Genomic DNA, 55239 nt, shown 5'->3' with positions numbered 1-55239 from the left:
CGTCGAGCGCTATCTGCTGCTGGAGCAGGCCCGTTTCGGTGAGCGGCTGCAGGTGACCCTGCAGGTCGCCCCCGAAGTGCTCCCTGTCGCGGTGCCCTTCCTGTGCATCCAGCCGCTCGTGGAGAACGCCGTGCGCCACGGCCTCGAGGCCAGCGCCGACAAGGCCGACGGTGTCGGCCGGCTCTCGATCGTCGCGCGCGACCACGGCCAGGAGTGCGTCCTCGAGGTCGAGGACGACGGCACCGGCGAGGACCCCGAACGCGTCCGCCAGGCGCTGGCCGGCGACGCGTCGATGGACTCCATCGGGCTCGGAAACGTGGACGCGCGGCTGCGCAACGCCTACGGGGACGACTACGGTCTGGTCGTCGAGACCGCACCCGGGGCGGGCACCAAGGTGATCGTCCGGGTGCCGAAGTTCGCCCCCGGAGTGCAGGTATGACACAGCTGAAGGTGCTCGTCATCGACGACGAGCGTCCTGCCCTCGACGAGCTGGCCTTCCTGCTCGGCCGCGACCCGCGCATCGGCGAGGTGCGCAGCAGCGACTCCGCGACCGAGGCGCTGCGGGTGCTGCAGGCCGAGGAGGTCGACGCTGTGTTCCTCGACATCCAGATGCCCGGCCTCACCGGCCTCGACCTCGCCCAGGTGCTCTCGCGCTTCCGGTCACCGCCGCGGGTGGTGTTCGTGACCGCCCACGAGGAGCACGCGGTCGCGGCCTTCGAGCTGCGCGCGGTCGACTACGTCCTCAAGCCGGTGCGCGAGGAGCGCCTCGCCGAGGCCGTGCGCCGGGTCGTGGAGGCCGCCGCCCCGGCGCCGTCGGGCGACGTGCAGATCCCCGTGGAGCGTGGCGGCGTCACCCGGTTCATCAGCCGATCCGAGATCACCCACGTCGAGGCGCAGGGCGACTACGCCCGGCTGCACACCGCCGACGGCTCCCACCTCGTGCGCACGCCGCTCTCATCGCTCGCCGAGCAGTGGGCCGCGGCCGGCTTCGTGCGCATCCACCGGTCCGTGCTGGTCGCGCTCCCCCACGTCGAGGAGGTGCGCAGCGAGAGCGGACGGGTCAGCGTCGTCATCGGCGGCGCCGAGCTGCCGGTGAGCCGGCGCCACACCCGCGAGCTGCGCTCGGTCCTCACCCGGCGCGAGACATGAGCGAGCCGCCCGTCGAGCGCGTCCGGGTGACCGGACCGCCGCGGCGTCGCGCGGACGTCGTACGCCCTGTCGGCACGCGCGAGATCGACGCGGAGACGGCCCTGGGCGAGGTGTTCATGCGCTCACTGCTGCGCGAGCAGCTCATGCTCGCGCTGCGGGTGCTCGCCGCGCTGGCCGTCACCGTGGGCATGCTGCCGCTGCTCTTCCACCTCGTCCCCTCGCTCGGCGACGCGCGAGTGGGGCAGGTGCCGCTCGCGTGGCTGCTGCTCGGGGTGCTGACCTATCCGTGGCTGGTGCTGCTCGGTTGGCTCTACCTGCGCCGCGCCGAGGGCCACGAACGCGACTTCGCCGACCTCGTCGGGTCGGCCGGCACCCCCGGACCGGCGGACCCGCCGTGAGCACCGACATGGTGCCGGGCGTCGTCGCCGTCGTCCTCGTCTCGATCGCGACGCTGGTCATCGGCACCTGGGGGCTGCGGATCTCGCGCACGACGAGCGACTTCTTCGTCGCCTCGCGCACCGTCCGGCCGCGGCTCAACGCGAGCGCGATCGGCGGGGAGTACCTCTCCGCGGCCTCGTTCCTCGGCGTCGCCGGCCTGCTGCTCACCTTCGGCGCGGAGATGCTCTGGTATCCCGTCGGCTGGACCGCGGGCTACTTGGTGCTGCTGGTGCTCGTCGCCGCTCCACTGCGCCGCTCGGGCGCCTACACGCTGCCCGACTTCGCCGAGGCGCGGCTCGGCTCCCGCGACGTGCGCACGCTCTGCTCGGTGCTGGTCGTCGCGATCGGCTGGCTCTACCTGCTGCCGCAGTTCCAGGGCGCCGGCGTCACCCTGCGCGCGACGATCGGCGCGCCGCCCTGGGCGGGCTCCCTGGTGGTCGCCCTGGTGGTGCTCGCGTCGGTGAGCCCGGGCGGGATGCGCTCGATCACCTTCGTGCAGGCCTTCCAGTACTGGCTCAAGCTCACCGCGCTGCTGGTGCCGGTCTTCGTGCTGATGGCGGTGTGGGTGGCCGACGGCGCGGCCGACCCGGCGGCAGCCGCCCCGCACTCGTGGTCGATCCCGCTGGCCTCGCCCGGCGGCGGCATCGGGCTCTACACGACCTACTCCCTGATCGTCGCGACGTTCCTCGGCACGATGGGCCTGCCGCACGTGGTGGTGCGGTTCTACACCAACCCCGACGGCCGGGCGGCGCGTCGTACGACGCTCGCGGTGCTCGCGCTGCTCGGCGTCTTCTACGTCCTCCCGCCGGTCTACGCCGCGCTCGGGCGCATCTACGCGCCCGGCCTGGTCTCGGGGCGCTCCGACGTGCTGGTGCTGGAGCTGCCGTCCCTGATGGTGGGCGGCGCGGTGGGCGCCGTGCTCACCGGCCTCGTCACGGCCGGCGCGTTCGCGGCGTTCCTCTCGACCAGCTCGGGCCTGACCATCGCGGTGGCCGGGGTGCTGTCGCAGGACGTGACGGGACGGCGCTGGGGGTCTCGGCGCCTGGGCGGGGTGGCGGCCTTCCGCGTCGCCGCGGTGATCGCGGTCGTCGTCCCGCTGCTGCTCTCGCTGCCCGCCCAGGACGTGGCGGTGGCGCGCACGGTCGGGCTCGCGTTCGCGGTCACCGCCTCGACCTTCGCTCCCCTACTGATGCTCGGGATCTGGTGGCGCGGGCTGACGCCGGCCGGCGCCGTCGCCGGGCTGCTGGTGGGCGGCCTGGGCTCGGGCGCGGCCGTGGCGTGGACGCTCGCCACCTCGTCGTCGACCGGCTGGACCGCGGCGCTGCTCGGCCAGCCGGCCGCGTGGTCGGTGCCGGCGTCGTTCCTCACGATGGTCGTGGTGTCCCGACTGACCCGCGCCACCGTCCCGGCCCACGCCGGGCGCTTCATGGTGCGCCTCCACACGCCCGAGGCGGTCGAGCTCCAGCGCTGAGCCGCCCAACTGCCTGCAGGGTGGTCACTCCCGCCGGAGGTGGAACTCGTTGCCGTCGGGATCGGCCAGCTCGACGTCGTCGCCGCGCGAGACGAGCGTCGCGCCGAGGGCCACCAACCGGTCGGCCTCGGCCTCGAGGTCGTCGGTGACCAGGTCGAACCACATCCGGTTGCGTCCACGACGCTCGTCCAGCGGCGGCCCGCCCCAGGCGATCTTCGGCCCGCCCCCGGGCGGCTGGATCGCGGTCTCGCCGTCCTCGTCGTGCACGAGCGGCCACCCGAGCGCCGCTGACCAGAACACCCCGACGTCGCGCGTCCCGTCGCACGCGAGCTCGCCGAGGAACGGCGTGCCGGCGAGCCAGCGGTTGCCCTGCTCGACGACGCAGAAGGCGTTGCCCTCGGGGTCGGCGAGCACGACGTGGTCCTCGTCGGGCAGCTGGCCGACGTCGAGATGGGCGGCACCCAGGGCGATCGCCCGGTCGACGGTCTCCTGCTGCGTCGAGGAGCTGCTCGTCAGGTGGAGGTGGACCTGGGCGGGCAGCCGGACCGGCTCGGCGGAGTCGACGAAGGTGATGCCGAAGGGCGCATCTGCGTCCGGGAGGAGCCCGGCACCGGCTCGGCGCCAGCCGAGCAGGCCGCCCCAGAAGGTCGCGGCGACCTCCACGTCCGCGGTGCGGACGGCGAGCGCGCGCAGGTGGGCGGTCATCCGGTGAGGCCGGGCGGTCCAGGGAGCTCGACGAGCTCCGGGCGCATCCCGGCCAACACCGCGAGCTGCTCGGGCGTGACGTAGGACGGGTTGCTGCCGGCCGGCATCCGCAGCACCTCCATCGCGGCGAGGTCGGGGTGCCCGACGAGCTCGGAGCGCAGCAGCGGGTCGCCGAGCGGAGCAAGGACCATCGGCATCACGCCGTCGCGAGCGGGCCCCGTGGTCCGGCCGTGGGCGTAGAGGCCCGCCGGCTGGTCGGCCTCACGCCCGCTGACCCACAGCAGGACCGACTGCCCGGCGGAGACGAGGTCGGTGCGGTAGGTGGGACGCGCGCACCACGTCTCCACCTCGGCGAACCCGGCGCGCACGTGCTCGCGGGTCGACGGTGCGGCGCCGCTGGCCTTGACCAGCCAGGCGCCGAGCGTGTCGGGCGAGAGGGCACGGTCAGCCATGCACCGAGCCTCGCACGCTGCGCGAGGCGCCGCCTCACACGTAGGGGTCGGTCAGCTCGCGCAGGCGCACCAGCGCCTCGCGCAGCCGGTCCGCGAGGTCCGGGCCGAGGTGATCGGTCCACTCCCGCTCCACGGCCGCCACGACCTGCCCCGCGTGGCGCGCGGCCTCGCGGCCCCGCGCGGACAGCCGGATCAGCCGGGCCCGACCGTCGTCGGGGTCGAGCACCCGCTCGACGATGCCCTCCCGCTCGAGGGCGGCGACGAGCAGGCTGGCGGTCTGCTTGGTGACCTGGGCGCGCTCGGCGAGCTCGGTCAGCCGTGAGCCCTCGTCGGCGATCCGCTGCGCCAGCCGCGACTGCGCAGCGGTGAGGTCGTAGCCCGCCTCGCGCATGGCTCGCAGCACCCGCTCGTCCATCGCACGGTAGGACACGTACATCAGCGTGGCCAGGTCCATCGTTCCCCTTGACATTGGTCAGCGTTGCTGACCATATTGGTCAGTATCACTGACTATCGTAGGGGATACCTCATGAGCAGCAGACTTCCTCCGGTCCGGGTCGCCCGGGCGGCCACCTCCGCCCGCACGGCGATGCAGGGCCTGACCCGGCGCATGGTGCCGCCGCAGGTCGGCGTGCTCGAGCTGGTCTCGGGCCTCATCGGCGCCAACACGGCGTACGCCCTCGCGCGGCTCGGTGTCGCCGACGAGCTCGCCGCCGGGCCGAGGACGGGAGCCGACGTGGCCGCCGGGCTCGGCACGCACCCCGACGCGACCCACCGGCTGATGCGGGCCGCCGCCGGACTGGGGCTGCTGCGGCAGGACGGCGACACCTTCGCGCTGACGCCGCTCGGCCAGACGATGCGCTCGGACGTCGACGGCTCCATGCGGGCCGTGGTGCTGATGATCGGCGACCCGCGCTACCAGTCGGTGTGGGGCCGCCTGCCCGAGGCGATCACCACCGGCACCGCCCAGGCGGAGGCGGTGCACGGGATGTCGATGTGGGAGCTGCTCGACCGCGAGCGCGACTACGCCGACATCTTCCACGAGGCGATGTCGCGGCTCATTGCGCTCGACTGGCCCACCGTCGCCGCGGCCTACGACTTCGCTCCCTTCCGGCGGATCGTCGACGTCGGCGGCGGCCAGGGCCAGCTGCTCGCCCTGATGCTGGGCGCCGCCCCGCAGGCCGACGGCGTGCTGCTGGAGCAGCAAGCGCTGCTGCCGGTCGCCGAGCGGCGGCTGCGCGAGGCCGGGGTGTTGGACCGGTGCCGCCTGGAGGCCGGGTCGTTCTTCGACCGGGTGCCCGACGACGGCGACCTCTACGTGCTGCGCCGCGTCGTGCACGATCTCGACGACGACCGGGCACTCGCCCTCCTGTCCACCGTGCGCGACCACGCGCCCGCCGACGCCACCCTGCTGCTGATGGAGGGCGTCGTCGCGCCCGGGAGTGGCCCCGACTTCACCAAGTCCCTCGACCTCGACATGCTGCTCTTCGTCGGCGGACGCGAGCGCACCGAGCAGGAGTACGCCGCGCTGCTCGAGCGGGCGGGCTTCCGGATGACGCGGGTGGTGCCCACCATCTCCACGATCTCGCTGGTCGAGGCACGACCGGCGGCCTGACGCCGGCCGGGCCGCGCCGGGTCGGCGGCGGGGGCCTGCTCAGCCGCGCAGGCCCTGGCGCAGCTCCTCGAGCGCGTCGGCGAGGCCGATCCGGGGAGTCCATCCCCAGCGCTGGGCGCGGTCGGAGACGATCCGGCCGGTCCACGCCGGACCCTCCTCCCAGACCGGCTCGAGGCCGAGCGCCTCGGTCACCGCGCCCAGGTAGTCGCGGTAGGCGGCCGGGCCCCCGGCGACGTTGACGGGCGTGCACCCGCCCGCGACCGGCCCGGCCTCGGGGTCGTCCGCCGTCGCGATCGCGCCGGTGGCGAGGTCGGCGGCGAGGTCCGCGAGGTCCGTGACGTGCACCCAGGCGAAGGCCTGGTCGGGGTTGCCGTGCCGCTGGGCCTCGTCGTCGCGGATCTCGGCGGGGCGGATCGAGTTCCAGATCGAGGTGTCGCCGGCGCCGAGGATGGCGGGCGGGCGCAGCAGCACCCGGGTCGCCCCGCCCAGCCGCTCCAGCGCCGCGTCGACGTCACGCTTGACCACGCCGTAGGCCGACGCGTCGTCGGGCACCAGCGGCGAGGACTCGTCCACGTCGCCTATCCCGGGACTGCGGTCGTAGACGCCGGCGGTCGAGATGTGGACCAGGAGCGGCACCCCGGCGTCGACCGCGGCCTCCGCGATCGCCATCGTGCCGTCCAGGCCGACCCGTCGCTGGTCGTCGCGCCCGCTGCCCAGCGGGTGGACCGTGGTGACGAGGGCGTCGGCGCCGGCCACCACGGTCGCGGCGAAGGCCGGGTCGGCGAAGTCGCCGACGTGCTCCTCGACGCCCGGGTGCTGTGGTGCGGTGCCGACGCGGCGTACGACGGCACGCACCGTCGCACCCCGCTCGCTCAGCGCGGAGACGACGTGGCTGCCCACGAATCCGTTGGCACCGGTCACGACGACGACGGGAGAGGTCACGATGGGGGAGCTCATTCCCCCACCATGTCAGCCGGGACCTGACCGCGCGCCCGCCCCGGTGCGCAACGACCGGGCAGCAGGATGTGTCCCGTGACCGACGCCTTCGACATCCGCACCGGGTCCGCCGCGATGGACCTCGACCTCGTGCACCAGTGGCTCAGCACCGACGCCTACTGGGCCACGGGCCGCTCGCGGGAGGCCGTCGCGACCGCGGCCGAGCACTCGCTCAACTTCGGCACGTTCGCCGGCGGGCGGCAGGTGGCCTACGCCCGCGTCGTCACCGACCACGCCAACTTCGCCTGGCTGTGCGACGTGTACGTCGACCGCGGCCACCGCGGGCGCGGGCTCGGCACCCGCCTCGTCGCGGCGGTCGTCGAGCACCTCGACGACCTGGGGGTCAGGCGGACGCTGCTGGCCACCCACGACGCGCACGGGGTCTATGCCGACGTCGGCTTCGGCGCCCTCCCCGACCCGGCGATGTGGATGATCAGGACCCCGCACCCGGGGTGAACAGCGTCAGCTGCATGCCGTCCGCGGCCGCGACCCGCGCGTTGCGGTCTCCCCACGGGGTGTCGACGGCGGGCGCCACCGGCGTGGCGCCGGCCGCGACGAGCGCCGCGGCGGAGGCGTCGGCGTCCGCGACGTGCAGGGCGAGCCGCACCGGGCCCGAGACGCGCTCCCCCACCTCGAGGTCGTCGACCATCGCGGCCTGCGCCTGGTCGAAGAGCTCGAGCGTCGCGCGACCCGCGTCGAGGAGCAGCACCCGTCCCTGCTCGCTGCTCCAGTCGGCCACCTCGGGCAGCCCGAGCGCGTCGCGGTAGAGGCGTACGGCCGCGTCGAAGTCGTCGACGGTGAGGGTGATCCGGAGCTCGCGGACGAGGGGCTGGTCGTCGGTCATGGGTCGATCGTGGATGCTCAGGTGCACCTGACGTCAACCCCCGGACGCACGAGGAGCCCCGACCGCAGCGCGGTCGGGGCTCCTCGGGGTGTGTCAGATGACGCTGACGTTCTCCGCCTGCGGGCCCTTCGGGCCCTGCGTGACGTCGAACTCGACCTTCTGGTTCTCGTCGAGCGACTTGTAGCCGCTGGACTGGATCGCGGAGAAGTGGACGAACACGTCCTCGCCGCCGCCGTCCTGCGCGATGAAGCCGAAGCCCTTGTCAGCGTTGAACCACTTGACGGTGCCCTGAGCCATGATGATGTTCCTTTGTTCTCGCATCGGGGGCACGTTGCCTCCGAGCTGCTGAAGACATCCATTCCGTACTGATGTCCAGCGAACCGAAAACCAGGAAAACGAGATACGAGCCGCAGCATGGTGCGCGGCCAGGTCGGTGGTGCCGACCCTTCAACAAGACCCAGCGTAGCGCACCGAGCCGCGAACGCCACTTCGTCGGCTCGACGCCTCCCCGCGGCAGGCTCGGATCCCTAGCGTCGCAGCAGCAGCGCCGCGTCGCCGAACTCGTGCCAGAGGTAGCCCTCGGCCACCGCGGCGTCGTACGCCGCCTGGCTGAGGCGCTCGCCGGCGACCGCCTCGACGAGCAGCAGGTGTGAGGCCATCGGGTCGTGCCAGCCGGTGACCAGGCCGTCGACGACCCGCGGCGGCCGGCCGGGGGTGACGACCCGCGAGGTCCAGCCGCGGCTCGCGACCACGCGCCGGCCGAGGACCGACGACTCGATCGCGCGGGTCGCGGTCGTCCCCACCGCGACCACCCGACCTCCGTCGTCCCGGGCGGCGTTGACCACCCTCGCCGACGCCTGGGGCAGCTCGAACCACTCCGGACCGGGGGCCTCGCCGGCCTCCTGGGAGGAGACCCCCGTGTGCAGCGTGACCGGGGCGAACTGCACCCCGGCCGTGACGAGCCGCGTCACCAGCTCGGGCGTGAACGGCCGCCCGGCGGACGCCATCTCGGCGCTCCCGGGACGGGTGCCGAAGACGGTCTGGTAGGCGTCCAGCGGGTAGGGCCGGTCGAGGTAGCCGTAGGCGATCGGCCGCCCCGTGCGCGCGAGCAGGTCGTCCAGGTCGCCCCGGACGGAGGTGCGCCAGAGCCGGTTGCCGCGCCCCGTCGGCGACGACGGTGCGCTGGCGGGCCACGGCTCGACCAGCACGAGCCGGACGTCGCCGATCGCGACGACCTGTCCGGGCGTCGCGTCCAGGAGGGCGCGCGAGGCGTCGGGTGCGGTGCGCAGCTCGACCACGCGGTCGCCGTCGTCGAGGCGGTGCGCCACGTGCAGCACCACCGCGTCGCCGTCGAGCGTCGCGTCCACCTCGCCGGGGACCGTCGCCGAGGTGTTGACCACGAGCACGTCGCCCGCGTGGAGGTGGTCCGGCAGGTCGCGGAACCTCCCGTGCGAGAGCCCGTCCGGCGTGCCGACCAGGAGCCGCACCTCGTCTCGCGCGAGGCCGCGCTCCTCGGCCGGGCGGGGCGCGAAGGTGGACGCGGCGAACCTCGTGCGCGGCGTCTCGTCCAGCGCGGTCACGCGACGTCCGCCGCTCGGTAGCGCCCCGACTCGGGCCGTTTCCCCAGCAGGGCGAGCAGACGCGGCACGACGGTGTCGGGGAGGGGGCGGTCGGAGATGTCCTCGCCCGGGAAGGCGTCCTGGTGCATGGCCGTGCGCATGTCGCCCGGGTCGACGGCGTACGCCCGCAGGCCCGTCTCGGCGCCGTAGGTCAAGGTGACGTGGTCGAGCGCGGCCTTGCTGGCGCCGTAGAGCCCCCAGGTCTCGTAGTGCTGGACCGCGGCGTCGGAGCTGATCGAGAGGAGCACGCCGTCCGCGGTCCGCAGCCACGGCAGGAGCGACGAGGTCAGGACCAGCGGCCCGCCCACGTTGACCCGCCAGACCTGCCGCAGGTCGTCGACGCCGACCTCGGCCAGGGCTCGCATGGGCAGCGGGCCGAGCGTGCTGGCGTTGTGGACGAGCAGGTCGAGCCGCCCGCGTTCCTCGACCTCGGCCAGGAGTCGGCCTCGGTGGTCGGCATCGGTCACGTCGCCAACCACAACCGTGACCTCCGGCGGGAGCCCCGCCTCGGTGAACCTCTGCGCGCTGCGCCCGTCGGTGATGACGTCCCAGCCCTCTCGGACGAGCGCCTGCGCGAGGGCGAGTCCCAGCCCTGTGGATCCTCCGGTGACGAGTGCCACCCGTGTCGTTGTCGTTGTCATGCGGCTATCGTTCAAGTTGAAGTGAACTTGAGTTCAAGGGGTCAGGATGGACGGCCGGGATCTTCTTCCGATGGGCGAGGTCACCAGGCGCAGCGGCTTCGCGGCGTCGGCGGTGCGCTACTACGACGCCGAGGGGCTGATCGAGTCGCAGCGCTCGGCCGGGGGGCAGCGACGGTTCGAGCGCAACGTGCTGCGCCGGCTGGCGTTCATCCGCGCCGCCTCCAACGTCGGCCTGACGATCGACGAGATCCGCGACGAGCTGGCCCGGCTGCCTGGCAACCGCACGCCCACCAAGGGCGACTGGCACCGGATCTCCCAGCACTGGCGCGGCCGGCTCGACGACCAGATCGCCGCGCTCCAGCGGCTGCGCGACGGGCTCGACGGCTGCATCGGCTGCGGCTGCCTGAGCCTGCGCAGCTGCTCGTTCTCCAACCCGGGCGACGTGCACGGCGCGAGCGGCCCCGGCGCACAGCTGCTGCCCGACACCCTCCGCAAGCCGCACCCGACCCGGCGGTCCGGGGGCTGACCGGCCCCGGCGCGACCGCTCGTCGTACGGCAACGACCGCTGGGCGACGAGCGGCGCCCACCGACCGACCGGCGCGGGCGCGAGACTCCCCCGTCCGGCATGAGCGGTGTCACCGTGACGGCGGTCACATCTCGGTGACCCCGGCGGAAGGACCCCTCCGTGACACAGCAAGACCGGGCTGAGCGCCACGATCCCATCTACGACAGGCTCCACGCGACCCCCGAGTTCGCCGAGCTGCGCCACCGCTACCGCAGCTTCGTCTTCCCGGCCACGGCCGCGTTCCTCGTGTGGTACCTGCTCTACGTCGTCCTCTCCAACTGGGCCGGCGACTTCATGTCGACCAAGGTTGTGGGCCACATCAACGTCGCCCTCATCTTCGGGCTGCTGCAGTTCGTGACCACGTTCGGTCTCGCGTGGTACTACGCGCGCTACTCGCAGTCCAAGCTCGACCCGCTGGCCCGCCAGCTCGACGCGGACTACCGCAAGGGAGGAGACGCCTGATGGACACCCAGGTCCTCACCACGATCCTGTTCCTGTCGGTCGTCGCGCTGACGATCGGCATCACGTTCTGGGCGAGCCGGCAGACCAAGACGGCCGCCGACTTCTACTCCGGCGGGCGCTCGTTCTCCGGCCTCCAGAACGGTCTGGCGATCGGCGGCGACTACATGTCGGCGGCGTCGTTCCTCGGCATCTCCGGTGCCATCGCGGTCTACGGCTACGACGGCTTCCTCTACTCGATCGGCTTCCTCGTGGCGTGGCTCGTCGCGCTGCTGCTGGTCGCGGAGATGCTGCGCAACGCCGGGCGCTACACCATGGCCGACCAGCTCGCGTTCCGGATGCGCCAGCGGCCGGTGCGCACGGCGGCGTCGATCTCGACCATCGTCGTCTCGATCTTCTACCTGCTCGCCCAGATGGTCGGCGCCGGCTCGCTCGTCGCGCTGCTGCTCCGCGTCGACAGCCAGGCGATCAAGAACATCACCATCATCGGCGTCGGCGCCCTGATGATCTTCTACGTCGTCGTCGGCGGCATGAAGGGCACGACCTACGTCCAGATCGTCAAGGCCGTGCTCCTGATGATCGGCTCCGCGCTGATCGTGCTGCTGGTGCTCGCGAAGTTCGACTTCAACCTCTCCGAGCTGCTCGGCTCGGCCGCCGAGAACTCCGGCAAGGGCGAGGCGTTCCTCCAGCCGGGCCTTCAGTACGGCGCCACCTTGACCTCGCAGATCGACTTCCTGTCGCTCGGCCTCGCGCTCGTGCTCGGCACCGCCGGCCTGCCGCACATCCTGATCCGCTTCTACACCGTGCCCACCGCGCAGGACGCGCGCAAGTCGGTGCTCTGGGCGATCGGGCTGATCGGCGCGTTCTACCTGATGACGCTGGTGCTCGGCTTCGGCGCGGCTGCGCTGCTCGACCGCGACCAGGTCGACCCGCTCGAGGGTGGCAACCAGAACCTCGCCTCGCCGCTGCTCGCCGAGGCCGTGGGCGGCGGGGACGGCTCCACCGGCGGCGCGGTGCTGCTCGCGCTGATCGCCGCGGTGGCGTTCGCGACGATCCTCGCGGTGGTCGCCGGGCTCACCCTGGCCAGCTCCTCCTCCGTGGCGCACGACCTCTACAAGGGCGTCATCAAGAAAGACCAGCCGGTCACCGAGAAGGACGAGGTGCGGGTCGCCCGCATCGCGGCGTTCGTCATCGGCGCGGTCGCCATCGCCCTGTCCATCCCGGCGCAGCGCCTCAACATCGCGTTCCTCGTGGCGCTCGCGTTCGCCGTCGCCGCCTCGGCCAACCTGCCGGCGATCATCTACAACATGTTCTGGCGGCGCTTCAACACCCGCGGTGCCACGTGGAGCATCTACGGCGGCCTCATCGCCGCCGTCGGGCTGGTGTTCTTCTCGCCGGTGATGTCCGGCCTGCCGACGTCGCTGTTCCCCGACGCCGACTGGTCGATCTTCCCGCTCAACAACCCCGGCATCGTCTCGATCCCGATCGGGTTCCTGCTGGGCTACATCGGCACGGTCACCTCGCGTGACCCCGAGGCCGAGGAGCGCTTCACCGAGCTCGAGGTCCGCGCGCTCACCGGCGCCGGCGCCGAGCAGGCCGCGCCGCACTGATCCGGCCCCGGCCGGCTCATCCCGGTGGTCCCCTCGCCGATCCGAGTAGGTTCGGCGGCGAGGGGATCACCCCGCCGTTTCCCCGCCGTTCCCCTCACCCCCGACCCCGCACGCGTCCCGCACGAGGAGAGAGCCTTGTCCGAGCAGACACTGTCCAACCTGATGCAGGAGGACCGGCGCTTCGAGCCCCCGGCCGACCTGGCCGCGAACGCCAACGTCAAGGAGGAGGCCTACGCCCGCGCCGACGCCGACCGCGAGGCGTTCTGGGCCGAGGCCGCCGAGCGCCTCGACTGGGGCCGGAAGTGGGACCAGGTCCTCGACTGGACCGACCCGCCGTTCGCCAAGTGGTTCGTCGGCGGCACGATCAACGCCTCGGTCAACTGCGTCGACCGCCACGTCGCGGCCGGCAACGGCGACAAGGTCGCCATCCACTGGGTCGGCGAGCCGGTCCACGACGGGGTGGCCGACACCCGCGACCTCACCTACGCCCAGCTCAAGGACGAGGTCTCCAGGGCCGCCAACGCGCTCACCGAGCTGGGGGTGCGCAAGGGCGACCGGGTCGCGATCTACATGCCGATGATCCCCGAGGTGGTCGTCGCGATGCTCGCCTGCGCGCGCCTCGGCGCCCCCCACACCGTGGTCTTCGGCGGCTTCTCCGCCGACGCCCTCGCCTCGCGCATCACCGACTGCGAGGCCCACGTCGTCATCACCTCCGACGGTGGCTTCCGGCGCGGCGCCGCGAGCGCGCTCAAGCCGGCCGTCGACGAGGCCGTGGAGAAGACCGGCGACCTGGTGCGCCACGTGCTCGTCGTACGCCGCACCGGCCAGGACGTCGCGTGGGACGACTCGCGCGACGTGTGGTGGCACGACGTCGTCGACTCCGCCTCCCCCGAGCACGAGGCCGAGATGCACGACTCCGAGCACCCGCTCTACGTCATGTACACCTCCGGCACCACCGGCAAGCCCAAGGGCATCCTGCACACCACCGGCGGCTACCTCACCGGGACGTCGTTCACGCACTGGGAGGTCTTCGACCTCAAGCCCGAGACGGACGTCTACTGGTGCACCGCCGACGTCGGCTGGGTGACCGGGCACTCCTACATGGTCTACGGCCCGCTCGCCAACGGCGCGACGCAGGTGATGTACGAGGGCACGCCCGAGAAGGGCCGCTGGTGGCAGATCGTGCAGGACTACAAGGTGACGATCTTCTACACCGCGCCGACCGCGATCCGCACCTTCATGAAGCAGGGCCGCGAGATCCCCGACGGCTACGACATGTCGTCGCTGCGCCTGCTCGGGTCGGTCGGGGAGCCGATCAACCCCGAGGCCTACGTCTGGTACCGCGAGGTCATCGGCGGCGACCGCTGCCCGGTGGTCGACACGTGGTGGCAGACCGAGACCGGCCAGATCATGATCAGCCCGCTGCCCGGCGTCACCGCCGGCAAGCCCGGCTCGGCCATGAAGGCACTGCCCGGCGTCGCGGCCGACGTCGTCGACGACGAGGCGACGCCGGTCGGCCACGGCAACGGCGGCTACCTCGTGCTCAAGGAGCCGTGGCCGGCGATGCTCCGCACGCTGTGGGGCGACGACCAGCGCTTCAAGGACACCTACTGGTCGCGCTGGCCCGGCCTCTACTTCGCCGGCGACGGCGCCAAGCTCGACGACGACGGCGACGTGTGGCTGCTGGGCCGCGTCGACGACGTGATGAACGTGTCGGGCCACCGCCTGTCCACCACCGAGATCGAGTCGGCGCTCGTGTCGCACCCCAAGGTCGCCGAGGCGGCCGTGGTGGGCGCGGCCGACGAGACCACCGGCCAGGCCGTGTGCGCGTTCGTCATCCTCCGCGACTCCGCGGGCGACGGCGGCGAGGACATCGTCGAGGAGCTGCGCAAGCACGTCGCCAAGGAGATCGGCGCGATCGCCAAGCCGCGCCAGATCATGGTCGTGCCCGAGCTGCCCAAGACCCGCTCCGGCAAGATCATGCGCCGCCTGCTCAAGGACGTCGCCGAGCACCGCGAGGTCGGCGACGTGACCACCCTCGCCGACTCCACGGTGATGGACATGATCAAGTCGAAGGAGACCTCCGCCCCGGCCGAGGACTGACCCTCTCCACCCGCCGGCTCCCCTCTCCACCCACCGGGTACTGAGGGACGTTCTGGTAGGCGATCCGGCCTTCGGACACCAGAACGTCCCTCACTAGGTCGCGCTTGCGGCCGGCCCGGCTGGCCACGGGAGGCTCGCGACTGCGCGCCGGCCGGCGGCGGGACCGTCAGTGGGTGGCGTCCTCGCTCGCCGCCTCGTCGGCGGCCGGGTCCGGACGTACGCCGCGGGTGGCGAGGAGCAGGAGCGCGACACCCACGACCGCCGCGATGAGGGAGGCGAGCAGGATCGCGATCTTGGCCTCGGCGGTGAGCAGCTCGACACCGGGAAAGGACAGCCCGGCGATGAAGATCGAGACCGTGAAGCCGATGCCGGCGACGGCACCGAGGCCCAGGAGCATCGACCACGAGGCGCCCTCCGGCAGCTTGGCGACGCCGAGGCGCACGGCGAGGGCCGACGTCAGCACGATGCCGACCGGCTTGCCGAGCACCAGGCCCAGGACGATGCCGAGCCCCACCGGCTCGGTGAAGACCTCGCCGATCGCGCCCAGCTCGACGCCGGCGTTGGCGAGGGCGAAGACGGGCAGGACGACGTACGCCGACACCGGGTGCAGCGTGCTGATGAGGCGCTCGACGACCGAGACCGACTCCTTGAGCAGGAAGCGGAGCCGGGCGAGCTCGTCGGGGTCGAGCTGCCGGTCGCGCAGCGCCCGCGTGGCGTGCTCGCGAGCGACCTCCTCGTCCAGCAGCGGCCTGGCCGGGGCCAGCAGGCCGATCGCGACGCCGGCCAGGGTCGCGTGCACGCCCGACTCGAGCAGGGCGAACCAGACGACGACGCCGAGGACCGCGTAGACCACGGTCGCCCACACGCGCACCGCCCGCAGCGCCGCCATGACGGCCAGGAGCGCGACCGCGATCGCCAGCCAGGTCAACGACAGGTCGCTCGTGTAGAACACCGCGATCACCAGGATCGCGCCGATGTCGTCGACGATCGCGAGCGTCAGGAGGAACAGCCGCGCGGCGGACGGGATCCGCCGCCCGAGCACGCCGAGCACGCCCACCGCGAAGGCGATGTCGGTGGCCATCGGGATGCCCCAGCCGGCGTTGCCGGCGGCACCGGGCGGGTTGAGCGCGAAGTAGATGCCCGCGGGCACGACCATCCCGCCGACGGCAGCGAGGATCGGCAGGGCCGCGGTCCGAGGGTCGCGCAGGTCGCCGTTGACCAGCTCGTACTTGATCTCGAGGCCGACGACGAAGAAGAAGATCACCATGAGGGCGTCGTTGACCCAGTGCTGCAGCGTCTCGTCGAGGTGCAGCGGCCCGACGTCGATGGCCAGCCGGGTGTGCCAGAGCGCGTCGTACGACGACGCCCACGCGCTGTTGGCCCAGATCAGGGCGGCGGCCGCCGAGAGCAGCAGCAGGATCGATCCGGCCGCCTCCACGCGCAGGAACTCGCGCATCGGGCGGGCCACGAGGCGGGCCAGCGGCTTGTCGCTGGCGATGTAGACCGGGCCGGTCTTCCACAGCCGGTCCTTGGACCCGGGCTCGTGGGGCTTGCGGTGTGAGGCCATGCGTCGGCGCATCCTTCGGGGGTCGTCGGGGCACTGTCACCGCGGAAATCCACCACGGGCCGACCAGACTTCCCGGCTCACCTGTGGCCCACTGTAGTCGGGGCGCTGCCGCACGCGGCCCGTTGGTAGGGTCGCAGCATCCAGCCCCGGCGTACACCGAAGGACACCTCACCCATGGCAAACGAACCGGTCAAGGACACCGATCCGACGCTCGGCAAGCTCGTCATGGACGCGCAGCGTGACGTCTCGACGCTGATCTCCAAGGAGATCCAGCTCGCCAAGAGCGAGCTCAAGGTGAGTGTCAAGCACGGCGGGGTCGGCATCGGCCTGTTCGCCGGCGCGGCGTTCCTCGCCGTGCTTGCGATCATCATGCTGTCGGTGGCGATCGTCTACTTCATCCACTGGAACGGCGCGGGCCTCGACCTGCAGTGGGCGTTCCTGATCGTCTTCGGCTTCTACGTCCTCGTCGCCGCGGTCCTCGCGATGATCGGGCTCAAGCAGGTCAAGCAGGTCAAGGCCCCCGAGAGGGCGATCGAGCAGGGCCGCCAGATCCCCCAGGCGCTCAAGGGACAGCCCTGATCTAGCGCACGCAGGTGCCGGTGTCGACCGGCGCCTCCCGGGTCAGCCCGGACGCCGCGGAGTCGGCGAGCTGGTCGGACGTCAGGGCGTAGCCCGTGTCGGGGTCGCTGACCGACGCCGCGAACACCATGCCCGCGACGTCGCCGGCCGACGTCACGATCGGCCCGCCGGAGTTGCCCGGCCGGATCAGCGCACGCAGCGAGAAGACCTGCCGGATCACGGTGCCCTCGCCGTAGATGTCGGGCGAGCGGAGCCGCTGCTCGGAGCGGATGCGGCCGGACGCCACGGCGTAGGGACCGTCCTGCGGGTAGCCGAGGACCGCGACCGGGTCGCGGGGCTCGGCCTGGGTGTCGAAGGCGAGCGGCGACGAGCCGGTGTCGGGGAGCGCGAGGACCGCGACGTCGAGGTCGGCGTCGTAGAGCACCACCGTGGCGGTCACCGAGGAGCCGGCGACCTCGACCTCGGGGCGGGTCACGCCCGCGACCACGTGGGCGTTGGTCATCAGCCGGGTGGGGGCGTAGAAGAACGCGGTGCCCTCGACGCCGCTGCCGCAGCCGTTGGTGCCGCGGACCTTGACCACGCTCGGCGCGGCCGCCAGCACGTCGGGGTCGGTGAGCATCCGCGGGTCGCCGGCGCGGACGGCGACGATGCGCTCGGGCGCGAACGGCTCGAGGTAGCGGGGGAAGAACGTCGTGCCGACCACGTTGTTGAACGCCTGCAGGACCCGCCCGGAGTCGGTCGGCAGCACCGCATCGACCTTGGCGAGCACCGTCGAGTCGCGCACCAGCGGCGTGATGGCGCCGATGCGGGTGCCGGAGACGGCGACGCCGAGGGCCCAGGCGACCAGCAGGACCGCGACGGCGCTCAGCGCGGAGCCGCCGATGGCGTCGACGGCGCGGATGGGCTGCCAGGTGATGCGGTCGCGCAGCCGCGCCCCGACGTACTGGAAGAGCGCCTGGCCCAGCGACGCGCAGATGATCACGATGAACAGCGCGCCCAGCGACACCCACAGCGACGGCGCGGCGTCGCCCAGCGCCAGGGGGGCCACCCAGACGCCGACGAGGCCGCCGAGCAGCAGCCCGACGGTGGCGCTCGCGCCGGTGATGAAGCCCTGCCAGTAGCCCGAGAGGGCATAGATCCCCACGAGTGCGATGAGGCACCAGTCGAGGCCGTTCATGCGCGCTACTCCTCGAGCCGGGTGTTCTGCGGGGTGTTGGGGGCGAGGTCGGTGCCCCGGGGGACACCCTGCAGCATGTGGTCGGGCAGGTCACGCACCCGCGCCCGGTCCCAGTCGTCGGCCCACCCGAGATGGCTGAAGAGCCGCGCGACGATGCCGGCGGTGAAGCCCCAGAGGATCACGTCGCGATCGGGCCCGATGAGGAACCCCGGGCCGAGCCAGCCGCTGGGGTGGCGCACCGTGATGCGGTTGTCGGGGTCGAGCAGGTCGGCGATCGCCACGTGGTGGATCTCGTGGACCTCGTCGGGGCTCGCGATCCGCACCTCGCCGCGGTCGCGCCAGTAGCCCAGGACGGGCGTGACGGCGAAGTTGCTCGGGGGCAGCCAGAGCTCGGGCAGCTCGCCGAAGACCTCGATCTCGGCCGGCTGCAGGCCGATCTCCTCGTAGGCCTCGCGCAGCGCGCCCTCCACCGGGGTCTCGCCGGCGTCGAGCGACCCGCCCGGGAACGACACCTGGCCGGGGTGGGAGCGCATGTGGTGGTTGCGCTCGGTGAGCAGCAGCTCGCCGCGGTGCGCGAGGTCGTCGGGGGACGACGGGTCGGCGTCGCGGTCGGCGAAGACCATCAGGACGGCGCCGCGCCGCGGCTCGACGTCCTCCGGCGGCATGAACCGGGTGAGCTGGTGGACGGTGATCGTCGACGCCGCCTCGACGACCGGGGCCAGCCACCCCGGCAGCGAACCGCTCGCGTCGGGGGGCGGCGTTGCGCTCACAGGTCGATCCCGAGGTGCTCGGCGACCAGCTCGCGGACGTCGTCGACCGAGTCGACCCCGCCGGAGTCCTGGCCCACCACGACGCCGTCCTCGTCGACGAAGACGAACGCCGGCAGCCCGCGCCGGGCCACGGCGAAGGTGTCCTCGGTCATCAGCTCACCACCCGGGTCGGCGACCGAGGGGTAGGTCGCCCCGGTCTCCTCGGCCAGCGTGAGGGCCGCGGCGGGGTGCACGTCGTTGAAGTCGACGCCGAGCACCGGCACCCGGTCGCCGTACTGCTGGTGGAACGCCTCCAGCGCGGGCATCTCCTCGCGGCACGGACCGCAGTTGGCCTGCCACACGTTGATCACGACCGGCCCGCGCAGGGCGGAGAGGTCGACGTCGGGACCGCCGCCCAGGCACGGCAGGGTCAGCTCGGGCAGCCCGCCCTCGACGGGGGCGCCGGTGCCCGGCTCGCACGCCTCCATGCCGATGCGCGCCTTGGTCTCGCGCAGCGCGGGGGTGTCGACGTCGACGTCGGGCGGGCGGACGTCGACGCGTCCGCCGTCGGCCGAGCAGGCGGACAGCACGGCTGCGACCAGCAGCCCCAGGACGACCTTCTTCATGCGGGCCTCATGCGGGTCCCTGGGTGGTGACCAGCTTCTCCGCCTCGACCGGGTCGGTCGGACCGATGCCGAAGGACGGGCAGAGGCGGGCCACCGGGCAGGCGCCGCAGGCGGGCTTCTTGGCGTGGCAGCGCCGGCGCCCGTGCCAGATGAGGTGGTGCGACAGCATCGTCCAGTCGCGCTTGGGGAAGAGCGCGCCGACGGCGTGCTCGACCTTGACCGGGTCGGTCTCCTCGGTCCAGCCCAGGCGCCGCGCCAGCCGGCCGAAGTGGGTGTCGACGGTGATGCCGGGCTTGCCGAAGGCGTTGCCGAGCACAACGTTGGCGGTCTTGCGCCCCACGCCGGGCAGGGTGACGAGGTCGTCGAGGCGGTCGGGCACCTGGCCGTCGTAGCGCTCGACCAGCGCCTGGCTCAGCTTGAGCAGCGCGTCGGTCTTCTGCCGGAAGAAGCCGAGCGGGCCGAGCAGCTGCTCGAGGTGCTCGCGCGGCGCCGCGGCCATCGCCTGCGGCGTGGGGTAGGCCGCGAAGAGGGCCGGGCTGGCGGCGTTGACCCGGCGGTCGGTGGTCTGCGCGGAGACCACCGTGACGACGAGGCACTCGAAGGGGTTGGTGAAGTCGAGCTCGGCGCGGGCGTCGGGATAGGTCTGCGCCAGGATCCGGTCGACCTTGCGCGCCCGGCGTACCAACGCGGTGTCGGGCTGGGGGATCACGACCGGGACGGCCTTGCGGGCGGGGGCTGGCACGCGCTCAGCCTACGGTCCGGTCCCGACACCGCCGAAGCCGGCGAAGCGTCCGCCGCACCGCCCGGTGTCGCGCGTGTGAGGCGGACCACGGCTAGGATCGGTGGTGATCCCGGGCGTGACCCGCCGGGACGCACCCGACCGGGAGGAATGACGTGGACAACGACGTGCTTCGGCAGGCACCGCTGTTCAGCTCGCTCGACGACGAGGCAGCGACTGCACTGGGTGGATCCATGGCCGAGACCCGGCTCCGTCGCGGTGACGTCCTCTTCCACGAGGGCGACTCCGGCGACAAGCTCTACATCGTCACCGAGGGCAAGGTGAAGCTCGGCCGGTCCTCCTCCGACGGCCGGGAGAACCTGCTCGCGATCATGGGCCCCGGACAGATGTTCGGCGAGCTCTCACTCTTCGACCCCGGCCCCCGCTCGGCGACGGTCACGGCCGTCACCGACGCCTCCTTCGCCTCGCTCTCCCACGACGACCTGCTGAAGTGGCTCGAGGGCCGCCCGCAGGTGGCGCGAGGCCTGCTGTCGCAGCTCGCCTCGCGGCTGCGCAAGTCCAACGACGTCGTCGCCGACCTGGTCTTCTCCGACGTCCCCGGCCGCGTGGCCAAGGCGCTGCTCGACCTGGCCGACCGCTTCGGGCGCACCGCCGACGACGGCGTGCACGTCCACCACGACCTCACCCAGGAGGAGCTCGCCCAGCTGGTCGGCGCCTCCCGCGAGACGGTCAACAAGGCCCTCGCCGACTTCGCCTCGCGCGGCTGGCTGCGCCTGGAGCCCCGCTCCGTCGTGATCATGGACATCGAGCGCCTCGGCCGCCGCGCCCGCTGACTCCGACCTCCACCCCGGCGCAGACGCGGACGTTGGTCCGCTCGGCCGCGCCGGCTGAGCGGGCACGCGAGCGAGGTCCCCGACCAACGTCCGCGCCTCGACGCGGGCGGGACGCCTCAGGCGCGCGGGTCGCGGCCGGCGAACGCGGCCAGCCGGTCGTAGCGCGACGCGTCGTCGGGCAGGTCGACCGCCGCACCGAAGGCGTCGCCGCGGTTGTCGGCGGTCAGCCCCTGCTGCAGGAACGCCAGTCCGCGCTCGGCCACCTCGTCGTCGAGCGGTGTCAGCGGGGGCCGGCCGAGCGCCCGGACCAGGTCCCAGGTGTGCACGCCGAGCTCGGCGCTCTGCCAGTCGGCCTGGGCGACCTGGTCGTCGGGCTGGGTGTGCCAGTGGTGGAGCAGGTCGTCGGCGTGCGTCCGGAAGTGGGCGGCCAGCTGGGAGGCGTCGACTCCGGTGCGTGCGCTCCAGTCGACCTGCTCCCCGCGCGCCAGCTGCAGGAAGTGCTCCGGCGCGGCGCCCAGGTGGTCGGCGAGCTCGGCCACGGTCCACCCCTCGCAGGGCGTGGGCCGGTCGAGGTCGTCGGGGTGGACGGCGGCGAGGGCGTCGCCGGCCTGGTCGAGGGCGCGGGAGAGGACGACGACGGGGCGGCGCGGCTGGTCCATGACCCCACCTCACTCCTCACGCCGACCGGGCGCAAGGGGTCATTCGTCGAGGTGGGCCAGCTGGGCCCGCACCGACAGCTCGGCCGCGCCCCACAGCACCGGGTCGACGTCGGCGTAGACGATCTCGACGATGGCGCGCGGCAGCGTGTCGTGGGGGAAGGACCCGCCCTCGCGCTCCACCGCGTGCAGGTCGCGCAGCGCGTCGCGCACCTGGTCGAGCCGCCGACGGCGGTGGGCGAGGTAGTGGTCGAGGGCGCCGAGGGCGTCGTCGATGACCGGGCCGTGGCCGGGCCACACCGTGGTGATGCCCTGCTCGCCGCACAGGGCGTGCAGCCGCTGCAGCGACGACAGGTAGGCACCGAGCTGCCCGTCGGGGTGCGCGACGACCGTCGTGCCGCGCCCCAGCACCGTGTCGCCGGTGAGCACGGCGCGGTCCTGCGGCACGACGAACGACAGCGAGTCGGACGTGTGCCCGGGCGTCGCGACGACGTGCACCTCCAGCCCGCCGACGGCCACCACGTCGCCCTCGTCGAGCCCTTCCGAGCCCAGCCGGTGGGCCGGGTCGAGCGCGCGTACGCCACACCCGTGCCGCTCGGCGTAGTCGCGGGCCGCCTCGCTGTGGTCGGCGTGGTGGTGGGTCAGCAGCACCACCGCCACGTCACCGGCCGCCACGTCGACGGCGTCGAGGTGCGCGGCGATCGAGGGCCCCGGGTCGACGACGACCGAGCGCGACGACCCGGGGTCGCGCAGCACCCAGGTGTTGGTGCCGTCGAGGGTCATCACGCCGGCGTTGGGCGCCAGCACGCAGGTGCCCGTGGACCCGAAGGCGCCGCCCGACCAGCTCATCGCCGGCCCCTCATCGCTGGGCCATCAGCGCGGCGTAGGCCGGTGGCGTCGAGAGGACGAACTCGTCGCCGTCGGCGACCACCTCCGGGGTGAACATCTCCACCCGGCGCTCGCGCGCCTGCGCGAGCACCGCGTCGGGGCCGGCCTGCTGGCCCACCTCGAGGCAGGTCAGCCAGGTCGGCGGCAGCATGAGGATGTCCTCGCGCTCGACCTGCTCGACGGCGTCGAGGGCGGGCACCCACATCACCGAGGACGACTCGCTCGACACGTCACGGGTCACCTGGCCCTCGGGCAGCCGCGCGACGAAGAACCAGGTGCGGTAGCGCCGGGGCTCGAAGACCGGGGTCAGCCAGCCCGACCAGGCGCCGAGGAGGTCGGTGCGCAGCACCAGCGAGCGCCTCTCGAGGAAGGCGGTCATCGAGACCTCGCGCGTCTCCAGGGCGACGCGGTCGGCCTCCCAGTCGTCGCCGGTCGTGTCGGCCACGACCGAGTCGGCACCGGCGCCGGCGAGCAGGACGCCCGACTCCTCGAAGGTCTCGCGCACCGCGGCGCACACGAGCGCGACGGCCCTCGGCTCGTCGCAGTCGAGCCGGAAGGCCCACTCGGCCGGCGACGGCCCCGCCCAGAGGCCGCGGCCGACCAGCTCGTCGTCGAAGTCGCGCGGGTCGACCCCGCCGCCGGGGAACACGCACATGCCCCCGGCGAAGGCCATCGAGGTCTGGCGGCGCAGCAGGTAGACGTCGGACCCGCGGCCCGACGCGGACGGGCGCAGCAGCACCACTGTGGCGGCGTCGCGCGGCTCGGCCGGCGTCGCGTCACCCGCGGCGTACGAACGGGCCTGGGCGACGAGGGCCTCGGGGAGCGGAAGTCGCTCCATGCTCAGACTTCGACGACGATCTCGACCTCGACGGGCACGTCGAGCGGGAGCACCGAGACGCCGACGGCGGAGCGGGCGTGCTTGCCGGCGTCGCCGAAGACGTCGCCGAGCAGCTCGGAGGCGCCGTTGGCGACCTTCGGCTGGCCGGTGAAGTCGGGCGTCGAGGCGACGAAGACGACGACCTTGACCACGCGCTTGACCGCGTCGAGCGAGCCGACCTCGGCCTTGACCGCCGCGAGGGCGTTGAGGGCGCACTGGCGCGCGCACTCGTAGCCGACCTCCTCGCTGACGTCGCCACCGAGCTTGCCGACGGCGATCATCTCGCCGTCGCGGGCAGGGAGCTGTCCGGAGGTGAAGACGAGGTCACCGGTGCGGGACGTCGGCTGGTAGGCCGCGACCGGCGGGACGACGTCGGGGACGGTGATCCCCAGCTCGGCGAGGCGTGCCTCGGCGCCCACGTCAGGCCCCCGGCTTGGCGCGCTTGAGGAACGCCACCAGGCCGCCCTGGGCGTTGGTGTGGATGGCCACCAGATCCCAGCCGTCCTGGCCGAAGTTGTTGAGCATCAGGGCCTCGTTGTGGAGCGGAATCGGCGCCACCTGGTATTCCCACTGGGTCATGGCTCGCACCCTACTCGGGACGGACGAGCGCGGACCGGGGTCCTCCCGTGGGCTGACGCAACGGCACCGCGCGCTGGTTAGGGTCCGACCATGGACCAGCACCCGTGGCGCCTGGGACCGCGCGCGCGGCGGTGGCTGGACGTGTCGATCGTCGGCGGGCTGGTGGTGCTCGGGATGGTCGGCCACCTCGCCGTCGGGGAGCCGGTGGCCGCGCTCCTCACGACCGCCGAGGTGGTCCCGCTGCTCTGGCGCCGCACCCGCGCCTGGGGGGTGTTCCTCGCGGTGGCCACGGCGTCCGCGGTGCAGGCCGTGGCCTACCACGAGCCGGTCGTCGGCCAGCTCGCGTTCCCCATCGCCGTCTACGCCGTGGCTCGCTGGTCGCCGCGCTGGCAGGGGGTGACGGCGCTGCTCGTCGGCTACGCCGCCTCGCTGGTCGCGGCGGTCCGTTGGACCCTGGGCTTCGGCGGCGAGCTGACCGCCGGCAACATCGTCCCCTACGCCGTGACTATCGGCGCTCTCGTCACGACCGCCTGGGCGCTGGGCTTCGCGGCCCAGGAGCGGGAGAAGTACGTCGCCTCGCTGGTCGCGCGCGCCGAGCAGGCCGAGCGGATGGCCGAGCGCGAGGTCGAGCTCGCCGCCCGCGACGAGCGCTCGCGCATCGCCCGCGAGATGCACGACGTCGTCGCCCATGGGCTGTCGGTGATCGTCGTGCAGGCCGACGGCGCCCGCTACGCCGCGGCGAAGGACCCCGGCGTGGCGGTCGCCACCCTCGAGACGATCGCCGCCGCGGGCCGCGAGGCGCTGACCGAGATGCGCCGCCTGCTGGGGCTGCTGCGCGAGGGCGACACGGGCGTGGCGCCGCAGCCCGGGCTCGGCGACGTGCGCCACCTGGTCGAGGAGGCGCGCACCGCCGGCATGCGGGTCACCGCCGACCTCCCCGACCGGGTGGCCGAGGTGCCCGAGGTGCCCGTCGGCGTCGGGCTGGCGGCCTACCGGATCGTGCAGGAGGCGCTCACCAACGTGCGCAAGCACGCCGGACCGGACGCGAGCGTGGACGTGCGGGTCACCGTCGACCGCGAGGTCGCCATCGACGTGCGTGACGACGGGCGGGGTGCGGCGGCGGGTGCCGACGGACGTGGGCTGGGCCTGGTCGGCATGCGCGAGCGCGCCGCCGTCCACGGCGGCACCCTCGAGGCCGGCCCGGCGCCCGGCGGCGGCTTCGCGGTGTCTGCGAGGCTGCCGCTGTGAGCGAGCACCCCACGGCCGACCGGATCCGGGTCTTCCTCGTCGACGACCAGCAGATGGTGCGCGCCGGCTTCCGGATGCTGGTCGAGAGCCAGGACGACATGGAGGTCGTCGGCGAGGCCGGCGACGGCGCCGAGGCGCTGGAGCGACTGTCGGTCACCGCCGCCGACGTGGTGCTGATGGACGTCCGGATGCCCCGCGTCGACGGGGTGGAGGCCACCCGGCGGCTGCTGGCGGGCGCCGAGCCGCCGCGGGTGATCGTGCTGACCACCTTCGACCTCGACGAGTACGCCTTCGCCGCGATCCGTGCCGGCGCCTCCGCGTTCCTGCTCAAGGACGCCGCCCCGCCCGACCTCCTCGGCGCGATCCGGGCCGTGCAAGCCGGCGACGCCGTCGTCGCGCCGAGCACCACCCGCCGGCTGCTCGACCACTTCGCCGCGCTGCCCGACCCTGCCACGACCGGGCTCGTCGACGACCGACTCGCACAGCTCACCGACCGCGAGGTCGAGGTGCTGACCCTGGTCGCCCGCGGCCTCAGCAACACCGAGATCGCCGCCGCGCTCGTCGTCGCCGAGACGACCGTGAAGACCCACGTCGGCCGGGTGCTGGCCAAGACCGGCTCGCGCGACCGCGTGCAGCTCGTGGTGCTCGGCTACGAGTCGGGCCTGGTCACCCCCTAGCCCGTCCCCGCGTCCTCCCCCGGTCGTACGCCGACCCGCCGGGTGCGACCGCAGGGGGACGGGAGGTCCGTGCCGGGGACCGACGACCCGGGGGCCGCGAACGACGAGCGTTGTCCCCATGACGACGACACCCGACCTGACCACCCGCACGGCGGCGAGCGCCCGCGGGCTGACCCGCACCTACGGAGCCGGCGACAGCGCCGTGCACGCCCTGCGCGGCGTCGACCTCGACCTGCCCGCCGGGCGCTTCACCGCGATCATGGGCCCCAGCGGCTCCGGCAAGTCGACCCTGATGCACTGCCTGGCCGGACTCGACGCCGCGACGAGCGGCACGGTGAGCGTCGCGGGACGCGACCTCGCCGGGCTCGACGACACCGCCCTGACCCTCTTCCGCCGCGAGCACATCGGCTTCGTCTTCCAGGCGTTCAACCTGCTGCCGATGCTCACCGCCGGGCAGAACATCGTCCTCCCGCTCGAGCTCGCCGGCCGGGACGTCGACCGCGAGCGCTACGACCAGGTCGTCGGTGTCCTCGGCCTCGCCGACCGCCTCGGGCACCTGCCCAGCCAGCTCTCCGGCGGCCAGCAGCAGCGCGTCGCCATCGCTCGGGCCCTGGTCACCCAGCCTGCCATCGTCTTCGCCGACGAGCCCACCGGCAACCTCGACAGCGAGGCCAGCGCCGAGGTGCTCGATCACCTGCGCCGCTCGGTCCGCGAGCTCGGCATGACGGTCGTCCTGGTGACCCACGAGCTCGACGCGGCGGCCTACGCCGACGACGTGGTGGTCATCCACGACGGCGCGCTCACCGCCCACCTCACCGACCCCGGCCAGGACGAGCTGGTCGCCGCACTGCGCGGGAAGGGCGCCTGATGCGCACCGTGATCCTGGCGTCGATGCGCCACCACACCCGCAGGTACGTCGCCGCGTCGCTCGCCGTCGTCATCGGCGTCGCCTTCATCGTGGTGATCGGGATGCTCACCGGAGCCACCCGGTCCGGGCTGACCGAGGACACCGGAGCGCCCGTCGCGGGCGTCGACCGGGTCGTGTCGACCTACGACACCGACGAGGTGAACGGGCTCGTGGACGCCGCGGCCGAGGGCGGCTTCGCGGTCCTGACGCTCGGCTACGCCATGGAGCCCGTCGCGCGCGACGGCGTCCAGCTCGCGGCGTCGGCGGACATCGCGGAGGCGTCCCTCGACCCGCGCGTGCAGTGGCAGCAGCTCGAGGACGGACGGTTCCCCGCGGAGGCCGGCGAGGCGCTGGCGGACGTCAACCGGAGCAAGGCCGCGGGCATGGCCATCGGCGACGTGGTCCGCATCGGCAGCGGGTCTGCCGCGACGGACGTCGAGATCGTCGGTCTGGTGGACAGCCCCGCGGCGCTCGGCGCCGCGCTCTACGTGCCGTGGCAGGACCTCCGGCGGTTCGAGGACACGCTGTGGATCGACGCGGTCGGGTGGGACGGCCCGGCGGACCTGGCCCGCGAGGTGGCTCCCGACGCCACGGTCGCGTCCTCGTCCGACTGGACGGCCGCCCGCCAGGCCGAGATCACCCGCGGTGTCGACGTCATCGCGATCATGGCGCTGCTGTTCGTCGCGATCGCGCTGTTCGTCGGCGTGCTGGTGATCACCAACACCTTCGCCATCCTCTTCGCGCAGCGCATGCGCGACTTCGCGCTGCTGCGCTGCGTCGGCGTCACCCGCCGGCAGCTGCGAGGCGCGATCCGGCTCGAGGCCCTCGTCCTGGGGGTGGCCGCATCGGCGATCGGCGTCGCCGTCGGGACGCTCGCCGGGGCCGGCCTCGTCGTGCTGGTGCGCCGGTGGTTCACCGACATGGGTCCGGCCGCGCTCGACCCCGTCTGGACCGCCACGGCCTTCGCGGTGGGGACCCTGGTGACGCTCGGTGCCGCCTGGCTGCCGACGCGCGCGGCCGTGAGGGTCGCCCCGCTCGCCGCCCTGCGACCTGCCACCGGCGTGGACGTGCGGTCGGCCGCCGGACGCTGGCGCCTGGCCCTCGCCGCTCTCGGCATCGGGGCCGGCGGGGTCCTGCTGGCGGCGGCGATCGCCACGAAGTCGGTGCCGGTGATGCTCGCCGGCGGCGTGCTCGCCTTCGTCGGTGTGCTCCTCCTCGGCCCGGTGCTGGTGCCGCGGCTGATCCGGCTGACCGGCGCGCTGCCGGGCGGGGGGCCGGTGCGCCGGCTCGCCACCGGCAACGCCGTGCGCAACCCGCGGCGTACGGCGACCACGGCCGCCTCGCTCCTCGTCGGGGTGACCCTGACGACCGCGATCCTCACGGGGCTGGCCTCCTCGCGCACCGCGATCGACCAGGACATGGACGACTCGCACCCGCTGGACTCCAGCATCACCGCGGTCGACGAGCCGCTGGACGGCTCGCTCGTCGACCGGGTCGCGGCCACCGATGGGGTCGCCGAAGCCGTCGCGCTGGACGGCACTACGGCCACCATCGGACAGGTGGCGCTCACCCTCCTCGCAGCGGACGACGGCACCCGGGTCGTGCGCGGGTCCGCCGACCTGGTGCCCGACGACGGCGTGCTGCTCCTGCCCCACAGCGTGGTCGCGGAGCTTCCGGCACGGCTGTCCGAGCGCGCCGGGCAGGGGGAGGCGACCGTCACGGTCGGCGGCCGCGAGCACACCCTCGAGGTGCGGACCGACAGCGGCTGGGGACGCTCGGGCCTGGTGTCCGCCACCACGCTCGCAGCGCTCGACCCCGACGCGCGAGCGATGGCGGTGTGGGCCAGGGCCGCGGACGGTGCCGACGCGGATGAGCTGTCGGGCGACCTCGCGGTGCTGGCCGGGGCGGCGGACGCCGACCTGGGCGGCGGCTGGACCGAGCGCAGCTGGGTCTACCTCCAGGTCGACATCCTCACCGGTGCCGTCGTCGGCCTGATGGCCGTGGCGATCCTCATCGCGCTGGTCGGCATCGCCAACACGCTGGGGCTGTCGGTGCTCGAGCGCGGCCGGGAGAACGCGCTGCTGCGGGCGATGGGACTCACGCGCGAGCAGCTGCGCCGCGCGATGGCGGCCGAGGGCCTGCTCCTGTCCTCGGTGGCGACGCTGATGGGCCTCGCGATCGGCCTGGCCTTCGCCTGGGTCGGGGTGCAGGTCATGGTGGCCGGGGTCGTCGACGGCGCCGGGTTCACCGTCCCGGTGTGGCAGCTCGGAGCCGTCGCGCTGGTCGCGGCCCTCGCCGGGCTGGCCGCCTGCGTCGTGCCCGCGCGCCGGGCGGCGCGGGTGACGCCTGCCGCGGGACTCGCGCTCGTCTGAGCGCGGGCCTCGGGCAGGAGAAGGGCCCCGGACCTCCTCGGGGGAGGGGTCCGGGGCCGATCCGACCCGCTAGGTTCCGTCCATGGAGCGCACCGAGGCGGCGGAGAGCCGCAAGCAGCACGACGGGCTCGACCCCTTCGAGCGGTTCGTCGAGCTGTCGACCAGGGCCATCAGCCGGGCGCCGTTCTTCGCCGTCGTCGTGGCGGTCGTGGTGATCTGGGCGGCGAGCTATCCGTTCTGGTCGAGCACCACCAAGTGGGAGCTGGCGATCCACACCTTCGGTGCGGTCCTCTCACTGCTGCTGCTCGTGCTGTTGGAGAACGCCGGGCGTCGCAACACCGAGGCCATGCAGGAGAAGCTCAACGTGATCGCCGAGGCGATGGCCGCGCTGATGGACTCACGCGCCGCCGACGACCCCGGTCTCCGTGGCGCGGTCGAGGACCTGCGCGAGGCGGTCGGGCTCGAGAAGCGGCACTGAGGGCCCTCAGCCGACGAGCAGCCGCAGCGTCTCCTCGCGCGCCGGCGAGGTGCGTACGTCGGTGCCGGCCGCGGCGCCCGCGACCGGGTGCACCATCACCTCGTCGACGCCGAACTCCTGGGCGAGCTCCTCGATCCGGGCGCGCGCCTGCTCGGGGGCGCCGACGATCCAACGCCGCGCCATCGCCTCGGCGAGCGCGCGCTGGTCGGGCGTCAGCTCGACCGCCTCGGCCTCCTCGACGAGCCGCTGGGCGTGCAGGGGGGCGCCGGTGCGCAGCGCGATCATCTGCTGCACGTTGGGCAGCGCGCGGCGGCGCGCCTCCTCCTCGGTCTCGGCCACGACGGCGTTGACGGTCAGGAACGTGCGGGGCTCGGGATACTCCGGCGACGGGCGGTAGGACGAGCGGTAGAGGTCGAGCGCCACGCCCGTGCCCTCCCCCGAGAAGTGGTGCGCGAAGACGTAGGGCAGGCCCTTCTCGGCGGCCAGGCGAGCCGAGTAGTCGCTCGAGCCGAGCAGCCACATGTCGGCCAGCGTGCGGGCGGCGGGGGTCGCGCGGAGCGGCTGGCGGCGCGGGCCGACCTGGAGCTCCACGCCCTCGGTGGTCATCAGGGTGCGGATGTCCTCGACGTAGTCGGGGAACTTGGTGACCGCCTCGTCGGCGGACTCCGCGCTCCCGCCGCGCAGGACGTACCTGGTGAGCGGGTCGGTGCCGGGGGCCCGGCCGATGCCCAGGTCGATGCGGCCGGGGAAGGCGGCCTCGAGCAGGGCGAACTGCTCGGCGACGACCAACGGCGCGTGGTTGGGCAGCATCACGCCGCCCGAGCCGACCCGGATGCGCTCGGTCGCGGAGGCGAGCATCGCGATGAGGACGGGCGGGTTGGTGGCGGCGACGGCCGGCATGTTGTGGTGCTCGGCGACCCAGTAGCGGCGGTAGCCGAGGTCGTCGGCGACGCGGACGAGGTCGCGCGAGGCGGCGATGGCGTCACCGGTGGTCTGGTCGCTGCGGACGGGCACGAGGTCGAGCACGGAGAGAGCAGTCACTGTCGGCGCAGCGTCCGCGACGCCGCGATTATTCCGGAGCACAACCCGGTTGACCTCGTGTGCACGGCAGGCCCTACCGTCACCGAGTGAGCACCAGCACCACGCCGGGCACCGACGAGCCGCGCGAGCGGATCCTCTCCCCGGCCTACGCCGCCACGACGGTCGGCCTGTTCTCCCTCATCGCGTTCGCCGCCTTCGAGGCGATGGCGGTGACCACCGTGATGCCGACCGTCGCGCGCAGCCTCGACGGCTTCGACTACTACGCCCTCGCGTTCGCCGCCCCCTTCGCCAGCGGCGTCGTCGGCATGGTGGCTGCGGGCATGTGGGCCGACCGCCGCGGTCCGTTCCAGCCGCTGCTGGCCTCGCTGGTGACCTTCTCGCTCGGCCTCCTCGTGTGCGGGACGGCACCGGCGATGGAGCTCTTCGTCGTGGGGCGCATCGTGCAGGGGCTGGGCAGCGGCGCGATGATCGTCGTGGCCTACGTGCTGGTCGGGCTGGTCTACCCCGCCCGGCTCCGCGGCGCCATCTTCGCCGCCTTCGCCGCCGCATGGGTCCTGCCGGCCCTGTTCGGACCCGGGGTGGCCGCGTTCGTCGCGCACGCGGTCGGCTGGCGGTGGGTCTTCCTGGGGATCGTGTTCCTGGTCGCGGTGTCGGCGGTCCTGGTGACCCCCACCGCCCGGCGGCAGCCCGCCCCCGCGGAGCCGGGCGCGGCGTCCCTGTCCCGCCTCGGCTGGGCGGTGCTCGCCGCCGCAGCGGTGCTCGCGCTCGAGCTGCTCGGCTCCGGGACCGGTGCCACCCTGGTGGCCGCGGCGCTCGCGTTCGTGCTGGTCGTCGTCGGCGTCCGCCCGCTGCTGCCCGCGGGAACGCTCACCGGCGGGCGCGGCCTGCCGGCCGTGATCGCCACCCGCGGCCTGCTCGCCGCCTCGTTCTTCTGCGCCGAGGCCTACATCGTCTACGTCCTCCAGGAGCGGTGGGACCTCACTCCCGGCCAGGCCGGCATCGCCCTGACCCTCGTCGGCGTGGTGTGGGCGGCGTCCAGCCAGGTCTCCTCGCGCCTGGGTGAGCGCGTCTCGCACGGCGCCGCGTTCCGGTTCGGCACGAGCGTCGTGCTGCTCGGTGTCGCGGGCATCGCGGCCCTCGTCTGGCTCCGCTCCAGGGGCACGGGCGTCCCGGCGCCGGCTCCCATCGCGGCCTACGTCCTCGCCAGCATCGGCATGGGCTTCGCCTATCCCCGCACGGGCGTGGCGATGCTCGCCTCGGCCACCGACGAGGACCGTGGCTTCAACTCCTCGGCCCTCACCGTCGCCGACTCGCTGGGCGCCGCGCTGGCGCTGTCGGTGAGCGGCATCGCCTACGCCGCTGCGGTGCGCGCCGACGTCGATCCCTTCTCGGTGGTCTACGCCCTCGCGGTCGTCATCGGCGTGCTCGGGGTGGTGGTCGGTGCCCGGGCCGCGGCGCGTCCGGAGGTCAGCGGTAGGTCACCTGCCTGACGAGCACCTCGAACGGTCCGCGCCTGCCGGTCCGGCGCATCCAGTCGGCGAGCGCCACCGTGAGCAGCCAGGTGAGGACGGCGAGCACCGCGTTGGCGGCGATGGTCAGGTCGTCGGAGAGCCCGAGCAGCACAGGAGTGAAGGCCAGCGTCCACACCACCGACTGCGCGAGGTAGCACGTCATGGACCGTTGGCCGACGGCCTGCAGGGCCAGCACCGTCCTCCCCTGCGCGCGCCCGGTCTCCTCGAGGCGCAGCGCGACCAGCGCGATCAGGGCCGCATAGCCGAAGCCGCCCAGGACCCCGGTCGCGTCGTGGAGCGCGGCCGGCCCGGAGACGGTGGCACCGCCGGGCACCCGGCCGTCGAGCTGGAGCAGGGCGAGCGGCTGGGCGCCGACGACGGCCGCGGCAACACCCGTCAGGCCGACGACGAGGAGGCCACGGGCCCGCCTGGCCCGCGCCTCGGGCGACGGCGGCTCGAGCAACCGGCGGCGGCCGGCCCACAGGCCGACCAGGAAGGGGCACGCGAAGCCGACCGGTCCCAGAAGGGCGATGAAGCCCGACGCGGTGGCGCGGTCGACCACCATCGTGACGAGGCCGGTCGGCAGCATCGTTGCGACGTCCGGCCCCCCGGTGGCGTCCCCCAGGGCGCCGTCGTCGGGCAGCGCGACGAGCACGAGGAAGGCGGCTGCGACGCCGAGCAGCCATCCGTCCTTCCACCGCACGGCCCAGGCACCGACCAGGAGGAGCACCCCGTAGGCGGCGAGGATGTCGCCCACGAAGAGCAGCACCGCGTGCAGGAATCCGACGCAGACCAGGACGCCGGCGCGGCGCCAGAGCAGGCGACGTACGTCCCGGGGCCTGGCGTCGCCCTGCCGCCGCACGATCTGGCTGACGCCGTAGCCGAAGAGCAGGCCGAACATCGGGAAGGCCCGACCATCGACGAACGTCGTGGTCGCCCACGCGACCGCCCGGTCGAGCGAACCCTGGTCGAGCGGGTAGCCGCCGAGGTACGACGACCCCTCGAGGAAGTAGTGCGAATTGGCCAGTGCGATCGCGAGCAGCATGACGCCGCGCGCGAGGTCCGGTCCCAGCGACCGCGACGCCTGGTCGACGGGTCCGGCAGCGACGGTCATGCTCGGGATACTAGAGTGACTGCTCCATTATTGGAACACCTGCCGTCGCCCGCTCCCCCGCGACCCGCCGCCCGGCCCTCCCCTCGGGGCCGGGCGGCGCGCGCGATCAGCGGCGCCGGAGCGCCGCCTCGACGAGGGCCGGCGGTGCGTAACCCCGGTCTGCCTCGTTGAGCGTGGTGCCGGGCGGGACGATCTCGTCGATCCGGTCGAGCACGTCGGACGGCAGCACGACCTTCTCCACGCCGAGCTGCGACTCGAGCTGCTCGAGGGTCCGCGGGCCGATGATGGCCGAGGACACCCCCGGGTGCGCGAGCACGAAGCCGAGGGCGAGGTGGATCAGCGACAGCCCCGCCTCGTCGGCCAGCTCCTGCAGCGCGAAGACCGCCTCGAGCTTGACCTTGTTCTCCGGCGAGGACGGGTCGTGACGCGCGGGCTGGCGGCGCAGCCGGCTCGACGTCACCGCCGGGTCCTCGCCGCGGCGGTAGCGACCCGAGAGCCAGCCTCCCGCGAGCGGGCTCCAGGGGAGCACGCCGAGGCCGTACTTCTGTGCGGTCGGCAGGATGTCGCGCTCGACCTCGCGAGCGAGGATCGAGTACGGCGGCTGCTCGGTGACAGGGCGCTCCCGGTTGCGCTTCTCCGCCACCCAATGCGCCTCCACGACCTGGGAGGGCAGGAACGTCGAGGTGCCGATGTAGCGCACCTTGCCCTGGCGGACGAGGTCGGTCAGGGCACCGAGGGTCTCGTCGATGTCGACCTCGGGCCGCGGCCGGTGCACCTGGTAGAGGTCGATGTGGTCGACCTGCAGGCGTCGCAGCGAGTGCTCGACCTCGCGGATGATCCAGCGACGCGAGTTGCCGGCCTGGTTGGGGTCCTCGTCGTGCATGGTGCCGTGGAACTTGGTGGCGAGGAAGACGTCGTCGCGGCTGCCCGTGCGGGCCTTCAGCGCCTTGCCGACGATCTCCTCCGACTCACCGCGGGCATAGACGTCGGCGGTGTCGATGACGTTGATGCCGGCGTCGAGCGCACGGTGGATGATCGCGATCGACTCGTCGTGGTCGGGGTTGCCCCACGCGCCGAACATCATCGCGCCGAGGGTCAGTGGACTGACCTGGACGCCGGTCCGCCCCAGGGGGCGGTAGTGGTCGAAGCTCATGCGGTCCTCTCGTTGAAGGTGGGTGCGTACTGGCTGGCGGGTCGTTCGAGGCCGAGGTGCTCGCGGAGGGTGCTTCCTGTGTACTCCTCGCGGAACAGCCCGCGTGCACGCAGGATCGGCACGACCTCGTCGATGAAGACCTCGATGCCTCCCGGCAGCCACGGCGGCATCACGTTGAAGCCGTCGGCGGCTCCCGACTCCGCCCACTCCTGGATGGTGTCGGCGACCTGGTCGGGGGTGCCGGTGACGACCCGGTGGCCGCGGGCACCGGCGAGGCGGTGGCAGAGCTGGCGCAGCGTCGGCTGCTCGCGCTCGACGATGTCGAGCACCAGCTGGAACCTGCTGCCCTCGCTGCGCTCCTCGCTCGCGTCGATCACCTCGCGCGGGAAGGGACCGTCGAGGTCGTACGCCGAGAGGTCGACGCCGGTCAGCCGGTTGAGCTGCGCGAGCGAGTACTCCGGCTGGGTGAGGTCGTTGAGCTGCTGGTGCAGGTCCTCGGCCTCCCGCGCCGTGGACCCGATGAACGGGCTGATGCCCGGCAGCACCTTGAGCCCCCGTGGGTCGCGACCCTGCGCCTGCGCCCGCCGCTTGATGTCGGCGTAGAACTCCTGGGCCGACCCGATCGTCTGGTGGGCGGTGAAGATCGCCTCGGCCCAGCGGGCCGCGAAGGCGCGCCCGTCCTCCGACGAGCCGGCCTGCACGTAGACCGGCCGGCCCTGCGGCGAGCGGGGCGCGTTGAGCGGGCCCGCCACCCGGAAGTGCTTGCCGACGTGGTCGACGCGGTGGATCTTGTCGGGGTCGGCGAAGATCCCGCTCTCCCGGTCGGCGACGACCGCGTCGTCCTCCCAGCTGTCCCAGAGCTTGGTCACGACCTCGAGGTACTCCTCGGCCCGCTCGTAGCGGTCGCGGTGCAGCGGGTGGGCGTCGAGGCCGAAGTTGAGCGCCGCGTCGGCCGCGCCCGTCGTGACGATGTTCCAGCCGGCGCGGCCACCGCTGAGGTGGTCGAGCCCGCAGAACTGCCGGGCGAGGTTGTAGGGCTCGGTGTAGGTGGTCGACGCGGTGCCGATCACGCCGATCCGCTCGGTCGCGGCCACGATCGCCGTCATCACGGTGATCGGCTCGAGGCGGAAGCGGGCGGCGTACTGGATGTTCTCGGCCAGGGAGGGGCCGTCGGCGAAGAAGACGGCGTCGAACTTCGCCGCCTCCGCGCGCTGGGCGAGCTCCTGGTAGTAGGTGATGTCGAGGATCCGGTCGGTCTGGCTGTCCGGGTGCCGCCAGGCCGCCTCGTGGTGGCCGTCGGGGTAGATGAAGAGGTTGAGGTGGAGCTGCCGGCCGGTCATGACGCCGCCCGGTCCACGGCGCTGTCCACGGCACGGTCGAGGCGCGCCGGTGCGGCGTCGTGGTCGTCCTCGACACCGAGCTCGGCCAGCAGCCGGGCCCGGAGGCGGGCGAAGGCCGGGTCGGCCTGCGAGCGCCGGCCCTCGAGCTCGACGCGCGCGTCGTGGCGTACGACGCCGCCGTCCAGCACGATGACGCGGTCGGCCAGCACGATCGCCTCCTCGACGTCGTGGGTCACCAGCAGGACGGCCGGGCGGTGCACCTCGCACAGCTTGCGCAGCAGCGTGTGCATCCGGATCCGGGTCAGCGCGTCGAGCGCGCCGAAGGGCTCGTCGGCCAGCAGCAGCTGCGGGTCGCGGACCAGCGAGCGGGCCAGGGAGGCGCGCTGCTGCTCGCCGCCGGAGAGCTCGTGCGGCCATGCCCTCTCCCGCCCGGCGAGACCGACCTCGTCGAGCGCCCGGACGCCGCGCTCGGCGGCGTCGCGGTCGCGCAGGCCCAGGGTGACGTTGTCGAGCACGCGCTTCCACGGCAGCAGTCGGGAGTCCTGGAACACCACCGAGACCTTCTCCGGCACCTCGATGACTCCGGTGCCGGCGACGTCGCGGTCGAGGCCGGCCAGGGCGCGCAGCAGGGTGCTCTTGCCCGACCCGCTGCGACCCAGCAGCGCCACGAACTCGCCCGGGGCGATGTCGAGGTCGAGGCCGTTGAGCACGCCTCCCGCCTCGTTGAAGCTGCGGTGCAGGGACGTGACCCGCACCGCCTGCTCGTGCTGGGTGCTCAGCTCGCCAGTGTGCGACGCCATGACAGTGCCTTCCTCTCGATCAGTCGGACGATCGCGTCGGCGGTGACGCCGAGCATCGCGTAGACGACCAGGCCGACGACGATGACGTCGGTCTGTCCGTAGTTGGACGCGAGCGTGATCATGTGGCCGATGCCGCTCGTGGCGTTGATGACCTCGACGACGACCAGCGCGAGCAGCGAGGAGGTCACCGCGAAGCGCAGGCCGAGCAGGAAGCCGGGCATCGCGCCGGGGAGCACCACGTGGCGGATGAACTCACCGCGCGTGACACCGAGCGTCTCGGCGAGCTCGGCATACCTGCCCTCGATGGTGCGCAGGCCGTTGTGGGTGTGGATGTAGATGGGCACGAACACCGCGAGGGCGATCGTGATGACCTTCATCGGCTCGCCGATCCCGAGCCACAGGATCAGCAGCGGGATGAGGGCGAGCGTCGGGATGGAGCGCTTGACCTGGATCGGCCCGTCGATGAGGGACTCCCCGATCCGGGACAGGCCCGACAGCAGTGCGAGAACGGTGCCGACGACGACGCCGAGGCCCAGGCCCAGGGCCGCCCTGAGGCCCGAGGTGAGCAGCCCCTCCTGGAGGCGGCCGTTCTCGATGAGCGTCCCGGCCGTCTCCAGCACCGTCCATGGCTCGGTGAGCGTGCGCGGGTCGAGGAGTCCGGTCGCGGACCCCACCACCCAGGCCGCCAGGAGCGCGGCGATGCCGATGAGGCCACCGAAGCGGATCGGCCTGCCCGGGCCGAGCCGCCGCCGGGCCGGGCGTACGTCCTCCGCCTCGGCGAGTGCGCGGGCGGGTGCGGCGAGGGTCGTCATGAGCCCTCCAGCGCGGCCGCGATGGCCTTCTCGTAGCGGCGGTCGTAGAGGGTCTCGACCTTCAGCGGCTCCTGGCCCTGGGCCTCGACCAGCGTGTCGACGGTCTCCTGGTGGCGCGCGATGAACTCGTCCCAGTCGGTGGGCACCGTGTACTCGCCGAGCGCCTCGACGACGTGCGTGGCGTCCTCGGGCGCGAGGCCCTCGTGGTCGACGTAGTAGGCCTGGGCGAACTCGTCGGGGTGCTCGGAGATCCACTGCTGCGCCTTCGCCCAGGCGACGACGAACTCCTTGATCGCGGCGGCCTTGTCGGCGTCCTCGAGCACGGCGGTCGGCGCGTAGAGCGTCCACGCGTCGTCCCGCACGCCCGGGAGGATCGTCGTGGCGCCGTCGCGCTCGTACTTGGCGAGGTAGGTCTTGACCAGGGTCTGGCCGAGGGGCGCGACGTCGACCTGCTTGCCGGCGAGCGCGACGGAGAACGCGTCGTCGACGCTCTGCATCTCGACGAACTCCACGTCGTCCTGGCTCAGGCCGGCCGCGCGGAGCACGTTGAGCACCAGCGCCCCCTGCGCCTGGCCGGGGCTGTAGGCGATCTTCTTGCCCTTGAGGTCCTCGATCGACTCCACGTCGACGCCGGGGGCCACGCCGAGCTCGTACGTCGGGTGCTCCATCGGGTCGACGGTCTCCCGCGCGGCGACGATCCGGACGTCGGTGCCGGTCCAGTGGGCGAAGAGCGGCGGGATGTCGGCCACCGAGCCGATGTCGATGGCGTCGGCGCGGAACGCCTCCAGGGTCTTGGGGCCGCCGGTGATGTTCGCCCACTCGACCTCGACGTCCAGGTCGTCGATCAGGCCGGACGTCTCGAGGGCGACCTGCGTGGCGGGGTCGCCGACGCGCAGCACGGTGTCGTCGGCAGGGGCGTCGGGGAGGGCGGCGGTCAGCTCGAGCCGCGGTCCCGCCTGGTCGCCTCCGCAGGCGGAGAGGGCCAGGAGGCCGGCGCTGGCCAGCGCGGCCGCTCGGATCAGGGGGCGGGTGAGCCCTCGTCGTGGCATCAGGGATTCTCCTTCTCGGGACTACGGACCTTCAAAGTACTGTAAACAACTCGACTTTATTGTTTTTGGAGTGACAGGAGTTCCCGTGCACCCGCGCTCGGCGGACCCGGCTCGCGGGTGGAGATCAGCGCAGGAGCGGCAGCAGCGCGTCGCCGACGCGCGCGATCTCCTGCTCGTACGGCGTGTCGCTCAGCACGAAGTGGGTGACGCCGAGGTCGGCGTAGCGCCGCAGCGCCTTGGCCACGTCGTCGGGCGAGCCGACCAGCCAGGTGGTGCCCGCGCCGCCACCGCCCACGCGACCGGGAGCGGTGTAGAGGCAGTCGTCGAGCACGTCGCCCCGCTCCGCGAGGTCGAGGAGGCGCTGCTGGCCGACGGCGACCCGGCGGCCCGGGTCGGCGGCCCACTCGTGCTGGCCCTGCGCCATGGCGGCGACCTTGGCCTCCGCGTCGGCCCACGCCTGGTCGGTGGTGTCGCGCACCAGGGTGGTGATGCGCAGGCCGTACTCCAACGGGGGCAGGTCGCGGTCGAGCTCGGCGCTCAGCGCGCGGAGGTGCTCGATCCGTGCGGCGACACCGTCGAGGGGCTCGCCCCAGAAGAGCTGCACGTCGGCCTCCGCGGCGGCCGTGCGCTGGGCGGCCTCGGACGCGCCGCCGAAGTAGAGCTGGGGGTGCGGACGGCCCTCGCGCGCCACCGGCTTGTGCTCGAGCGTGGCGCCCGAGGCGCGATAGTGGGCGCCGTCGAAGGCGATGTCGTCCTCGGTCCAGTAGCGGCGCACCAGGCGCATGAACTCGCGCGTGCGGGCGTAGCGCTGCGCCTGGTCGCCCTCGTCGTCGCCGTACTGCGGCTGGTGGTCGGGCCCGCTCACGATGTTGACCTTCACCCGGCCGCCGGAGAGCCGGTCGAGCGTGGCGGCGGACGAGGCGAAGTGGGCCGGCGTCCAGTAGCCCGGCCGGATCGCGATGAGCGGGTTGAAGGTCGTGGTCGCCGCAGCCAGGGCGGTGGCGACGGTGAAGCTGTCGGGTCGCCTCCACCCGGTGCCGATCAGGGCGCCGCCCCACCCGTGGTCCTCGGTGAGCCGGGCGAGGTGGGCGAGCCGCTGCAGGCTGTTGTGGCCCTCGACCGTGTCGTCGAGCCGGTGCCCGGGCGATGCCTGGTTGGGGATGTACCAGAGGAACTCCATCACGCACGACCTTTCAGGATTATCTGTAGTGAGTTACTAGAGATATCACGCGGGCCGACATGGGGGGCGATCGCCCACCTGGTGTCGGCGGCGCGATCGGACGGCCTTGAGGTCAGCCGGTGACCTGATGCGGTCCTAGCCTCGGTCGATGGACATGAAGCTGGAGCTGGTGATGGTGCCCGTGACGGACGTCGACCGGGCCAAGGAGTTCTACGTGAAGGTCGGCTTCGTCGCCGATCACGACCAGACGGTCAGCGACGAGGTGCGCTTCGTGCAGCTGACGCCGCCGGGGTCGGCCTGCTCGATCGCCGTCGGCAAGGGGCTGACCCGGCTCGAGCCCGGCTCGCTCGACAACCTGCAGATGGTGGTCGCGGACGCCGACGCCACCCGCGCGGAGCTGCTCGAGCGCGGCGTCGAGGTCAGCGAGGTGGACGAGCTGGCGTGGGGGCGCTTCGTCCACTTCACCGACCCCGACGGCAACGGCTGGGCCCTCCAGCAGCTGCCCGACTGGTCGGCCGGAGCCGGCGGCGAGGCCTGACGCGGGTCCAGCACCGGCCGGGCTGAGCCTCCCGGCTCGGGGCCAGGCACGGCACGACCCCCCTTGGGGGTGTTCTTCGGACCGGCCTGCCCGACACCACGCGTCCTTCTGCCGGATCCAGCCAGGACGTTTGAGACGATCCCCTGGCGGAGGACCGCTCCGCCGGCATCAGCGCCCCGCAGGACGACGCGAAGGATCCCGCCATGCCTGACGAACGACCGCCCCTGTGGCGCGGGCTGGAGATCGGGCGGCTGCTGCGCGGCTCGCTCGTGGAGATGTTCATCAAGGCCTATGGCGCGGGAGCCGCCCTCAGCGTCGCGCTGAGCGACGCGGAGACGGTGGCGGGCAAGGCCGGCGACGCCGTGCGGGCGGTGCCCAACCTGGCGGAGCGGTACGAACAGGCGAGCTACGCCGTCGACCACCGCGAGGAGATCCAGTCAGCGATCGCCTACCTCAACGACCACACCGTCTCGCAGGACGAGCTCGAGCGGACGGCGGACGACAGCGTGGAGACGTTGGGCGCGATCGAGTCGACCTACGAGCAGCTGGGCGAGGCTCGATCGGTCCTCGAGATCGACGGCATCCGGGGCACCTACGACAACGTCCGCTCGGCCGTGGAGCACGTCGACAACGCCTGGGACGCCAAGCCCGACCTCGAGGCGGTGAGGCAGCTCAGCGAGGTCGCCGAGCAGGTCCGTCCGCTGGTGGGAGAGGTGGACGTGCTCATCCCCGTGTACTACGGCGGGCTGCTGGCCCTGATGGACAACTTCGCTCGCGACGAGATCGTGGGCACCCTGGTCGTGATGGGCGCGGCCCTCGGGATCTCCGTCGTCCTCGGCCGGGCGGTCGGCTTCTGGGTCCGGCGCGGCAGACCGGGGCTCGTCGCGCACGTCGTCCAGCAGGTCGGGGCGCGGGTCTTCCGGCGCTGGTACGTCGACAACCTGCCGCACGTCCTCGGCCCGCCGCTCTACGACGCCGCGCGCGAGCACCTCGAGCGCGAGATCGCGGCGGACCCCGAGCGCGCCCTCGACCCGGCCACCCTGCGGGAGCTCGAGACGTACTTCGCGGGCGACCGCCCCGACCGCGCCGGCCAGTGAGCGACGTCGACCCGGTCCTCAGACCAGCGGCGGCTGCGTCTTCTCCCGCACCTCGTCCTCGGTGACCCCGGGGGCGAGCTCGACGAGCCTGAGCGCGCGGTCACCGAGGGTGCCGGAGGGGGCGACCTCGCCGGTGGCGGGGTCGATCACGTCGATGACGGCGAGGTCGGTGATGATCCGCTGCACGACCCGCTTGCCGGTGTAGGGCAGGTTGCACTCGTCGAGGATCTTCAGCGAGCCGTCCTTGGCGGTGTGCTCCATCAGCACGATCACCCGCTTCGCGCCGTGGACCAGGTCCATCGCGCCGCCCATGCCCTTGACCATCTTGCCGGGGATCATCCAGTTGGCGATGTCGCCGTTGGCGGAGACCTGCATCGCGCCGAGGATCGCGGCGTCGATCTTGCCGCCCCGGATCATCCCGAACGACTGCGCGGAGTCGAAGAACGACGCGCCCTTGCGCAGCGTCACCGTCTCCTTGCCCGCGTTGATCAGGTCGGGGTCCTCCTCGCCCTCGAACGGGTAGGCCCCCACGCCGAGGATGCCGTTCTCCGACTGCAGCACCAGCTCCACGTCGTCGCCGACGTAGTTGGGCACCAGCGTCGGCAGCCCGATCCCCAGGTTGACGTACGAGCCGTCCTGCAGCTCCGAGGCCGCCCGCGCGGCCATCTGCTCACGGGTCCAGCCCTTGCGCTCTGCCATCGCCGATCAGCCTCCCAGTCCGAAGCTCGCCGCGTCGTCCGAGCCCGGCACGGGATCCGGCTCGGGCCGCGGGCGCGTGGTGACCTTCTCGATCTTCTTGTCCGCCGCCTGCTCGGGCGTCAGTGCGACCACCCGCTGCACGTAGACGCCCGGGGTGTGGATGTCGTTGGGGTCGAGCTCGCCGGGCTCGACGAGCTCCTCGACCTCCGCGATCGTGATCCGCCCGCACATCGCGGCGAGCGGGTTGAAGTTGCGCGCGGACTGCCGGTAGATCAGGTTGCCGTGGCGGTCGCCCTTCCAGGCCCGCACCAGCCCGAAGTCGGCCACGATCGCCTCCTCCAGCACGTACTCCTTGTCGCCCTCGGGCGTCGCGAAGACCTTCGTCTCCTTCGGCGGCGAGGCCACGATGACGTTGCCGGAGTCGTCGTACCTCCACGGCAGCCCGCCCTCGGCGACCTGGGTGCCGACACCGGTCGCGGTGTAGAACGCCGGGATCCCCGAGCCGCCCGCGCGCATCCGCTCCGCGAGCGTGCCCTGCGGGGTCAGCTCGACCTCGAGCTCACCGGAGAGGTACTGCCGCGCGAACTCCTTGTTCTCCCCCACGTAGGACGAGATCATCCGCCGGATCCGCTTCGCGAACAGCAGCCGGCCCAGCCCCCACTCGTCGACGCCGCAGTTGTTGGACACCGCCTCGAGGTCGCTCGTGCCCGCCTCGAGGATCGCCTCGATCAGCACCGACGGGATGCCCGAGAGACCGAACCCGCCCACCGCCAGCCGCGCCCCGTCGGGGATGTCAGCGACCGCCTCGGCCGCGGAAGAGACCACTTTGTCCATGGCGCAGACCCTAGCGGCCGACGACGGGCCGGGTCCGGGAAGGAGGCACCCTTCCCGGACCCGGCCGTGTCACCGCTGGTCGCGCGACCTCACCGCTTGGCCAGGCGCTCCTTGACCTGGGCGAGCAGGGCGGCACGAAGGTCGCCGTCCACCTTGGTGCGGACCAGCTTCCGCAGCGCCTTGAGCTGCTTCCTCGCCGCCCGTCGGTCGCCCGACCGTTCGGCTCGGCGGGCGTCCTTGTCGGCCTCGAGCAGCCTGGCGGCGAGCCTGGGGCCGAGGTCGCCGTCGGCGGCCGCGGCCTTGACGACCTTCTTCAACGACGCGCCGGTGGCCCGGACGATGAAGACCACCGTGCGCGAGCCTGTGTTGCCGGCGCGGTCCGTTGCCGTGACCACGAGGGTGTGGCGGCCCGTGGGCAGCGTCCACATCCGCCACTCACCGGCCTCGACGGGCGCGCCGTCGAGCGTGGCGCGCACGCTGCGTACGCCCGACACCGCGTCCGTGGCCGTCCACGCCGCGTCGGCCGTCTTGTGGCTCGGGTAGGTGCGTGCCCGGATCCCGGAGACCGTCACCTGCGGGCCGCCGGTGTCGACGGCGACCGCGGTGGACTGCGCCGTCTCGACGTTGCCCGCCTTGTCGGTCGAGCGGTAGCCGACCGTGTGCTCGCCGTCGGCGACCTTCACCGGTCCGACGTACGCCGTCCAGGGGCCACCATCGATGCGGTGCTCGGTGGACGCCACACCCGAGCCGTCGTCCGTCGCGGCGAGGGTGAAGCTCGGCCCGGTGACGAACCAACCCGCCTCGCCGTCGGCCCTCCCGGGCTGCCAGGTGAGGGTGGTGGCCGGGGCCTTGTCGTCGGTCGGCTCCTCCGTGGGCGGCTCCTCGTCCTCCCCGGCGGCGAGGTGGAAGTAGTCGAAGCCGACCGTGACCGGCTCCTCCTGCTCGGGACCGATCGCCATCAGGCCGAGCGAGTTGAGCGGCCCGTCGTAGGTGATGCCGTCGCCGATGGGCGTCCACGACGCACCCGCGGTCGACTTCACCGCCGCGGTGTAGCGGGTGCCGACCTTGGTCACCTGCACCCACCAGTAGCCGCTCTCCGTGGTGTCAGGGAGGTCGACCTGGTCGCCGCCGCCGACTCCGTTGCCGCCCTTCTCCGCCGCGAGCTCGGCTCGCAGGTCGAGCGCGCTGCCGGGCGGGTTGTAGGCCACGACGTCGGCCTTGGCGTAGTTGTCGTCGTCGCCGTACATCAGCAGCCCGGCGAGCTGCCAGCGCTGCTCGAGCGGGGCCTTGACCTTGGTCTCGGCCACCCAGTCACCCTCCGGCGCGTCCTGCAGGATGAAGTTGCGCGGCGAGACCGGGTTGGCGGCGTTGATGTCGCCCGGCTCCGTCTCGATCTCCAGGTGGCCGCCGGTCACCGACGCCGTGCCCGAGCTGTAGCGCACCGACTCCGCCCAGCGGCAGCCGTCGAGCGCGGTGCCGTCGAACTCGTCGTCGGCCTCGACGCTCGCCGCCTCCCGGTCCGGGGTCACCCGGAACCAGTCCACCTGTGCGACACGCGGGGTGGTGCCGAGGTCGCCCGCGGCCATCAGACCGATCCGCGCACCCGCCCCGGACTTGAGGGAGAGCGTGCCGGCGAGCTCGGTCCACGCCGAGCCGTCCGCGGAGTACGCCCCGCGGAGCGTGCCGCCCGAGTTGGTCAGCCGCAGGTGGATGGTGCTCGGGAAGCCGTCCGCCACGACCGGCGCGGCGGGCGTCGTGCGGGTCCCGCCCGTCTCGGACTGGAACTCCACCAGCCGTGAGCCGTTCTGGTGGCGCACGAAGCCGAGCTTGTTGTACTCGTCGTCCGACTGGTGCACGACCAGGCCGGCCCACTGCCAGTGCGAGCTGTGCTCCAGCGTGAGCCTGGTGGTCGCGGTCCAGTCACCGGCGGGCACGGGCTGGCCCGCGAAGCTCACCGGCCCGGCACCGTCCTCGTTGATGTCGCCGCTCGTCACCGGCAGGCGCAGGGAGCCGCCGGCCTGGGTGATCGACGCCCCGGGAGCGTGACGCATCGCCCACTTGGGAAGCAGCGCCGGGGAGTCGAACTCGTCGCTCACCGGGCCCGTGACGCAGGTCAGCGGGTCACCCGGGGTCTCGGGCTCCGGCTCCGGCTCCTGCGGGTCGCTGTCGATGGCGAACTGCGAGAAGTCGGCCGTGCGCACCGCGGACTCGTGGGCCATGACGAACATGCCGACGTCCTGGGTGGAGCCGATCCCCGTCAGCGTCGCGGCAGTGCCGACCTGGGTCCAGGCGGAGCCGTTGTTGGACCAGTACGCCGACACCTGGGCGCCGCGGCGGCTGAGCTTGAGCCACTTCGGGACCGTGCTGGTGCCACCGGCGACGGACGCGTTGAGCTGGCCGTTGCCGTCGGGGTCGGTGAGGAACTCCACGCCGTTGGCCCGCCGCCACGCGAGCATGGCGTAGCCGGGCGAGGTGCCGGGCTGCGTCATGTCGTTGCGGATGATGAGCCCGGCCTTGCCGGAGTTGTTGACGAGCGTGCTCGCGTCGACGCGCACGACGGCGTCGTAGTCCTCGTCTCCGCCGGCCGGCTGGTAGAGCGTCGTGTACTGGTCGGTGCCCTGCCAGGCGTTGGCACCGGCCCCGGAGATGCGGAAGGCCCCGGCGCCGAGGCGCTCGACCTCGCCGTCGACGTTGCTGAAGGGCACCAGGTCGCCGAAGAGCTCACCCACCTGCACCTGCACCAGGCGGGAGGTCGTGGTGTTGCCGTCGTCGTCGGTCGCTCGCGCGGTGAGCTCGTGGAGGCCTTCCTCGGCCGGGGTCGTCCACGCGGCGGTGTAGGGCGCGGTGGCGTCCTCGCCGATCTTGGTCTCCCCCGCGAAGAACTCGACCTTCTCGATCGAGCCGTCGGCGTCGGCCGCCTCGGCGGCCACGGTGACCTCGGTGCCGGGGTCGAGCTGGTCGCCGTCGACCGGCTCGGTGATCGACACGACCGGCTTGGCGGTCGGCGAGCTGCCCTGGCCGATGGCCTCGAAGAAGTTGAGCTTGATGTCGTGGGGGCCGGTGAAGACCAGGAACAGGTCCATCGTCTCGTTGCCGAGCTCGCTCACGTCGACCGCGACGTCGCGGTACTGCAGTCCGGTGGCCGGGACCTCGGCGGTGCCGACCACCTCACCGGTCGGGCCGTCCTTGCGCAGCTCGATGGTGCCGCCGGCGGCGTTGGCCTGGACCCGCAGGTTGAAGGTGTCGATGCGGTGGAAGCTGACCGGCTCGAACTCCAGCCAGGCGCCGTCCCTGCCGACCACGACCTGGCCGCCGCCGGCCGCGTCACGGCCCGGTGCCAGGGTGGCCGTGTCCGACTTGGCGTCGAACCACTCGGCCTGGCGCAGCTTGGGGAAGATCACCGAGGTGTCCGAGCCCAGGAGCGGGTTGTCGCCGTCGGCGCCACCGGTGTCGGTGTAGCGCGCGTCGATGGCGTAGAAGATGTTCTCGTCGGCGGCGTGGCCGCCGATGCTCGTCACGGTGCTGCCGGTGAGGCCGCGTGAGGCGACCAGCGGGTGGGCGTGGTCGTCGTGGCCCAGCGCGGGCTGCACCTCGACGGCCTGCGGGTCGACCGACTCCTCCTCGGGGTCGGTCACCTCGACGTTCCAGCTGATCTCGTCGCCGAAGTCGAAGAACGAGCCATCCGGCGGGGACTCGAGCTCCACGACCGGCCGGGTGTTGCCGACCGTGATCGGGGAGGTCGTCGTGCCCGTCTTGCCGGCCGGGTCGGTGACCGTCAGGCGGGCGTCGAAGACACCCTCCTCGGTGTAGGTGTGGGTGGCGGTGACGCCGGTGGCGTCGGTGGTGCCGTCGCCGTCGAAGTCCCACTCGTAGGTGAGCTCCTCGCCCTCGGGGTCGGTGGAGTCGCCGCCGTCGAAGCTCACCTCGAGCGGCGCGGGACCCGAGTCGGGCTCGGCGTCGATGCGGGCGACCGGCGAGCGCGAGCCGCTGATGTAGTCGATGCGGTAGAGCCCGGACGTGGGGTTGTCGCGGCCGTAGCCGCCGCCCCAGTCCAGGACGTACATCGAGCCGTCGGGGCCGAACTTGGAGTCGATCGGCGCGAGGAACGGCACGTCGGGCAGGAACGGGTTCACCTTCTCCACCTCGGAGCCGGGGGTGCCGGACGCCGGGTCCTTGAGCTGGAGCGAGAACATCTTGTTGCGCGCCCAGTCGTAGAAGAAGGGCTTGCCGTCGTAGTACTCCGGGAACTTGGTGTCGGACTCGAGCTCCTCGTCGAAGCGGTAGACCGGTCCGCCCATGGGCGCGAGGCCACCGCCCTGCGGGATCGCGCCGACCGACGAGCGGCGGTAGCCGTAGTACATGTCCGCGGCGCGAGCCGGCGGCAGGTTGGTCAGGCCGGTGTTGCGCACCGAGTCGTTGACGGGGTTGGCGCAGTCGAAGTAGTCGCCGACCACCGGCGGGTTGAGCGGGGTGGTGCTGCCGTAGTCGACATCGCGGAAGGGCTCGCCGTTGGGGTTCTGGCCCTGGTGGTTGCCGCCCATGCACAGCGGCCAGCCGTAGTTGCCGGGGCTCTTGATGAGATTCCACTCCGCGATGCCCGCCGGGCCGCGCGTCGCGGGGGCGTCCGTGCCGTTGTCGGGCGAGTAGTCGGCCATGCTCAGCCAGCCCGTCACGCTGTCGACGGAGAACCGGAACGGGTTGCGGAAGCCCATCGCGTAGATCTCGGGCAGCGTCTTGTCACGCCCGGCGTCCTCGGCCTCGGGGAACAGGTTGCCGTCGGGGATGGTGTAGCTGGACCCGGCGCCCGGCTCGCCCGGGTCGTCGACGGGGTTGATGCGCAGGATCTTGCCGCGCAGGTCGTTGGTGTTGGCCGAGGTCGCACGGGCGTCGTGGAACGTGCCGGCGCGCTCGGAGAGCGGGGCGTAGCCGCCGGAGGGCTCGGAGTGCGGGTTGACGTCGTCACCCACGCCGATGAAGAGGTTGCCGTCGTCGTCGATGTCGAGGCCGCCGCCGGTGTGGCCGGGCTCGTCGGGCAGGCGGCGGGCAGGGATCTCGATGATCACCTTCTCCGAGGCGGGGTCGACCGAGCCGCCCTCGAAGGTGAAGCGGGAGACGGTGGAGACGAAGTTGTCGGGGTCGGCGTTGTCGGGCGACTCGGCGGAGCGGTAGAGGAAGACGTGGCCGTTGGTCGTGAAGTCGGGGTCGAGCGCGACGCCGAGCAGGCCGTCCTCGCCGCCGGAGTAGACCGGGAGCGACAGCACGGTGGTCACCGCCTGGGTCTCCGGGTCGTACATGCGCAGCTGGCCGCGGACGAGCTCGGTGTAGAAGACCAAGCCGTTGTCGGCGACGTCGATGGCGTAGGGCGCGGAGGTGTTCTGGTCGAGCGGGATACGCTCGAAGTTGCTCCACACGGTGCCGCCGCAGTCGCCCTCCTCGAGGCCGGCGACGTACTTCACGCCGCCGACGAGCTCGGCCATGAACTCCGGCTCGTCGTAGTGGGACGGGAAGTGGCCCAGGGCGGTGCCCCAGAAGCGGCCGCCCTCGTAGGGCTTGCACCAGGTGATCGGGTGGTCGTAGCCCATGGTGCCGCCGGAGTAGGTCGACTCGTCCGTCGACTGCAGCACGTGGGCGGAGCCGCGCACGTTGTTGCTGAAGTTGTACCACTCGTCGTTGCGGGTCCAGCGGGTCACGTCGTCGGTGCCCGTGAAGTGCCGGGTCGAGGGGTGGGTGGTGTCCTCGTTGCGCACCACGCCCGACGGGCCCGGGTCGGTGCCGGTGGGGGCGTGGCCGGGCATCATCGAGCCGACCATCTCGTCCCACCAGGGGTAGTTGCCGCGCATGTCCAGCGCGTTGTGCACCGCCGCGATGCCGTTGCCCTGCGCCATCCAGCGCTCCATGGCCGCCTTCTCCGAGGCGTTCCAGGGGTCGCCGTTGGCCTGGAAGACGAGGATCGCGTCGTAGGGCGCGAGGCCCTCGTCGGTGAAGACGGCCTCCGACCCGCCGGCGGTCTCCTTGTGCACCACCGTGACCGTCATGCCCTCGGCCTCGAGCGCCGCCTTCACCTTCGGCGTCGCCTGGGCGATGGCGGCGTCGTGCCAGTCACCCGCCTGGTCCTCGGTGAAGATCAGCACGTGACCGTGGCCGTCGTGGGCCTGGGCGGGCAGCGCCGCGACGACGCCGAGCAGGACGCTGCCGACGAGGGCGAGCACGGCGGTCAGCGCGGTGGCGACGGTGGACCGGCGTGCGATCCGTCGCGAGGTGGTGGTGGACATCCCAGGGCCTCCGAGAGTGCGGCGTGCGGGCGGGCGTGGTGGCAGTGCCGGACAGGCCTGTGACGTGGGTCACTGGTGGTCCAAGCCAGACGCTCGCAGACTTTTGTCTGACGGTCAACCAAAAGACGGTGCCAGTCATGGAAAAGACGCGCAGGCAGGCGTAGAAGCACCCGGCGCGGGGCACGGGCGGGCTGGCTATCCTCGGCAGCGTGAGCCCCCGTGCCGACCCCCCCGTCGACTGGCCGAAGGTGCGCCTGCACGTCGTGACGGGCAAGGGCGGCACCGGCAAGTCCACGGTCGCTGCGGCGCTGGCGCTCGCGCTGGCCGGGGAGGGACGCAACGTCCTGCTCTGCGAGGTCGAGGGCCGCCAGGGCATCGCCCGGATGTTCGACGTCGACCCGCTGCCCTACCAGGAGCGCCGCATCGCCAAGGGCGCCCCCGGCGACGACGGCCGCTCCGGCCAGGTCCACGCCCTGCACATCGATCCGGAGTCGGCGCTGCTGGAGTACCTCTCGATGTACTACAAGCTCGGCCGCGCCGGGAGGGCGCTCGACCGCTTCGGCGTCATCGACTTCGCCACCACCATCGCCCCCGGCGTGCGCGACGTGCTCCTCACCGGCAAGGTCTACGAGGCGGTGCAGCGTCCGCGCGGCGCGCGCAACAAGGAGCAGATCGCCTACGACGCCGTGGTGCTCGACGCGCCTCCCACGGGGCGCATCTGCCAGTTCCTCGGGGTCAACTCCGAGCTGGCCGGACTTGCCAAGGTGGGGCCGATCAAGTCGCAGGCCGACAAGGTGATGGAGCTGCTCCGCTCCCCGCGCACGGCCGTGCACCTCGTCACGATCCTCGAGGAGATGCCCGTGCAGGAGACCGCGGACGGCATCGCCCAGCTGCGTGAGGCGGGGCTGCCGGTGGGCGGGGTCGTGGTCAACCTCGTGCGCCCGCAGGAGCTGGGCGCGAGCGCGCTCGCCCAGGTCCGTGCGGGCGCGGTCGACCCGACCGAGGTCGCCTCCGACCTGGCCCGCGCCCGCGTCGACGTCGACACCGGGCTGGTGGAGTCGCTGGTCGCCGAGGCGCGCGACCACGCCGTACGCCGGCGCCTGGAGGACGAGCAGCGCGCGCTGGTCGCGGCCGAGGGCGTGCCGACCTACGAGCTGCCGCGCCTCGCCGGCGGCATCGACCAGGGTGCCCTCGTCGAGCTGGCCCAGCTCCTGCGACGCCAGGGGATGGCATGAGGCCCGCGGGCGACGGGGTCCCGCCGGCGCCGGCGCTCGACGTCGACTCGCTGCTCGACGACCCGACGACCGAGATCATCGTGTGCTGCGGCGCCGGCGGCGTCGGCAAGACGACCACCTCCGCGGCGCTCGCGCTGCGGGCCGCCGAGCGCGGTCGCAAGGTCGTCGTGCTGACCATCGACCCGGCCCGCCGCCTCGCGCAGTCGATGGGCATCGAGCAGCTCGACAACACCCCGCGCCCGGTCGCCGCCGTCGACGCGACCGCCGGCGGCTCGCTCGACGCGATGATGCTCGACATGAAGCGCACCTTCGACGAGGTGGTCGAGTCGCAGGCCAGCCCGGAGAAGGCCAGGCAGATCCTGGAGAACCCGTTCTACGTCGCGCTCTCCAGCTCGTTCGCCGGCACCCAGGAGTACATGGCGATGGAGAAGCTCGGCCAGCTGCACCGACAGGCGCTGGCCGACGGCAGCCACGACCTGATCGTCGTCGACACGCCCCCGTCGCGCTCGGCGCTCGACTTCCTCGACGCGCCTGAGCGCCTGTCGAGCTTCCTCGACGGTCGCTTCATCCGGCTGCTGCTCGCCCCGGCGCGCGGCCCGGCCAGGCTGATGACGGCCGGCTTGTCGGTGGTGACCAACGCGCTGACCAAGGTGCTCGGCGCGCAGGTGCTGCGCGACATGCAGACGTTCGTCGCGGCCTTCGACACCCTCTTCGGCGGGTTCCGCCAGCGGGCCGAGCAGACCTTCGCGCTGCTGCAGGCCGAGGGCACGGCGTTCGTCGTGGTCGCCGCGCCGGAGCCCGACGCCCTGCGCGAGGCCGCCTACTTCGTCGACCGGCTCACCGACGACGACATGCCGCTCGCCGGCCTGGTCGTCAACCGCGCCAGCCCGTCGGCGCGCACCGAGCTGTCGGCTGCGGAGGCGGTCGCCGCCGCGGACCGGCTCCAGGAGACCGACTCGGCGTCGCTCACCGCGGGACTGCTGCGGCTGCACGCCGACCGGGTGCGCCTGATCGAGCGCGAGCGCCACCTGCGCGAGCGCTTCGCCGCCGCCCACCCGCAGGTGCCGACGGCGGTCGTGCCGGCGATGGCCGGCGACGTCCACGACCTCGACGGCCTGCGCGAGATCGGCGAGAGCCTGGCGCGGGGCGCCTGACCCGTGGTCAGACGTCGGCTCAGACGTTGACGGCCGGGGCCTCGACCTTGGTGCGGGCGGTCTCGAGGATCGTGCGCCACGACGAGCCGGGCTTGCGGCGGAGCAGCGCACGGCGCTCACGCTCGGTCATGCCGCCCCAGACGCCCCACTCGATCTGGTTGTCCAGCGCCTCGGCCAGGCACTCGGTGCGCACGGGGCATCCCGCGCAGACCTGCTTCGCCTTGTTCTGCTCGGCGCCCCGCACGAAGAGTGCGTCCGGCGTGTCGCCCTTGCATGCGGCGCGTGCTGCCCAGTCCTCGACCCACATAAGTCAAACCCCACGGTGATTGTCGAGCCGGTCGGCCGCCCCCATAGCGGCCATCCTCGACTCAGAATGAAAAGTAAACGAACGACACGGGTAGAGGCAGGGGCCGAGTGGCCCAATTCGTATAGTCCGATCTGACTACTCCGCTGCGCCGCTTGGATTCCGGATGGTAGGGGCGCGCCGCGTAGTCTGGTTGCCATGTCCTCACGCTCGTCCTCGCCCTCCGGGCGCCGCCAGGGCCCCGACGCCGGACGCGTCGCGTCCCACCTCGCGGTGATGGCGGCCGTCGCCGTCGTGATGGGCGTCCTCGTCGCCTGCCTCGCCATCCCGTTCGCGGGCATCGTGGGGGTCGCGGCCAAGGACGTCAGCAAGGGCATGGTCAACCTCCCCGAGTCGCTCGAGGCCAAGGACCTGTCGCAGAAGACGCGCATCTACGACGTCAACGGCAACCTGATCGCCTCGCTCTACGACCAGAACCGCATCAACGTGTCGCTCGGCTCGATCTCGCGGCCGATGGTGAAGGCCATCGTGGCGATCGAGGACTACCGCTTCTACGACCACGGCGCGCTCGACCTCAAGGGCACGCTCCGCGCGTTCATCACCAACCAGGCCAACGGCGGCTCCGTGCAGGGTGGCTCCTCGATCACCCAGCAGATGGTCAAGCAGACGCTGCTCTACCAGGCCGAGACCGACGAGGAGCGCAAGGCCGCGACCGAGGAGACCTACGCGCGCAAGGTCCGCGAGCTGCGCTACGCGATCGCGTTCGAGCAGAACCACAGCAAGGACTGGATCCTCGAGCGCTACCTCAACATCGCCTACTTCGGCGACGGCGCCTTCGGCGTCCAGTCGGCCGCGCGCCACTTCTTCTCCAAGAACGCCAAGGACCTCAACATGCTCGAGGCGGCGACGCTGGCGGGCCTGGTGAAGAACCCGGTCGGCTACGACCCCGTCGACAACCCCGAGCGTGCCGAGAGCCGGCGCAACGTCGTCCTCGACCGGATGGCCCAGCTCGGCATCCTGACCGAGAAGAAGGCCGAGCGCCTCAAGAACAGGCCGCTGGAGAAGACGCTCGACATCGAGACCTCCCCCAACGGCTGCCAGCAGTCGCGGGCGCCGTTCTTCTGCGACTACGTCGTCAACTGGCTGCTCAAGGACCCCGTCCTCGGCGACACGCCGAAGGAGCGCCGCCGCACGCTCAACAACGGCGGCCTGACGATCAACACCACGATCGACCTCGACATGCAGAAGGCCGCCGACGACTCGGTGTCCTCCCACGTCTTCCAGACCGACCAGGCCATCGGCGGCCTGGCGATGATCGAGCCGGGCACCGGTGACGTCCGCGCGCTCGCCCAGTCGCGCCCGATGGGCAAGGACAAGAAGGGCGGCGAGACCTACCTCAACTACACCGTCCCGAAGAAGTACGGAGACGCCAACGGCTTCCAGGCCGGGTCGACGTTCAAGCTCTTCGTCCTCGCCGCGGCCATCAACCAGGGGATCCCGCTGAGCACGGGCATCAGCTCCCCGCAGCAGATGGACATCCCCGACTACGAGTTCGAGACCTGCGACGGCCCGTACGCCGGCGAGGGCAGCTGGCCGGTGGCCAACTCGACGGGCGCGGGCACGTTCAACCTCTACACGGGCACGCAGGTGTCGGTGAACACCTTCTTCGCCCAGCTCGAGATGCGCACGGGCATGTGCGAGCCGCTGGAGCTCGCCAAGCAGATGGGCGTCACGGTGCCCCCGGAGCAGCAGGTGCCGTCGTGGATCCTGGGCGTCTCCGACGCCGACCCGCTCACCATGGCGCAGGCCTACGCGACGTTCGCGGCGCGCGGGCTGCACTGCGACCCGCGCCCGGTCACCGCGGTGCTCGACTCCTCCGGGGAGATGCTCAAGGAGTTCCCCAGCGAGTGCGAGCAGGTCATGCCCAGCGCCACGGCCGACGCCGTCAACGACATCCTGCGCGGCGTCATGGAGCCCGGCGGCTTCGGCCAGAACATCGCGATCGACAAGCCGTCGGCGGGCAAGACCGGCACCAACAACAGCAACATGGCCGTGTGGTTCGTCGGCTACACGCCGAAGCTCGCCACCGCGGCGATGGTCGCCGGCGCCAACGAGTTCGGCGAGTGGCTCACCCTCAACGGCCAGGTGGTCGGCGGCACCTACATCAGCAGCGCGTTCGGCTCCACCGTCGCCGGCCCGATCTGGGGCGACGCGATGGCGGCGGTGTCGCCCAAGCTCGACTACGAGGACTTCCAGGCCCCGCCCGGCGACGAGATCGCCGGCGTGCTCGCCGCCGTGCCCGACGTGACCGGCCAGAGCGTCGAGGCCGCCACGGCCACGCTCCAGGGCGCCGGCTTCACCGTCGCCGACGGCGGCCAGGTCAACTCCGAGATGGAGGAGGGCCTGGTGGCCTCCACCTCCCCCGACCCCGGCACCCGGCTGAGCAGCGGCGACCCGGTCACGCTCTACACCTCGACCGGCTACGTCCCGCCCCCGCCCAAGGGCAACGGCGGCGGGAAGGGTCGCGGCGGCCGCGGCGGCGGTCGCGGCAACGGCTGAGCCGAGTCGGCGCGTTCTGACGCCTACTCAACGCCGAGTCGGCGCGTCCTGACGGCATTGGAGCGCCGAGTCGGCGCGTTCTGACGGCATTGGAGCGCCGAGTCGGCGCGTTCTGACGGCATTGGAGCGCCGAGTCGGCGCGTCCTGACGGCGCTGGAGCGCCGCGTGGGCGCATTCTGACGGCGCTGGAGGGTCGAGTCGGCGCATTCTGACGGCTACCTGTCAGGACGGGCCGACTCGACTGGTATCAGCAGTCAGGACGGGCCGACTCGGCGGGTATCGGCAGTCAGGACGAGCCGACTCGACGTCAGCCGAGCTGGCGGCGCACCTCGGCGGCCACGGCGCCGCCGTCGGCGCGGCCCTTGACCTGGGGCGTCACGACGCCCATCACCTTGCCCATGGCGCGCATACCCTCGCCTGCCGCGCCGGTCTGGGCGATGGCGGCCGTGACGAGCTCGGCGATCTCGGCCTCGGTGAGCGGGGCCGGGAGGTAGTCGGCGATGACCTCGCCCTCGGCGGCCTCCTTGGCCGCCATCTCGGGGCGGCCGCCCTCCTCGAAGGCCACGGCCGCCTCGCGGCGTCGCTTGGCCTCGGTCGACAGCACGCCGATGATGTCGTCGTCGGAGAGCTCGCGGGCCTGCTTGCCGGCGACCTCGGCGTTGGTGATGGCGGTCAGCACCATCCGCAGCGTGGAGGAGCGCAGCTCGTCGCGCGCCTTGATGGCGGTGGTGAGGTCGGCGCGGAGACGGTCCTTCAGGGCACTCATGGGAGCCATTGTGGCAGCCTTGGCGGATGCGTTCCCTCCCCCTTGTACGCCGCACGCTCGGCCTCGGTGCCCTCGCCGGCGTCGGACTGGCGGCGTACGCCGCGTGGGAGGCCCGGCAGTACACCCTCCGTCACGTCACCGTCCCGCTCCTGCCCCCCGGTCACG

The 55239-nt window shown here is 72.7% G+C and carries 55 protein-coding genes (2 of these 55 cut by a window edge); 24 read left to right on the top strand and 31 right to left on the bottom strand.

Annotated features, from left to right (window positions below):
• The 4 genes in view from AC54T2_RS06020 to AC54T2_RS06005 are tightly spaced (each overlapping or abutting the next) and all read left to right on the top strand, a layout consistent with a single transcriptional unit that may run on beyond the window.
• Window positions 1-439 carry the 3' end of a sensor histidine kinase gene (locus tag AC54T2_RS06020; RefSeq protein WP_186339967.1) on the top strand. The gene continues 689 nt to the left of window position 1, outside the view, so the window shows 439 of its 1128 coding nt (coding positions 690-1128); the start codon falls outside the window, past its left edge; its stop codon occupies window positions 437-439.
• The gene (locus AC54T2_RS06015; RefSeq protein WP_496665756.1) at window positions 436-1149 is read left to right on the top strand and encodes a LytR/AlgR family response regulator transcription factor; all 714 of its coding nucleotides are present in this window, start codon (window positions 436-438) and stop codon (window positions 1147-1149) included. The genes AC54T2_RS06020 and AC54T2_RS06015 overlap by 4 nt, the downstream gene beginning before the upstream one ends.
• Entirely contained in the window at window positions 1146-1547 is a 402-nt protein-coding gene (locus AC54T2_RS06010; RefSeq protein WP_186339965.1) for a hypothetical protein, read from the top strand. The genes AC54T2_RS06015 and AC54T2_RS06010 overlap by 4 nt, the downstream gene beginning before the upstream one ends.
• Window positions 1544-3058 carry a sodium/solute symporter gene (locus AC54T2_RS06005; RefSeq protein WP_313960513.1) on the top strand — a complete coding sequence of 505 codons (1515 nt, stop codon included), beginning with the start codon at window positions 1544-1546 and terminating at the stop codon, window positions 3056-3058. Before AC54T2_RS06010 ends, AC54T2_RS06005 begins: the two co-directional genes overlap by 4 nt.
• A gap of 24 nt (window positions 3059-3082) precedes the next feature.
• Here AC54T2_RS06005 and AC54T2_RS06000 read toward each other — a convergent pair whose 3' ends face one another.
• Genes AC54T2_RS06000 through AC54T2_RS05990 form a run of 3 tightly spaced genes read right to left on the bottom strand, consistent with a single transcriptional unit; the run spans window position 3083 to window position 4669 of the window.
• Window positions 3083-3763, bottom strand: coding sequence for a VOC family protein (locus tag AC54T2_RS06000; protein WP_496665755.1), 681 nt, complete (start codon window positions 3761-3763; stop codon window positions 3083-3085).
• Window positions 3760-4215 (bottom strand): hypothetical protein, encoded by a 456-nt coding sequence (locus AC54T2_RS05995; RefSeq protein ID WP_489975550.1) that lies wholly within the window; start codon window positions 4213-4215, stop codon window positions 3760-3762. The genes AC54T2_RS06000 and AC54T2_RS05995 overlap by 4 nt, the downstream gene beginning before the upstream one ends.
• A gap of 34 nt (window positions 4216-4249) precedes the next feature.
• Window positions 4250-4669, bottom strand: coding sequence for a MarR family winged helix-turn-helix transcriptional regulator (locus AC54T2_RS05990; RefSeq protein ID WP_241005291.1), 420 nt, complete (start codon window positions 4667-4669; stop codon window positions 4250-4252).
• 72 nt (window positions 4670-4741) lie between these two features.
• On the opposite strand from AC54T2_RS05990, the gene AC54T2_RS05985 reads away from it, so the two are divergent.
• Window positions 4742-5827, top strand: a complete 1086-nt coding sequence (locus AC54T2_RS05985) for a methyltransferase (RefSeq protein ID WP_496665754.1) — start codon at window positions 4742-4744, stop codon at window positions 5825-5827.
• 39 nt (window positions 5828-5866) lie between these two features.
• On the opposite strand, the gene AC54T2_RS05980 is transcribed toward AC54T2_RS05985, so the two are convergent.
• Entirely contained in the window at window positions 5867-6784 is a 918-nt protein-coding gene (locus AC54T2_RS05980) for an NAD-dependent epimerase/dehydratase family protein (RefSeq protein WP_496665753.1), read from the bottom strand.
• Window positions 6785-6859: 75 nt separating this feature from the next.
• Between AC54T2_RS05980 and AC54T2_RS05975 the strand changes: the two genes are divergently transcribed.
• Window positions 6860-7279, top strand: coding sequence for a GNAT family N-acetyltransferase (locus AC54T2_RS05975; protein WP_489975547.1), 420 nt, complete (start codon window positions 6860-6862; stop codon window positions 7277-7279).
• Here the strand turns inward: AC54T2_RS05975 and AC54T2_RS05970 are convergent.
• From AC54T2_RS05970 to AC54T2_RS05955, 4 genes are all read right to left on the bottom strand, one after another.
• Window positions 7257-7667, bottom strand: coding sequence for a VOC family protein (locus AC54T2_RS05970; RefSeq protein WP_186339958.1), 411 nt, complete (start codon window positions 7665-7667; stop codon window positions 7257-7259). The two genes, AC54T2_RS05975 and AC54T2_RS05970, sit on opposite strands and share 23 nt — an antisense overlap.
• Before the next feature lie 93 nt (window positions 7668-7760).
• A complete protein-coding gene (locus AC54T2_RS05965; protein WP_186339957.1) occupies window positions 7761-7964 on the bottom strand; it encodes a cold-shock protein in 204 nt (67 codons plus the stop codon).
• Between the two features lie 230 nt (window positions 7965-8194).
• The gene (locus AC54T2_RS05960; protein WP_496665752.1) at window positions 8195-9247 is read right to left on the bottom strand and encodes an S-adenosylmethionine:tRNA ribosyltransferase-isomerase; all 1053 of its coding nucleotides are present in this window, start codon (window positions 9245-9247) and stop codon (window positions 8195-8197) included.
• On the bottom strand, window positions 9244-9927 hold the full coding sequence (locus AC54T2_RS05955) for an SDR family NAD(P)-dependent oxidoreductase (protein ID WP_496665751.1): 684 nt from the start codon (window positions 9925-9927) through the stop codon (window positions 9244-9246). The genes AC54T2_RS05960 and AC54T2_RS05955 overlap by 4 nt, the downstream gene beginning before the upstream one ends.
• Window positions 9928-9997: 70 nt before the next feature.
• Here AC54T2_RS05955 and soxR point away from each other — a divergent pair, with 70 nt between their 5' ends.
• From soxR to acs, 4 genes are all read left to right on the top strand, one after another.
• Window positions 9998-10453, top strand: a complete 456-nt coding sequence (soxR, locus tag AC54T2_RS05950) for a redox-sensitive transcriptional activator SoxR (RefSeq protein WP_489975544.1) — start codon at window positions 9998-10000, stop codon at window positions 10451-10453.
• A gap of 159 nt (window positions 10454-10612) precedes the next feature.
• Entirely contained in the window at window positions 10613-10954 is a 342-nt protein-coding gene (locus AC54T2_RS05945) for a DUF485 domain-containing protein (protein WP_186339953.1), read from the top strand.
• Window positions 10954-12561: a monocarboxylic acid transporter gene (locus AC54T2_RS05940; protein WP_496665750.1), complete on the top strand. Its 1608-nt coding sequence runs from the start codon at window positions 10954-10956 to the stop codon at window positions 12559-12561. The genes AC54T2_RS05945 and AC54T2_RS05940 overlap by 1 nt, the downstream gene beginning before the upstream one ends.
• A 162-nt stretch (window positions 12562-12723) precedes the next feature.
• Complete coding sequence (acs, locus tag AC54T2_RS05935; protein WP_496666254.1) at window positions 12724-14664, top strand: acetate--CoA ligase; 1941 nt, start codon at window positions 12724-12726, stop codon at window positions 14662-14664.
• Window positions 14665-14830: 166 nt separating this feature from the next.
• Here acs and nhaA read toward each other — a convergent pair whose 3' ends face one another.
• A complete protein-coding gene (gene nhaA / locus AC54T2_RS05930; protein WP_489975542.1) occupies window positions 14831-16231 on the bottom strand; it encodes a Na+/H+ antiporter NhaA in 1401 nt (466 codons plus the stop codon).
• Window positions 16232-16405: 174 nt separating this feature from the next.
• Between nhaA and AC54T2_RS05925 the strand changes: the two genes are divergently transcribed.
• Entirely contained in the window at window positions 16406-16810 is a 405-nt protein-coding gene (locus AC54T2_RS05925; protein WP_186339949.1) for a phage holin family protein, read from the top strand.
• Window position 16811: 1 nt separating this feature from the next.
• Here AC54T2_RS05925 and AC54T2_RS05920 read toward each other — a convergent pair whose 3' ends face one another.
• The 4 genes from AC54T2_RS05920 to nth are packed head-to-tail and all read right to left on the bottom strand — an operon-like array spanning window position 16812 to window position 20104.
• A complete protein-coding gene (locus AC54T2_RS05920; protein ID WP_186339948.1) occupies window positions 16812-17987 on the bottom strand; it encodes a MarP family serine protease in 1176 nt (391 codons plus the stop codon).
• A 5-nt stretch (window positions 17988-17992) separates the two neighbouring features.
• A complete protein-coding gene (locus AC54T2_RS05915) occupies window positions 17993-18757 on the bottom strand; it encodes an NUDIX hydrolase (RefSeq protein ID WP_241005288.1) in 765 nt (254 codons plus the stop codon).
• Window positions 18754-19362, bottom strand: coding sequence for a TlpA family protein disulfide reductase (locus AC54T2_RS05910; protein ID WP_186339947.1), 609 nt, complete (start codon window positions 19360-19362; stop codon window positions 18754-18756). Before AC54T2_RS05910 ends, AC54T2_RS05915 begins: the two co-directional genes overlap by 4 nt.
• Window positions 19363-19369: 7 nt before the next feature.
• Complete coding sequence (nth, locus tag AC54T2_RS05905; protein ID WP_241005287.1) at window positions 19370-20104, bottom strand: endonuclease III; 735 nt, start codon at window positions 20102-20104, stop codon at window positions 19370-19372.
• A gap of 152 nt (window positions 20105-20256) precedes the next feature.
• On the opposite strand from nth, the gene AC54T2_RS05900 reads away from it, so the two are divergent.
• The gene (locus AC54T2_RS05900; RefSeq protein WP_186339946.1) at window positions 20257-20934 is read left to right on the top strand and encodes a Crp/Fnr family transcriptional regulator; all 678 of its coding nucleotides are present in this window, start codon (window positions 20257-20259) and stop codon (window positions 20932-20934) included.
• Between the two features lie 116 nt (window positions 20935-21050).
• Here AC54T2_RS05900 and AC54T2_RS05895 read toward each other — a convergent pair whose 3' ends face one another.
• From AC54T2_RS05895 to sp36, 5 genes are read right to left on the bottom strand one after another with little or no spacing between them, the layout of a single operon-like run.
• Window positions 21051-21593, bottom strand: a complete 543-nt coding sequence (locus AC54T2_RS05895) for a maleylpyruvate isomerase family mycothiol-dependent enzyme (protein WP_496665749.1) — start codon at window positions 21591-21593, stop codon at window positions 21051-21053.
• A gap of 39 nt (window positions 21594-21632) precedes the next feature.
• On the bottom strand, window positions 21633-22439 hold the full coding sequence (locus AC54T2_RS05890; protein WP_186339944.1) for an MBL fold metallo-hydrolase: 807 nt from the start codon (window positions 22437-22439) through the stop codon (window positions 21633-21635).
• Window positions 22440-22449: 10 nt separating this feature from the next.
• Window positions 22450-23316: an NUDIX hydrolase gene (locus AC54T2_RS05885; RefSeq protein WP_496665748.1), complete on the bottom strand. Its 867-nt coding sequence runs from the start codon at window positions 23314-23316 to the stop codon at window positions 22450-22452.
• Between the two features lie 2 nt (window positions 23317-23318).
• Window positions 23319-23774 (bottom strand): RidA family protein, encoded by a 456-nt coding sequence (locus AC54T2_RS05880; protein WP_186339942.1) that lies wholly within the window; start codon window positions 23772-23774, stop codon window positions 23319-23321.
• Window position 23775: 1 nt separating this feature from the next.
• Window positions 23776-23934, bottom strand: a complete 159-nt coding sequence (gene sp36, locus AC54T2_RS05875; RefSeq protein ID WP_496665747.1) for a Sp36 family protein — start codon at window positions 23932-23934, stop codon at window positions 23776-23778.
• Between the two features lie 90 nt (window positions 23935-24024).
• Here sp36 and AC54T2_RS05870 point away from each other — a divergent pair, with 90 nt between their 5' ends.
• The 5 genes from AC54T2_RS05870 (at window position 24025) to AC54T2_RS05850 (ending at window position 29616) form a co-directional block, all read left to right on the top strand.
• Complete coding sequence (locus AC54T2_RS05870; RefSeq protein ID WP_496665746.1) at window positions 24025-25182, top strand: sensor histidine kinase; 1158 nt, start codon at window positions 24025-24027, stop codon at window positions 25180-25182.
• Complete coding sequence (locus tag AC54T2_RS05865) at window positions 25179-25859, top strand: response regulator (RefSeq protein ID WP_496665745.1); 681 nt, start codon at window positions 25179-25181, stop codon at window positions 25857-25859. The genes AC54T2_RS05870 and AC54T2_RS05865 overlap by 4 nt, the downstream gene beginning before the upstream one ends.
• A gap of 118 nt (window positions 25860-25977) precedes the next feature.
• A complete protein-coding gene (locus AC54T2_RS05860) occupies window positions 25978-26727 on the top strand; it encodes an ABC transporter ATP-binding protein (RefSeq protein WP_496665744.1) in 750 nt (249 codons plus the stop codon).
• Window positions 26727-29138: an ABC transporter permease gene (locus tag AC54T2_RS05855; protein ID WP_186339937.1), complete on the top strand. Its 2412-nt coding sequence runs from the start codon at window positions 26727-26729 to the stop codon at window positions 29136-29138. Before AC54T2_RS05860 ends, AC54T2_RS05855 begins: the two co-directional genes overlap by 1 nt.
• 82 nt (window positions 29139-29220) lie before the next feature.
• Complete coding sequence (locus AC54T2_RS05850) at window positions 29221-29616, top strand: low affinity iron permease family protein (RefSeq protein ID WP_186339936.1); 396 nt, start codon at window positions 29221-29223, stop codon at window positions 29614-29616.
• Window positions 29617-29622: 6 nt separating this feature from the next.
• Here the strand turns inward: AC54T2_RS05850 and AC54T2_RS05845 are convergent, their stop codons facing one another.
• Complete coding sequence (locus tag AC54T2_RS05845) at window positions 29623-30657, bottom strand: MsnO8 family LLM class oxidoreductase (RefSeq protein WP_489975533.1); 1035 nt, start codon at window positions 30655-30657, stop codon at window positions 29623-29625.
• Between the two features lie 86 nt (window positions 30658-30743).
• Between AC54T2_RS05845 and AC54T2_RS05840 the strand changes: the two genes are divergently transcribed.
• Complete coding sequence (locus AC54T2_RS05840) at window positions 30744-32147, top strand: MFS transporter (RefSeq protein WP_206054473.1); 1404 nt, start codon at window positions 30744-30746, stop codon at window positions 32145-32147.
• On the opposite strand, the gene AC54T2_RS05835 is transcribed toward AC54T2_RS05840, so the two are convergent.
• From AC54T2_RS05835 to AC54T2_RS05805, 7 genes are all read right to left on the bottom strand, one after another.
• Complete coding sequence (locus AC54T2_RS05835) at window positions 32125-33282, bottom strand: DUF418 domain-containing protein (RefSeq protein ID WP_496665743.1); 1158 nt, start codon at window positions 33280-33282, stop codon at window positions 32125-32127. The two genes, AC54T2_RS05840 and AC54T2_RS05835, sit on opposite strands and share 23 nt — an antisense overlap.
• 106 nt (window positions 33283-33388) lie before the next feature.
• Complete coding sequence (locus AC54T2_RS05830) at window positions 33389-34435, bottom strand: aldo/keto reductase (RefSeq protein WP_496665742.1); 1047 nt, start codon at window positions 34433-34435, stop codon at window positions 33389-33391.
• The gene (locus AC54T2_RS05825; RefSeq protein ID WP_186339932.1) at window positions 34432-35775 is read right to left on the bottom strand and encodes an LLM class flavin-dependent oxidoreductase; all 1344 of its coding nucleotides are present in this window, start codon (window positions 35773-35775) and stop codon (window positions 34432-34434) included. Before AC54T2_RS05825 ends, AC54T2_RS05830 begins: the two co-directional genes overlap by 4 nt.
• Window positions 35772-36575, bottom strand: coding sequence for an ABC transporter ATP-binding protein (locus tag AC54T2_RS05820; protein ID WP_496665741.1), 804 nt, complete (start codon window positions 36573-36575; stop codon window positions 35772-35774). Before AC54T2_RS05820 ends, AC54T2_RS05825 begins: the two co-directional genes overlap by 4 nt.
• A complete protein-coding gene (locus AC54T2_RS05815) occupies window positions 36551-37387 on the bottom strand; it encodes an ABC transporter permease (RefSeq protein ID WP_496665740.1) in 837 nt (278 codons plus the stop codon). The genes AC54T2_RS05820 and AC54T2_RS05815 overlap by 25 nt, the downstream gene beginning before the upstream one ends.
• Window positions 37384-38436 carry an ABC transporter substrate-binding protein gene (locus AC54T2_RS05810; RefSeq protein ID WP_489975528.1) on the bottom strand — a complete coding sequence of 351 codons (1053 nt, stop codon included), beginning with the start codon at window positions 38434-38436 and terminating at the stop codon, window positions 37384-37386. Before AC54T2_RS05810 ends, AC54T2_RS05815 begins: the two co-directional genes overlap by 4 nt.
• A gap of 124 nt (window positions 38437-38560) precedes the next feature.
• Window positions 38561-39616, bottom strand: coding sequence for an LLM class flavin-dependent oxidoreductase (locus tag AC54T2_RS05805; protein WP_496665739.1), 1056 nt, complete (start codon window positions 39614-39616; stop codon window positions 38561-38563).
• Between the two features lie 148 nt (window positions 39617-39764).
• Here AC54T2_RS05805 and AC54T2_RS05800 point away from each other — a divergent pair, with 148 nt between their 5' ends.
• Window positions 39765-40154: a VOC family protein gene (locus tag AC54T2_RS05800; protein WP_186339927.1), complete on the top strand. Its 390-nt coding sequence runs from the start codon at window positions 39765-39767 to the stop codon at window positions 40152-40154.
• A 203-nt stretch (window positions 40155-40357) separates the two neighbouring features.
• Window positions 40358-41251 (top strand): hypothetical protein, encoded by an 894-nt coding sequence (locus AC54T2_RS05795; protein WP_489975526.1) that lies wholly within the window; start codon window positions 40358-40360, stop codon window positions 41249-41251.
• Between the two features lie 18 nt (window positions 41252-41269).
• Here the strand turns inward: AC54T2_RS05795 and AC54T2_RS05790 are convergent, their stop codons facing one another.
• The 3 genes from AC54T2_RS05790 to AC54T2_RS05780 all read right to left on the bottom strand — a co-directional run bounded on the left by AC54T2_RS05790 (window position 41270) and on the right by AC54T2_RS05780 (window position 49056).
• Entirely contained in the window at window positions 41270-41950 is a 681-nt protein-coding gene (locus AC54T2_RS05790) for a 3-oxoacid CoA-transferase subunit B (RefSeq protein ID WP_496665738.1), read from the bottom strand.
• 6 nt (window positions 41951-41956) lie between these two features.
• Window positions 41957-42784, bottom strand: coding sequence for a 3-oxoacid CoA-transferase subunit A (locus AC54T2_RS05785; protein ID WP_489975524.1), 828 nt, complete (start codon window positions 42782-42784; stop codon window positions 41957-41959).
• Window positions 42785-42873: 89 nt separating this feature from the next.
• Window positions 42874-49056: a ThuA domain-containing protein gene (locus AC54T2_RS05780; RefSeq protein WP_496665737.1), complete on the bottom strand. Its 6183-nt coding sequence runs from the start codon at window positions 49054-49056 to the stop codon at window positions 42874-42876.
• A gap of 209 nt (window positions 49057-49265) precedes the next feature.
• Between AC54T2_RS05780 and bagA the strand changes: the two genes are divergently transcribed.
• Window positions 49266-50291, top strand: a complete 1026-nt coding sequence (gene bagA, locus AC54T2_RS05775) for an ATPase BagA (protein WP_496665736.1) — start codon at window positions 49266-49268, stop codon at window positions 50289-50291.
• Window positions 50288-51445: an ATPase BagB gene (gene bagB, locus AC54T2_RS05770; RefSeq protein ID WP_496665735.1), complete on the top strand. Its 1158-nt coding sequence runs from the start codon at window positions 50288-50290 to the stop codon at window positions 51443-51445. Before bagA ends, bagB begins: the two co-directional genes overlap by 4 nt.
• Window positions 51446-51464: 19 nt before the next feature.
• Here the strand turns inward: bagB and AC54T2_RS05765 are convergent, their stop codons facing one another.
• A complete protein-coding gene (locus tag AC54T2_RS05765) occupies window positions 51465-51752 on the bottom strand; it encodes a WhiB family transcriptional regulator (RefSeq protein ID WP_186339920.1) in 288 nt (95 codons plus the stop codon).
• A 195-nt stretch (window positions 51753-51947) separates the two neighbouring features.
• Between AC54T2_RS05765 and AC54T2_RS05760 the strand changes: the two genes are divergently transcribed.
• The gene (locus AC54T2_RS05760) at window positions 51948-54308 is read left to right on the top strand and encodes a transglycosylase domain-containing protein (protein WP_496665734.1); all 2361 of its coding nucleotides are present in this window, start codon (window positions 51948-51950) and stop codon (window positions 54306-54308) included.
• 307 nt (window positions 54309-54615) lie between these two features.
• Here AC54T2_RS05760 and AC54T2_RS05755 read toward each other — a convergent pair whose 3' ends face one another.
• Window positions 54616-55074: a GatB/YqeY domain-containing protein gene (locus AC54T2_RS05755; protein ID WP_186339918.1), complete on the bottom strand. Its 459-nt coding sequence runs from the start codon at window positions 55072-55074 to the stop codon at window positions 54616-54618.
• A 26-nt stretch (window positions 55075-55100) separates the two neighbouring features.
• Between AC54T2_RS05755 and AC54T2_RS05750 the strand changes: the two genes are divergently transcribed.
• Window positions 55101-55239: the beginning of a metallophosphoesterase gene (locus tag AC54T2_RS05750; RefSeq protein WP_489975520.1), read on the top strand. The gene runs 797 nt beyond the window's last position; 139 of the gene's 936 nt are visible here — the first part of the coding sequence; it begins with the start codon at window positions 55101-55103; the stop codon falls past the right edge of the window.

The organism is Nocardioides sp. Z35_8 (assembly GCF_059621125.1).
The sequence above is the reverse complement of the archived record's forward strand: the minus strand, read 5'-3'. Positions and strand labels throughout refer to the sequence as shown.

Coding starts and splice junctions, on each gene's coding strand:
- AC54T2_RS05955 (WP_496665751.1), bottom strand. CDS start 9,927: ATGACAACGACAACGACACGGGTGGCACTCGTCACCGGAGGATCCACA.
- AC54T2_RS05820 (WP_496665741.1), bottom strand. CDS start 36,575: ATGGCGTCGCACACTGGCGAGCTGAGCACCCAGCACGAGCAGGCGGTG.
- AC54T2_RS05965 (WP_186339957.1), bottom strand. CDS start 7,964: ATGGCTCAGGGCACCGTCAAGTGGTTCAACGCTGACAAGGGCTTCGGC.
- AC54T2_RS06010 (WP_186339965.1), top strand. CDS start 1,146: ATGAGCGAGCCGCCCGTCGAGCGCGTCCGGGTGACCGGACCGCCGCGG.
- AC54T2_RS05800 (WP_186339927.1), top strand. CDS start 39,765: ATGGACATGAAGCTGGAGCTGGTGATGGTGCCCGTGACGGACGTCGAC.
- AC54T2_RS05920 (WP_186339948.1), bottom strand. CDS start 17,987: ATGAACGGCCTCGACTGGTGCCTCATCGCACTCGTGGGGATCTATGCC.
- AC54T2_RS05825 (WP_186339932.1), bottom strand. CDS start 35,775: ATGACCGGCCGGCAGCTCCACCTCAACCTCTTCATCTACCCCGACGGC.
- AC54T2_RS05795 (WP_489975526.1), top strand. CDS start 40,358: ATGCCTGACGAACGACCGCCCCTGTGGCGCGGGCTGGAGATCGGGCGG.
- soxR (WP_489975544.1), top strand. CDS start 9,998: ATGGGCGAGGTCACCAGGCGCAGCGGCTTCGCGGCGTCGGCGGTGCGC.
- AC54T2_RS05870 (WP_496665746.1), top strand. CDS start 24,025: ATGGACCAGCACCCGTGGCGCCTGGGACCGCGCGCGCGGCGGTGGCTG.
- AC54T2_RS05910 (WP_186339947.1), bottom strand. CDS start 19,362: ATGAAGAAGGTCGTCCTGGGGCTGCTGGTCGCAGCCGTGCTGTCCGCC.
- AC54T2_RS05895 (WP_496665749.1), bottom strand. CDS start 21,593: ATGGACCAGCCGCGCCGCCCCGTCGTCGTCCTCTCCCGCGCCCTCGAC.
- AC54T2_RS05755 (WP_186339918.1), bottom strand. CDS start 55,074: ATGAGTGCCCTGAAGGACCGTCTCCGCGCCGACCTCACCACCGCCATC.
- AC54T2_RS05890 (WP_186339944.1), bottom strand. CDS start 22,439: ATGAGCTGGTCGGGCGGCGCCTTCGGGTCCACGGGCACCTGCGTGCTG.
- AC54T2_RS05815 (WP_496665740.1), bottom strand. CDS start 37,387: ATGACGACCCTCGCCGCACCCGCCCGCGCACTCGCCGAGGCGGAGGAC.
- AC54T2_RS05860 (WP_496665744.1), top strand. CDS start 25,978: ATGACGACGACACCCGACCTGACCACCCGCACGGCGGCGAGCGCCCGC.
- AC54T2_RS05830 (WP_496665742.1), bottom strand. CDS start 34,435: ATGAGCTTCGACCACTACCGCCCCCTGGGGCGGACCGGCGTCCAGGTC.
- AC54T2_RS05760 (WP_496665734.1), top strand. CDS start 51,948: ATGTCCTCACGCTCGTCCTCGCCCTCCGGGCGCCGCCAGGGCCCCGAC.
- AC54T2_RS05855 (WP_186339937.1), top strand. CDS start 26,727: ATGCGCACCGTGATCCTGGCGTCGATGCGCCACCACACCCGCAGGTAC.
- bagB (WP_496665735.1), top strand. CDS start 50,288: ATGAGGCCCGCGGGCGACGGGGTCCCGCCGGCGCCGGCGCTCGACGTC.
- AC54T2_RS06015 (WP_496665756.1), top strand. CDS start 436: ATGACACAGCTGAAGGTGCTCGTCATCGACGACGAGCGTCCTGCCCTC.
- AC54T2_RS05885 (WP_496665748.1), bottom strand. CDS start 23,316: ATGGAGCGACTTCCGCTCCCCGAGGCCCTCGTCGCCCAGGCCCGTTCG.
- AC54T2_RS05990 (WP_241005291.1), bottom strand. CDS start 4,669: ATGGACCTGGCCACGCTGATGTACGTGTCCTACCGTGCGATGGACGAG.
- AC54T2_RS05780 (WP_496665737.1), bottom strand. CDS start 49,056: ATGTCCACCACCACCTCGCGACGGATCGCACGCCGGTCCACCGTCGCC.
- AC54T2_RS05970 (WP_186339958.1), bottom strand. CDS start 7,667: ATGACCGACGACCAGCCCCTCGTCCGCGAGCTCCGGATCACCCTCACC.
- AC54T2_RS05980 (WP_496665753.1), bottom strand. CDS start 6,784: ATGAGCTCCCCCATCGTGACCTCTCCCGTCGTCGTCGTGACCGGTGCC.
- nhaA (WP_489975542.1), bottom strand. CDS start 16,231: ATGGCCTCACACCGCAAGCCCCACGAGCCCGGGTCCAAGGACCGGCTG.
- AC54T2_RS05925 (WP_186339949.1), top strand. CDS start 16,406: ATGGCAAACGAACCGGTCAAGGACACCGATCCGACGCTCGGCAAGCTC.
- AC54T2_RS05805 (WP_496665739.1), bottom strand. CDS start 39,616: ATGGAGTTCCTCTGGTACATCCCCAACCAGGCATCGCCCGGGCACCGG.
- AC54T2_RS05835 (WP_496665743.1), bottom strand. CDS start 33,282: ATGACCGTCGCTGCCGGACCCGTCGACCAGGCGTCGCGGTCGCTGGGA.
- AC54T2_RS05765 (WP_186339920.1), bottom strand. CDS start 51,752: ATGTGGGTCGAGGACTGGGCAGCACGCGCCGCATGCAAGGGCGACACG.
- AC54T2_RS05850 (WP_186339936.1), top strand. CDS start 29,221: ATGGAGCGCACCGAGGCGGCGGAGAGCCGCAAGCAGCACGACGGGCTC.
- acs (WP_496666254.1), top strand. CDS start 12,724: ATGCAGGAGGACCGGCGCTTCGAGCCCCCGGCCGACCTGGCCGCGAAC.
- AC54T2_RS05940 (WP_496665750.1), top strand. CDS start 10,954: ATGGACACCCAGGTCCTCACCACGATCCTGTTCCTGTCGGTCGTCGCG.
- AC54T2_RS06000 (WP_496665755.1), bottom strand. CDS start 3,763: ATGACCGCCCACCTGCGCGCGCTCGCCGTCCGCACCGCGGACGTGGAG.
- AC54T2_RS05985 (WP_496665754.1), top strand. CDS start 4,742: ATGAGCAGCAGACTTCCTCCGGTCCGGGTCGCCCGGGCGGCCACCTCC.
- AC54T2_RS05810 (WP_489975528.1), bottom strand. CDS start 38,436: ATGCCACGACGAGGGCTCACCCGCCCCCTGATCCGAGCGGCCGCGCTG.
- AC54T2_RS05790 (WP_496665738.1), bottom strand. CDS start 41,950: ATGGCAGAGCGCAAGGGCTGGACCCGTGAGCAGATGGCCGCGCGGGCG.
- AC54T2_RS05785 (WP_489975524.1), bottom strand. CDS start 42,784: ATGGACAAAGTGGTCTCTTCCGCGGCCGAGGCGGTCGCTGACATCCCC.
- sp36 (WP_496665747.1), bottom strand. CDS start 23,934: ATGACCCAGTGGGAATACCAGGTGGCGCCGATTCCGCTCCACAACGAG.
- AC54T2_RS05995 (WP_489975550.1), bottom strand. CDS start 4,215: ATGGCTGACCGTGCCCTCTCGCCCGACACGCTCGGCGCCTGGCTGGTC.